The organism is Streptomyces sp. ISL-36 (genome assembly GCF_018614205.1).
Taxonomy (GTDB): Bacteria; Actinomycetota; Actinomycetes; order Streptomycetales; family Streptomycetaceae; genus Streptomyces.
Map to the genome: position 1 here is coordinate 1 of NZ_JAGGOS010000056.1, position 50,438 is coordinate 50,438.

41 protein-coding genes and 3 pseudogenes are annotated in these 50,438 nt (G+C 71.8%); 26 read left to right on the forward strand and 18 right to left on the reverse strand.

Annotation, left to right across the window (positions count from 1 at the left end; translation table 11 throughout):
- Positions 1-552: pseudogene (locus tag J7E93_RS15270) on the reverse strand (regulator); the annotation flags it as partial.
- 290 nt (positions 553-842) lie between these two features.
- On the opposite strand from J7E93_RS15270, the gene lipB reads away from it, so the two are divergent.
- From lipB to J7E93_RS15290, 4 genes are all read left to right on the forward strand, one after another.
- Entirely contained in the window at positions 843-1,652 is an 810-nt protein-coding gene (gene lipB / locus J7E93_RS15275) for a lipoyl(octanoyl) transferase LipB (protein WP_215069604.1), read from the forward strand.
- A gap of 138 nt (positions 1,653-1,790) precedes the next feature.
- Positions 1,791-2,744 carry a lipoyl synthase gene (lipA, locus tag J7E93_RS15280; RefSeq protein ID WP_215069606.1) on the forward strand — a complete coding sequence of 318 codons (954 nt, stop codon included), beginning with the start codon at positions 1,791-1,793 and terminating at the stop codon, positions 2,742-2,744.
- A 442-nt stretch (positions 2,745-3,186) separates the two neighbouring features.
- Positions 3,187-3,399 (forward strand): hypothetical protein, encoded by a 213-nt coding sequence (locus tag J7E93_RS15285; RefSeq protein ID WP_215069608.1) that lies wholly within the window; start codon positions 3,187-3,189, stop codon positions 3,397-3,399.
- A gap of 10 nt (positions 3,400-3,409) precedes the next feature.
- Entirely contained in the window at positions 3,410-4,114 is a 705-nt protein-coding gene (locus tag J7E93_RS15290; protein WP_215069610.1) for a DUF4191 domain-containing protein, read from the forward strand.
- Between the two features lie 72 nt (positions 4,115-4,186).
- Here J7E93_RS15290 and J7E93_RS15295 read toward each other — a convergent pair whose 3' ends face one another.
- Positions 4,187-4,654 (reverse strand): RDD family protein, encoded by a 468-nt coding sequence (locus tag J7E93_RS15295; protein ID WP_215069612.1) that lies wholly within the window; start codon positions 4,652-4,654, stop codon positions 4,187-4,189.
- A gap of 221 nt (positions 4,655-4,875) precedes the next feature.
- On the opposite strand from J7E93_RS15295, the gene glnA reads away from it, so the two are divergent.
- Complete coding sequence (gene glnA, locus J7E93_RS15300; RefSeq protein WP_158986691.1) at positions 4,876-6,285, forward strand: type I glutamate--ammonia ligase; 1,410 nt, start codon at positions 4,876-4,878, stop codon at positions 6,283-6,285.
- A gap of 124 nt (positions 6,286-6,409) precedes the next feature.
- Here the strand turns inward: glnA and J7E93_RS15305 are convergent, their stop codons facing one another.
- Entirely contained in the window at positions 6,410-6,685 is a 276-nt protein-coding gene (locus tag J7E93_RS15305; protein WP_215069614.1) for a hypothetical protein, read from the reverse strand.
- A 148-nt stretch (positions 6,686-6,833) separates the two neighbouring features.
- On the opposite strand from J7E93_RS15305, the gene J7E93_RS15310 reads away from it, so the two are divergent.
- Positions 6,834-7,193: an arsenate reductase family protein gene (locus tag J7E93_RS15310; RefSeq protein WP_215069616.1), complete on the forward strand. Its 360-nt coding sequence runs from the start codon at positions 6,834-6,836 to the stop codon at positions 7,191-7,193.
- Here J7E93_RS15310 and J7E93_RS15315 read toward each other — a convergent pair.
- Positions 7,185-8,042 carry an alpha/beta fold hydrolase gene (locus J7E93_RS15315; RefSeq protein ID WP_215069618.1) on the reverse strand — a complete coding sequence of 286 codons (858 nt, stop codon included), beginning with the start codon at positions 8,040-8,042 and terminating at the stop codon, positions 7,185-7,187. The two genes, J7E93_RS15310 and J7E93_RS15315, sit on opposite strands and share 9 nt — an antisense overlap.
- Before the next feature lie 64 nt (positions 8,043-8,106).
- On the opposite strand from J7E93_RS15315, the gene J7E93_RS15320 reads away from it, so the two are divergent.
- The 3 genes from J7E93_RS15320 to J7E93_RS15330 all read left to right on the forward strand — a co-directional run bounded on the left by J7E93_RS15320 (position 8,107) and on the right by J7E93_RS15330 (position 9,667).
- Positions 8,107-8,664, forward strand: a complete 558-nt coding sequence (locus J7E93_RS15320; protein ID WP_215069620.1) for a MarR family transcriptional regulator — start codon at positions 8,107-8,109, stop codon at positions 8,662-8,664.
- Positions 8,661-8,960: a hypothetical protein gene (locus tag J7E93_RS15325; protein ID WP_215069622.1), complete on the forward strand. Its 300-nt coding sequence runs from the start codon at positions 8,661-8,663 to the stop codon at positions 8,958-8,960. Before J7E93_RS15320 ends, J7E93_RS15325 begins: the two co-directional genes overlap by 4 nt.
- A gap of 65 nt (positions 8,961-9,025) precedes the next feature.
- Entirely contained in the window at positions 9,026-9,667 is a 642-nt protein-coding gene (locus J7E93_RS15330) for a septal ring lytic transglycosylase RlpA family protein (RefSeq protein WP_215069624.1), read from the forward strand.
- 59 nt (positions 9,668-9,726) lie between these two features.
- Here J7E93_RS15330 and J7E93_RS15335 read toward each other — a convergent pair whose 3' ends face one another.
- A complete protein-coding gene (locus J7E93_RS15335) occupies positions 9,727-10,629 on the reverse strand; it encodes a Gfo/Idh/MocA family protein (RefSeq protein WP_215069626.1) in 903 nt (300 codons plus the stop codon).
- Between the two features lie 247 nt (positions 10,630-10,876).
- Between J7E93_RS15335 and J7E93_RS15340 the strand changes: the two are divergent.
- The 6 genes and pseudogenes from J7E93_RS15340 to J7E93_RS15365 all read left to right on the forward strand — a co-directional run bounded on the left by J7E93_RS15340 (position 10,877) and on the right by J7E93_RS15365 (position 18,088).
- A pseudogene (locus tag J7E93_RS15340) lies at positions 10,877-12,299 on the forward strand (hypothetical protein).
- Positions 12,296-13,447 carry a hypothetical protein gene (locus J7E93_RS15345; RefSeq protein WP_215069628.1) on the forward strand — a complete coding sequence of 384 codons (1,152 nt, stop codon included), beginning with the start codon at positions 12,296-12,298 and terminating at the stop codon, positions 13,445-13,447. Before J7E93_RS15340 ends, J7E93_RS15345 begins: the two are co-directional and overlap by 4 nt.
- A gap of 200 nt (positions 13,448-13,647) precedes the next feature.
- On the forward strand, positions 13,648-14,679 hold the full coding sequence (gene glnII / locus J7E93_RS15350; RefSeq protein ID WP_215069631.1) for a glutamine synthetase: 1,032 nt from the start codon (positions 13,648-13,650) through the stop codon (positions 14,677-14,679).
- A gap of 321 nt (positions 14,680-15,000) precedes the next feature.
- Positions 15,001-15,525 carry a winged helix-turn-helix domain-containing protein gene (locus tag J7E93_RS15355; protein ID WP_215069633.1) on the forward strand — a complete coding sequence of 175 codons (525 nt, stop codon included), beginning with the start codon at positions 15,001-15,003 and terminating at the stop codon, positions 15,523-15,525.
- 97 nt (positions 15,526-15,622) lie between these two features.
- Complete coding sequence (locus J7E93_RS15360) at positions 15,623-16,618, forward strand: NAD-dependent epimerase/dehydratase family protein (RefSeq protein WP_215069635.1); 996 nt, start codon at positions 15,623-15,625, stop codon at positions 16,616-16,618.
- A 45-nt stretch (positions 16,619-16,663) separates the two neighbouring features.
- Positions 16,664-18,088 (forward strand): DUF1996 domain-containing protein, encoded by a 1,425-nt coding sequence (locus J7E93_RS15365; RefSeq protein WP_215069637.1) that lies wholly within the window; start codon positions 16,664-16,666, stop codon positions 18,086-18,088.
- Positions 18,089-18,167: 79 nt separating this feature from the next.
- On the opposite strand, the gene J7E93_RS15370 is transcribed toward J7E93_RS15365, so the two are convergent.
- Complete coding sequence (locus J7E93_RS15370) at positions 18,168-18,587, reverse strand: hypothetical protein (RefSeq protein WP_251066591.1); 420 nt, start codon at positions 18,585-18,587, stop codon at positions 18,168-18,170.
- Positions 18,588-18,705: 118 nt separating this feature from the next.
- On the opposite strand from J7E93_RS15370, the gene J7E93_RS15375 reads away from it, so the two are divergent.
- The 4 genes from J7E93_RS15375 to J7E93_RS15390 all read left to right on the forward strand — a co-directional run bounded on the left by J7E93_RS15375 (position 18,706) and on the right by J7E93_RS15390 (position 23,544).
- On the forward strand, positions 18,706-19,506 hold the full coding sequence (locus tag J7E93_RS15375; RefSeq protein WP_215069640.1) for a tyrosine-protein phosphatase: 801 nt from the start codon (positions 18,706-18,708) through the stop codon (positions 19,504-19,506).
- Positions 19,507-19,555: 49 nt separating this feature from the next.
- Positions 19,556-21,496: a hypothetical protein gene (locus J7E93_RS15380; protein ID WP_215069641.1), complete on the forward strand. Its 1,941-nt coding sequence runs from the start codon at positions 19,556-19,558 to the stop codon at positions 21,494-21,496.
- Between the two features lie 102 nt (positions 21,497-21,598).
- Entirely contained in the window at positions 21,599-22,483 is an 885-nt protein-coding gene (locus J7E93_RS15385; protein ID WP_215069643.1) for a metal-dependent hydrolase, read from the forward strand.
- The gene (locus J7E93_RS15390; RefSeq protein WP_215069644.1) at positions 22,483-23,544 is read left to right on the forward strand and encodes a PDR/VanB family oxidoreductase; all 1,062 of its coding nucleotides are present in this window, start codon (positions 22,483-22,485) and stop codon (positions 23,542-23,544) included. The genes J7E93_RS15385 and J7E93_RS15390 overlap by 1 nt, the downstream gene beginning before the upstream one ends.
- Positions 23,545-23,575: 31 nt before the next feature.
- Here J7E93_RS15390 and J7E93_RS15395 read toward each other — a convergent pair whose 3' ends face one another.
- Positions 23,576-23,920, reverse strand: a complete 345-nt coding sequence (locus J7E93_RS15395; protein ID WP_215069646.1) for a hypothetical protein — start codon at positions 23,918-23,920, stop codon at positions 23,576-23,578.
- A 38-nt stretch (positions 23,921-23,958) separates the two neighbouring features.
- Between J7E93_RS15395 and J7E93_RS15400 the strand changes: the two genes are divergently transcribed.
- Complete coding sequence (locus J7E93_RS15400; RefSeq protein WP_215069648.1) at positions 23,959-24,672, forward strand: TetR/AcrR family transcriptional regulator; 714 nt, start codon at positions 23,959-23,961, stop codon at positions 24,670-24,672.
- Here the strand turns inward: J7E93_RS15400 and J7E93_RS15405 are convergent.
- On the reverse strand, positions 24,657-24,989 hold the full coding sequence (locus J7E93_RS15405) for a 5-carboxymethyl-2-hydroxymuconate Delta-isomerase (RefSeq protein WP_215069650.1): 333 nt from the start codon (positions 24,987-24,989) through the stop codon (positions 24,657-24,659). The genes J7E93_RS15400 and J7E93_RS15405 overlap by 16 nt on opposite strands.
- Before the next feature lie 52 nt (positions 24,990-25,041).
- On the opposite strand from J7E93_RS15405, the gene J7E93_RS15410 reads away from it, so the two are divergent.
- Complete coding sequence (locus J7E93_RS15410; protein WP_215069652.1) at positions 25,042-25,581, forward strand: N-acetyltransferase; 540 nt, start codon at positions 25,042-25,044, stop codon at positions 25,579-25,581.
- Here J7E93_RS15410 and pulA read toward each other — a convergent pair.
- From pulA to J7E93_RS15445, 7 genes are all read right to left on the reverse strand, one after another.
- Positions 25,568-30,985, reverse strand: coding sequence for a pullulanase-type alpha-1,6-glucosidase (gene pulA / locus J7E93_RS15415; protein WP_215069658.1), 5,418 nt, complete (start codon positions 30,983-30,985; stop codon positions 25,568-25,570). The genes J7E93_RS15410 and pulA overlap by 14 nt on opposite strands.
- A gap of 67 nt (positions 30,986-31,052) precedes the next feature.
- A complete protein-coding gene (locus J7E93_RS15420) occupies positions 31,053-32,756 on the reverse strand; it encodes a carbohydrate-binding module family 20 domain-containing protein (RefSeq protein WP_215069660.1) in 1,704 nt (567 codons plus the stop codon).
- Between the two features lie 337 nt (positions 32,757-33,093).
- Positions 33,094-34,152: a LacI family DNA-binding transcriptional regulator gene (locus J7E93_RS15425; protein ID WP_215069662.1), complete on the reverse strand. Its 1,059-nt coding sequence runs from the start codon at positions 34,150-34,152 to the stop codon at positions 33,094-33,096.
- A complete protein-coding gene (locus tag J7E93_RS15430) occupies positions 34,140-35,813 on the reverse strand; it encodes a glycoside hydrolase family 13 protein (protein WP_215069664.1) in 1,674 nt (557 codons plus the stop codon). The genes J7E93_RS15425 and J7E93_RS15430 overlap by 13 nt, the downstream gene beginning before the upstream one ends.
- Before the next feature lie 98 nt (positions 35,814-35,911).
- A complete protein-coding gene (locus tag J7E93_RS15435) occupies positions 35,912-36,778 on the reverse strand; it encodes a sugar ABC transporter permease (protein WP_215069683.1) in 867 nt (288 codons plus the stop codon).
- Positions 36,772-37,785, reverse strand: a complete 1,014-nt coding sequence (locus J7E93_RS15440) for a carbohydrate ABC transporter permease (protein ID WP_215069666.1) — start codon at positions 37,783-37,785, stop codon at positions 36,772-36,774. Before J7E93_RS15440 ends, J7E93_RS15435 begins: the two co-directional genes overlap by 7 nt.
- Positions 37,786-37,805: 20 nt before the next feature.
- Complete coding sequence (locus J7E93_RS15445) at positions 37,806-39,080, reverse strand: extracellular solute-binding protein (protein ID WP_215069668.1); 1,275 nt, start codon at positions 39,078-39,080, stop codon at positions 37,806-37,808.
- A gap of 336 nt (positions 39,081-39,416) precedes the next feature.
- On the opposite strand from J7E93_RS15445, the gene J7E93_RS15450 reads away from it, so the two are divergent.
- From J7E93_RS15450 to J7E93_RS15460, 3 genes are all read left to right on the forward strand, one after another.
- Positions 39,417-41,123 (forward strand): glycoside hydrolase family 13 protein, encoded by a 1,707-nt coding sequence (locus J7E93_RS15450; protein ID WP_215069670.1) that lies wholly within the window; start codon positions 39,417-39,419, stop codon positions 41,121-41,123.
- 25 nt (positions 41,124-41,148) lie between these two features.
- Positions 41,149-42,177 carry a LacI family DNA-binding transcriptional regulator gene (locus J7E93_RS15455; RefSeq protein WP_215069672.1) on the forward strand — a complete coding sequence of 343 codons (1,029 nt, stop codon included), beginning with the start codon at positions 41,149-41,151 and terminating at the stop codon, positions 42,175-42,177.
- A 102-nt stretch (positions 42,178-42,279) separates the two neighbouring features.
- The gene (locus J7E93_RS15460; RefSeq protein WP_215069674.1) at positions 42,280-43,191 is read left to right on the forward strand and encodes a phosphatase PAP2 family protein; all 912 of its coding nucleotides are present in this window, start codon (positions 42,280-42,282) and stop codon (positions 43,189-43,191) included.
- Here the strand turns inward: J7E93_RS15460 and J7E93_RS15465 are convergent.
- Positions 43,175-44,743 (reverse strand): amidohydrolase, encoded by a 1,569-nt coding sequence (locus J7E93_RS15465; protein WP_215069676.1) that lies wholly within the window; start codon positions 44,741-44,743, stop codon positions 43,175-43,177. The two genes, J7E93_RS15460 and J7E93_RS15465, sit on opposite strands and share 17 nt — an antisense overlap.
- Complete coding sequence (locus J7E93_RS15470; RefSeq protein ID WP_215069678.1) at positions 44,653-46,197, reverse strand: APC family permease; 1,545 nt, start codon at positions 46,195-46,197, stop codon at positions 44,653-44,655. Before J7E93_RS15470 ends, J7E93_RS15465 begins: the two co-directional genes overlap by 91 nt.
- A 104-nt stretch (positions 46,198-46,301) precedes the next feature.
- Between J7E93_RS15470 and J7E93_RS15475 the strand changes: the two genes are divergently transcribed.
- On the forward strand, positions 46,302-46,907 hold the full coding sequence (locus J7E93_RS15475) for a TetR/AcrR family transcriptional regulator (protein WP_215069680.1): 606 nt from the start codon (positions 46,302-46,304) through the stop codon (positions 46,905-46,907).
- Between the two features lie 115 nt (positions 46,908-47,022).
- On the opposite strand, the gene J7E93_RS15480 is transcribed toward J7E93_RS15475, so the two are convergent.
- Complete coding sequence (locus J7E93_RS15480) at positions 47,023-50,010, reverse strand: bifunctional [glutamine synthetase] adenylyltransferase/[glutamine synthetase]-adenylyl-L-tyrosine phosphorylase (protein WP_215069682.1); 2,988 nt, start codon at positions 50,008-50,010, stop codon at positions 47,023-47,025.
- Positions 50,011-50,260: 250 nt separating this feature from the next.
- Between J7E93_RS15480 and J7E93_RS15485 the strand changes: the two are divergent.
- Positions 50,261-50,398, forward strand: a pseudogene (locus tag J7E93_RS15485) (pyridoxamine 5'-phosphate oxidase family protein); the annotation flags it as partial.
- Between the last annotated feature and the right edge of the window lie 40 nt (positions 50,399-50,438).

The following is a 50,438-nucleotide window of genomic DNA, read 5'->3' on the forward strand; positions in this document are numbered from 1 at the left end:
GCCGCCCTCCGGGCCCGGGCGGGTGTCCGGCCCGGAGCCGGGGGCGGACGCGAGCCGACCACCGGGGCCGAGGCGGCCGTTGGGCGCCGCCGGCTCTCCCCGGGCCACCCTCTCGTCGGCCCGGCCGATCAGCCAGTCCCGGCTCGGGACGACGAGCCCCGCCGGGGTGAACGCGATCTTGCGGAGCTCGACATGGCTGCCGGAGTCCTTCCGCCACAGCCCGCTGACGATGTCGACGGCCTCCTCGGGCGTCGCGGCGAACTCCAGCCCCGCGTAGACGGGCGCGCAGGCGTCCAGGCCGAGGTCCTGCGCGGAGAGACGGCGGCCCAGGCGGCGGGTGAAGACCTCGGCGATGAGGGCGGGGGTGGTGCCCCGCGGCTGCTGACCGCGCAGCCAGCGGGTGACGGAGGTCTTGTCGTACCGCAGGTCGAGTCCGTGCTCCAGGCCGAGCTGGTCGACCCTCCTGGCCAGGCCCGCGTTGGAGAACCCGGCCTCGGCGATGAGTGCGGCGAGCTGGCGGTTCGGGATGCGCTGTGGGGGTCGTTCCGTCATCAGCTGTGCGGTCTCCTGCCTTCCGGGCCCGGTGGCAGCCCTCATGGAACGGCGTGAATTTAGCGGCCCCCACCGCCTATACCGCCTCCTTCGCCCCACATTCATCCGATCGTGTGAGGATTGGGGCCATCGCTGACGTGCGGGGTGGCGCGGGCTTCCCGCTCCCACCTGCCGGACCGGTGTCAGCGGCGCCGCCGTACAGTGGCATGGGCGCGAATGACGCATGGTGCCGAGCCGATCCCGGGACGATCCCCGGGACGCGGCCCCGGCACCCAGGAGGAGGCCATGCCGTGAGTGAGCTGCGATTCGTCCGTCTGGGGTTCGGCGCGGAAGCCGTCGAGTACCAGGTGGCCTGGGACAAGCAGCGCGAGGTGCACGCGGCCCGGTTCGCCGACGAGATCACCGACACCTGTCTGCTCCTGGAGCACCCGCCCGTGTACACCGCGGGCCGGCGCACCGCGGAGAGCGAGCGCCCCCTGGACGGGACGCCGGTCGTGGACGTGGACCGCGGTGGCAAGATCACCTGGCACGGCCCGGGCCAGCTGGTCGGCTATCCGATCATGAAGCTGCCCCGCCCCGTCGACGTCGTGGCGCATGTCCGCCGTCTGGAGGAGGCGCTGATCCGCACGGCGGCCGAGTTCGGCCTGGAGACCACGCGGATCGAGGGCCGCAGCGGTGTGTGGGTGCTCGGCGACCCGGTCGAGGAGCGTCCCGCGCTCGGCGGTCTCTCGCTCGACTTCGACCCGCGCCTGACCGACGAGGAGTTCGACCCGCGGCTGAACGGCCCGGAGTACGCCCCGTCCAACGCCGGCCAGCGCCGCGAGGACCGGAAGCTGGCGGCGATCGGTATCCGTGTCGCCAAGGGCGTGACGATGCACGGCTTCGCACTGAACGTGAACCCGGACAACATCTGGTTCGACCGGATCATCCCGTGCGGCATCCGCGACGCGGGCGTGGCCTCGCTCGCGAACGAGCTGGGCCGGGACATCACGATCGAGGAGGTCCTGCCCGTGGTGGAGAAGCACCTGCGCGCGGTCCTGGAGAGCGCGGAGCTGAAGCCGCGCGAGATCGAGCGAGCCGATGTGACGGCCTCCGCCTAAGGCTTGTCCGGCACGACCTGGGGGCCGAGGGCCCCGGGAATGCCGGGCTCTGGCCATAGGTTGGCCAGACGTAAAACCGTACGAACAACGGGCGTACCCTGGTGTGCGCCGAAGAATCGAAGCTACAGGGAGCCGGTCGTGTCCGCAGTCGCACCCGACGGACGCAAGATGCTGCGCCTGGAGGTCCGTAACGCCCAGACCCCCATCGAGCGCAAGCCCGAGTGGATCAAGACCCGGGCGAAGATGGGTCCCGAGTACACGAAGATGCAGGGTCTCGTGAAGAGCGAGGGTCTGCACACGGTCTGCCAGGAGGCGGGCTGTCCCAACATCTTCGAATGCTGGGAGGACCGCGAGGCCACCTTCCTCATCGGCGGTGACCAGTGCACGCGGCGCTGCGACTTCTGCCAGATCGACACGGGCAAGCCGGAGGCGCTGGACCGTGACGAGCCGCGCCGGGTGGGCGAGTCGGTCGTCACCATGGACCTGAACTACGCCACCATCACCGGCGTCGCGCGCGACGACCTGGAGGACGGCGGCGCCTGGCTGTACGCGGAGACCGTGCGCCAGATCCACGAGCAGACCGCGGACCGCGCCGACGGCCGGACGAAGGTGGAGCTGCTCGCCCCCGACTTCAACGCGGTGCCGGAGCTCCTGGCGGAGGTCTTCGCCTCCCGTCCCGAGGTCTTCGCGCACAACGTGGAGACCGTGCCGCGGATCTTCAAGCGGATCCGTCCGGGCTTCCGGTACGAGCGTTCGCTGGACGTCATCACCAAGGCCCGTGACTACGGTCTGGTCACGAAGTCGAACCTGATCCTCGGCATGGGCGAGACCCGCGAGGAGATCAGCGAGGCGCTGCAGCACCTGCACGACGCCGGGTGCGAGCTGATCACGATCACGCAGTACCTGCGTCCGTCGGTCCGGCACCACCCCGTGGAGCGCTGGGTGAAGCCGCAGGAGTTCGTGGAGCTGAAGGAGGAGGCCGACGAGATCGGCTTCTCCGGCGTGATGTCCGGCCCGCTGGTCCGCTCCTCGTACCGTGCGGGGCGTCTCTACCAGCAGGCCATGGAGAAGCGCAGCCGAGCTGAAGCGTAGGTTGCGGGTCCGCCCGAGGAACGAGGGCGGGCACGCGGCCGCAGCGGCAGCGAGGCGCAGCTCGACCAACAGGCGCGGGAAGCGCAGCCGAGCTGGAGCGTAGGTTGCGGGTCCGCCCGAGGAACGAGGGCGGACCCGCGGCGGTGCGGTCTCCCGGCGCCGTGTGAATCGACGCACAAGTGACTACTGGCGGGTAGTGGCCGAATACGCCGCGGTCCGCACACCTCCCCAGGTCGGGGCCGGTGTGCGGGCCGCGGCGCCGTTTCCGGGGCCGCACGACCAGATGCGTCGAGGCTTCATCAGTGTTTGACCACCGAGTCATGCCCTGGTAACACCAATCTGTGAGCCTGGCTTCACACACCGCCACACCGCCACACCCTGAGCGCCGTACCCGCTCAACCCCCCACCTCATCTCATCCATGCTTGAGGGAGGACCCCAGAGATGCAGGCCCCGACCCATGTCCGCGCCACCCCCATCCCGTCCGTCACCGGTGCCCTGAAGGCCGTCGAGGCGTTGCTGCTCGGCAGCGGTCAGCGGACCGCCCGCCGCAACGCCTGGACCTCCGTCCTGGAGGACCGCCGCCGCGCCAAGGACCGGGTCGAGGCCCAGCATGTGATGGAGGCCGTGGCTGGCCGCGCTTCGCGGGCCACGTAAACTTCAGGACATGGCGAGGAAGGCAAACACGGGCAGCGGAGACGCTGCGAACCAGGGGCGACTGAAGCAGATCGCCCTCACGTACAAGATGACCCGAAAGGCCGATCCGAAGGTCGGGCTTGTCGTCGCGGGCGTGGGCATCGTCGTACTCGGTGTCCTCCTCGCGATCGGCTTCCTGATCGGACACCCGGTCTACGCCGGCATCCTGGGCTTCATCCTGGCGCTGCTGGCGATGGCGATCATCTTCGGACGGCGCGCCGAGCGGGCGGCCTTCGGGCAGATGGAGGGACAGCCGGGCGCGGCGGCGGCGGTGCTGCAGAACGTCGGACGCGGCTGGACGACCACCCCCGCGGTGGCGATGAACCGGAACCAGGACGTCGTGCACCGCGCGGTCGGCCGGGCCGGCATCGTGCTGGTGGCGGAGGGCAACCCGAACCGGCTGAGGACGCTGCTGGCGGCCGAGAAGAAGAAGATGGCCCGGATCGTCGTGGACGTACCGGTGCACGACATCATCGTCGGCAACGGCGAGGGTCAGGTGCCGCTGAAGAAGGTCCGTACGACCATGCTGAAGATGCCGCGGGTGCTCTCCGGCCCGCAGGTGACGGCGGCCAACGACCGGCTGCGCGCGATGGGCGACCTGATGAGCAACATGCCGCTGCCGAAGGGCCCGATGCCGAAGGGCATGCGGATGCCGCGCGGCGGAAAGATGCGCTGAGCCCACCGAGAGCGAAAGAGGGGCGCCCCGGGACCGTTCGGTTCCGGGGCCCCCCTCTTTCGTTGTCGTGGGTCAGATCCGGACCTGGACGGCGCCGGTGAGGCGGTCGTGCAGTCCGCGGCCGTCGCGGTCCCAGATCAGGGCCGGGACGGCCAGGCAGACGAGCAGGCTCCGGACGGCCACGCGGACGATGCCGAGCCGGCCGCCGCCCACCGAGGCGACGCGGAGGCCGAAGAGCCGCTTGCCGGGGGTGGAGCCGACGGTGCCGACCGTCAGCACGCTCAGGACGAGCAGGATGACCAGGGCCCAGTTGCCGGTCGCCTGGCTGTAGCCGTGGGTGACCAGGCCGTATGCGATCAGCATGCAGAGGGCCCAGTCGACGGTGAGGGCGCCGATCCGGCGGCCGGGCCGGGCGATCGAACCGGGGCCCTCCTCGGGAAGCCCGAGCTGCCGACCGCGGTAACCGAAGTCGACGCCTGCGTCCTCGGCCGCCGCGCGGGGGCCGGACAGCCATGATCCGAGTGCTTGCCTGTTGTCCACGCGTCCACGGTACTGCGCCCGATTTTGATCACTTCGGCCCGGGTCGGCGTCGGCGCTCCGCGATGCCGGTCACACCCGCGCCGGTTAACTTGAGCGAAACAAATGGGTCATGCTTGAGAAATCCCGTCTGCCTATGGTCGGGTCCAGCGTGTGCCACCGCACTGGCCGCACGACCGAGCTGCAACCCCGCCCCTCCCCGGGCCGGGAGTAGGAGGAGTTGGATGTTCCAGAACGCCGACGAGGCCAAGAAGTTCATCAAGGACAACGACGTCAAAATGGTCGACGTCCGTTTCTGTGACCTTCCGGGAGTGATGCAGCACTTCACGATCCCGGCGACGGCGTTCGACCCGTCCGAGGAGCTCGCCTTCGACGGCTCGTCGATCCGCGGTTTCCAGGCCATCCACGAGTCGGACATGGCGCTGCGCGCGGACCTGTCGACGGCCCGCCTGGACCCGTTCCGCCGTGACAAGACGCTGAACATCAACTTCTTCATCCACGACCCGATCACGGGCGAGCAGTACAGCCGTGACCCGCGCAACATCGCGAAGAAGGCCGAGGCCTACCTGGCCTCCACCGGCATCGCGGACACCGCGTTCTTCGGCCCCGAGGCCGAGTTCTACGTCTTCGACTCGGTGCGCTTCGAGACCTCGGCGAACCAGGGCTTCTACCACATCGACTCCGAGGCCGGCGCCTGGAACACCGGCAAGGTCGAGGACAACCGCGGCTACAAGGTCCGCTACAAGGGCGGCTACTTCCCGGCCCCGCCGGTGGACCACTTCGCCGACCTGCGTGCGGAGATCTCCCTGGAGCTGGAGAACGTCGGCCTGCAGGTCGAGCGCCAGCACCACGAGGTCGGCACCGCCGGCCAGGCCGAGATCAACTACAAGTTCAACACGCTGCTCGCCGCGGCCGACGACCTGATGCTCTTCAAGTACATCGTGAAGAACGTCGCCTGGCGCAACGGCAAGACCGCGACCTTCATGCCGAAGCCGATCTTCGGCGACAACGGCTCGGGCATGCACGTCCACCAGTCGCTGTGGCAGAACGGCGACCCGCTGTTCTACGACGAGCAGGGCTACGCGGGCCTGTCGGACACCGCCCGCTACTACATCGGCGGCATCCTGAAGCACGCCCCGTCGCTGCTGGCCTTCACCAACCCGACGGTGAACTCGTACCACCGCCTGGTCCCCGGCTTCGAGGCCCCGGTCAACCTGGTCTACTCGCAGCGCAACCGCTCCGCGGCCATGCGTATCCCGATCACGGGCTCGAACCCGAAGGCCAAGCGCGTCGAGTTCCGCGCGCCGGACCCGTCCTCGAACCCGTACCTCGCCTTCTCGGCGCTGCTCCTCGCGGGCCTCGACGGCATCAAGAACAAGATCGAGCCGGCCGAGCCGATCGACAAGGACCTCTACGAGCTGGCGCCCGAGGAGCACGCGGGTGTCGCCCAGGTCCCGACCTCGCTCCCGGCGGTCCTGGACGCCCTGGAGGCGGACAACGAGTACCTGCAGGCCGGCGGTGTCTTCACCTCCGACCTGATCGAGACCTGGATCGACTACAAGCGCACGAACGAGATCGCCCCGATCCAGCTGCGCCCGCACCCGCACGAGTTCGAGCTGTACTTCGACCTCTAAGCCGCGGTCGCTGCCTGCCGGCAGGTTCGGCACTCGGCAGGTGGCGTGGTTCGGCAGGTCGCATGATGTGACGGCGAAGGCCGTCTCCCCGGAGCTCCGGGGAGACGGCCTTCGCCGTCGTGCGTCAGCGGCCGTAGCGGATCAGGGCGCGGACCATGCGGCAGGTGGTGTCGGAGGGCGGGTGGATGCCGATGCGCTCGGCCGTCGTACGTATCGTCGCGTTGCGCGCCTTCGCCGGCTCGTGGACGCCCGAGTCGAGCAGGGCGATCGCGAGGCGCATGGCCTTCAGGCGGCGGTTGTGGCTCACGTACCACTCGCGGGGACGGCCCGCGGGGAGCGGCTTCTTCTGGAGGGGCTTCCAGGGTTCGAGGGACAGCGTCCGGGTCATGGCGACGGCCATGGGCGACCTCCTGGCGAACGGTGGGTGCGGGCCCTCCCCGGGACCCTCACCTTCACCCCCCATTTTAGGCGCCCCCACTGACAATCGGCCCTGGCCAGACGGGGTTTGAGGGGTGGTGGCGGAGCATCCGGGGGGTACCGTGTGAGGTATGGAGATCTGGATCAATCCCGCCTGTTCCAAGTGCCGCAGCGCCGTCGGGCTGCTCGACGAGGAGGGCGCCGAGTACACCGTGCGCCGCTATCTGGAGGACGTGCCGAGCCCGGACGAGATCCGGGCCGTCCTGGAGCGGCTCGGGCTGGAGCCCTGGGACATCACACGGACCCAGGAGGCCGTCGCCAAGGAGCTGGGGCTGAAGGACTGGCCCCGGGACGAGGCGAACAGGGACCGGTGGGTGGAGGCGCTCGCCGCCCACCCCAAGCTGATCCAGCGGCCGATCATCACCGCGGACGACGGGACGGCCGTGGTCGCGCGGACCGAGGACGCGGTACGGGACGCCCTGTCACGCTGAACCGCGGGGCGCCAGGAAGCGCGCGATGCGGTCGTACGTCTCCGGCGGGGACGCCACCGGCAGGGTGTGGTGGGTGGCCCCGGGCAGCGTCGCCGTCTCCACGCCGGGGACGGCGGCCCGCGCCCGGGAGGCCACCCGGGCGATGTCGTGGGCCCGGCTGCGCTCGGCGAGGAGGAGGAGCGTCGGCGGCTTCAGGGTGCTCAGCTCCGCGGGTGAGGGGCGGGGACCCGCGACCGGGCGGAGGGTGGGGAAGTCGGCGGCGAGGGCGTTCAGGTTCTTCCACTCCGGGTCGAGCGGCGCGCCGGCCGTCTCCCACTCCAGGAACGAGGCGTTCCGGGCGGGGGTGGGGCGCAGCAGCATCGGCAGGGCGCGCAGCAGGTAACGCGGGCTGAAGCCGGCGAAGCAGTTCGTGGGGTCGAGGAGGACGAGCCGGTCGACCCTGTCCGGCGCCTTCAGCGCGTACTGGAGGGCGATCCAGGCCCCGTACGAGTGGCCGACGAGTGCGGCGGCCGGGAGGCCCAGGGCGTCCAGGAGGGCGTCGAGCCAGGCTCTCAGGTCCTCGGCCGTACGGAGGGGGTGTGCGCCGTCCGGGACGCTGCGGCCCGGCTCGCCGATCAGGTCGACCGCGTGGACGCGGTGGGTATTGCCGAGTGCGACGGCGGTGGCGTACCAGCCGGTGGCGGTGGCTCCACCACCTGGCAGGAGAAGCACCGGTGAGCCGCCCTCGGGGCCGTGGCTGAGCAGACGGGTCGTGCCGTGGGCCGTCACGATCTCCGAACTCGTGGTGGGCTCGGGCCATTTGGCGAGGACCGCGTCGTGCGCGGCGAGGAACGTCTCGGACACGAACATCGGGCAACACCTCTCGCTGGGCGATAATCTCGCTGAACGAGATAATAGGAGGAGGGGAGGCGTCGTGACAGAGTCACCGGAGAGAGCGATCTTTCATCTGCTGCGCGCGGTCACCGTCGAATACGGCTTGCGGCAGGGGGAGTTCGCCGTCCGCAACGGTATGCACGCCACCGACGTACGGGCCCTGATCTGCCTCCTCGACGCCGAACGCGCCGGCGTGGACGCCACCGCGGGGTGGCTCGGTGCGCAGCTCGGCCTCAACTCGGCCGGGACGACCGCCGTCATCGACCGGCTCGAACGCCTCGGCCATGTCGCCCGGATCCGCGACGACCGCGACCGGCGCCGTGTGCTGCTGCGGGTCGAGGACCGGGCCAAGGAGCTGGGCGGTGCCTCCTTCGGGCCGCTGATCGACAGAACGGTGGCGCTGCTGCGGGAGTTCGACGAGGGGGAGGTGGACGCCGTGCGGCGGTTCCTGACGGGAGTACGGGAGATCATGGCCGCGAGCCGTACTCCTCCGCCACCGAGCAGCTCACCCTCGCCGACTTCCTCGCCTCGGGCGCGTACGACCGGCATGTGCGGCGGATGCGCCGGCGCCATCGTGAACGCCGTGACCGGCTGGTGACGGCCCTCGCGGAGCGGGTGCCGGAGATGCGGGTGACGGGGATCGCCGCCGGGCTGCACGCCGTGGTGGAGCTCCCGCCGGGGACGGAGGGCGCGGCGCTCACGGCGGCGGAGCGGCACGGGGTCGCGGTGGAGGGGCTGAGCGGGTACCGGCATCCGGACGCGGTCGGCGGCGCACCGGAGAACGGGCGGGACGGGCGGGACGGGCTGGTCGTTGGGTATGCGACGCCGCCCGAGCGGCTGTACGGCGGGGCGCTCGACGCGCTGTGCAACGCGCTCGGTTCCGCCCTGCGTTGAGCGGAACCGGCGCGCTCCTCGTATCTGACGGCACAGGAACCGACAGGAGACGAACGGAGCCTCACGTGTCACGCAGGAGAACGCTCGGCCGGAAGAAGAAGATCGCGCTGGTGGCAGGTTCCCTCGTCCTCGCCGCCGGAACGGCGGTGGTGCTCACCGGTACGAGCCAGGCCTCCGTGGCCTGCGACGGCCTGGCCACCGCGCTCGCGAACAACGAACGGTTCATCGCGGACCAGCGCGCCGACCCCGATGCCCTGTCGCAGGCGCGGATCGCCAACCGCGAGGCGGTGATCGCCGAGATCGGGCGCCAGCAGGCGGCTGCGGGGTGTGGCGGCGGCAGTGGCGGTGGAAGTGGCGGTGGCGGGGACGCCGATACGGAGCTGGGTGCGCCGGCCGTGTCGGCGCCGGCATCGGCGCCCACGTCGGCGCCCGCATCGGCACCCGCGGCCGGAGGGTCCGGTGACGTCGTGTGCGCCGGCTCGACCGTCACCCTCTCCGGCGAGGCGGGTGCCCCGGCCGCGTCCAGCGACCGGTTCCCGCTCGGCACCCGGCTCAAGGTGACCAACCTGGACAACGCCAAGTCGACGACGGTCGAGGTCACTTCCGCCTCCGGCAGCTGTGTGCTGCTCAACGACGCGGCCTTCGAACAGGTCCGCGAGCCGGGGAAGTTCCTGATCCGGAAGGCCAGGATCGAGCGCGTGGGCTGATCCCCCCAGGGCCGAGGCGGGGGCTCGGGCCGGGTCCACGGCCCCGTCCACGCCCCCGCCTACGCGCCCGCCTCCGCCTCCGCCTCCGTGAGGATCTCCGTGATCCGCGCCCCGAACCGGGCGTCGCACCCGTGCGGCACCCCCGTCCGGGCCGACTCGACCAGCGCGTCCACCGCCCCGCCGAACGCCCCGAGTGCGCCGTCCCACCCCGGCATCACCTCCCGCCCCCGCTCTCCGTGCAGCGTGAGCGCGGCCTCCGCCGCCTCCGGCGGCGCGCTCAGGGTCAGCGTGGCCGTGCTGCTCGCGCCCGAGGTGTGCCGCAGGACCAGGTGGTACGTGTCCCCCGGACCCCGTACCGCCGTGATGCCGGTGACATCACCGAGAACGGGCAGGTAGACGGAGAGCACATGCGGACCCACGTCCCACAGGCCGCCCTTCTCCCGCCGCCACGGCGAGGCCGCGTAGGCGCTCGTCGAGCCGGGCGCGAACAGCGAGCCCAGCCAGTGCGCCTCGCCGAGGAACCAGCCGCCCGCCGCCGCCTGTTCGTCGATCCACCGTGCCGTCGGCTCCGCGAACCGGAGCGTGCAGAAGACGATCGACGCGACCCCGGCCTTCTCGACCGCCTCGGCCACCTCACGGGCCGCCGCCACCGTCGTGGCCACGGGCTTGTCGAGGAGCACATGGCAACCGGCGGCAGCCGCACGGACGGCGAGCGGCGCCTGCACGTCCGGCGGCAGAGCGAAGGCCACGGCGTCGCTCGCCGCGAAGAGCGCGTCGACGTCGTCGTACGCGCGCGTGCCGCAGTCGGCGGCCAGCTCGGCCGCCGCCTCGGGCCGTCTGCCCCACACTCCGACGAACTCGACGCCCGGGTGCGCGGCGAGCGCGGGCGCGTGCGTACGCGCGGCCCAGGGGCCGGTGCCGAGGAGTCCGATACGGGGCTTCGCGCCGAGGAGCTTCGTCATGCCCCCAGTCTGCCGGTCCCCACCGACACCGCACCCATGGGCCCCGCCCGGCGGGCCCGGCACCCAGCACGGAGGCATGGCCCTCCCCCGCCGTAAATCCGTACGGCTCGCCCCCGCCCCGGTGTTACGTTTCCTCCGCCGGCCGCGGGACTCCGGTGCGACTTCCGGGACCTGCCTTTGAAGCAACGTTTTCGCTGTTCGCGCCCCCATTCCCCGGCCGGCAGCCACGCCACTGCGAGGGGATCCCATGACGGAGACGCTCTGCGAACTCATCGCCGCCGAGGACGTCCTGCTCTTCGTGAACGCCGCGGTCACCGCCACCGGCCAGCGCGAGTTCCGCTCCTCGGGCGGTGAGCAGCGGCTGTCCCTCGCCTTCCTCCACGAGTACGTCCGGGTCAACTACCGTCCGGTGTACGCCGCCGCGCTCGCGCTGGACATCAACGACCACAACGCCGTGACGATCGTCGAACAGCTGCTGCGCACCGCCGACGAGGCCGACGGTCCGGCCGGGAAGCGGGCCGAGGGGCGGCTGATCGCCGCCCGGCTCGCTCTGCTGCCGCCGCAGCGGGTCTACCGGCTGTTCCGCGCCCTGCGGGCGGCCGGGGTCAACAACCGCCGCACGCGTGCGATCGTGCGCGACTGGCTGGCCGGCCGCGCGGCGCGCGGCGGTCTCGCACGACGCCGTGAAGTACCGGTCCGGTCTGAAGACCGCCGCCCGCCATGTCCACCAGCGCTTCGACGACGCGGAGGCGGGGGACTTCCTGTTCGCGCCCGGCCGCCGGGTCCGCTACGAGCACGCCGCCCTGGACGCGTACCGGCGGGCCCACTACGAGCAGGCGGCGCTGTACGAGCTGCCGTTCACCGTGGCCGAGGGTTTCGCCGCCCGGCACGGCGTTCCGCGGGCGGTCTTCCTGGAGCGGATCGCACCCCGGATGACGCGCCTGGAACGCCTCCGGACACAGCGGACGGGCCCCGCGACCGATCTGACGGCCATGCCCCTGACCCGGCTCGCGCTCCTGGTCCTCTCCCTCCCCTTCGGGGAGCGGGTGGCGCGCCGCGCCGAGCTGACGGCCGCGCTGCGGGCGGCCGCCGCCCGGGTGGCGGGGCCGTACGCCGGGACGTGGGGCCGGGTGGCCGCGGTCCTCGACGACAGTTACTCCTCCTCCGGCTCGGCCGTGAAGCGGCGCCGCCCGCTGGCCGTCGCCCTCGGCTGCCACTTTCTGCTGGAGGCCCTCGCGGCGCCGGGCGCGTACACGGCGCACTGGACCTCGGGCGGCGCCGATCCGCTGCTCGTACGGCCGTGGGGGCCGACCCCGCTCGGTACGCGGATCCTCGACGCCCTGGAGGGGGCACCCGACCGTCTGGTGATCGTCTCGGACGGCTGGGACAACGCGCCCCCGGGGCTGGCCGGCGAGGTCCTGAGGGTCTGGCGGACCCGGCTGGATCCGGCGCGGCGGACGAGCGTGGTGCATGTGAACCCCGTATACGACGCCGACCGTTTCGATGTGCGACGGCTCGCGCCGGCCGTGCCGACGGCCGGTATCAGGGACGCGGAGGACCTGGCGGCGCTGGTGGAGATCGCGCAGTTCGCCGAGGGCCGGACGGGTCTCGCGGAACTGCGGGCGTACCTGGAGCGGCGCGTCGAGCTCTTTCTGGGAGGTGCGCGGTGACGCGGATCGATCTGACCGGTCTGGAGGTCCGGCCGTCCCAGGTGTGGGGCGGGGTCCGGCTGGTGCCGCTCGTACGGGCGGAGCCGGTCGAGGGCCTGCGGCTGCACCGCGAGGTGTACGGGGCCGGCGGCTCCGTCGACGTCGGCGACCGCACGGTGTACACCTCGTATATTCCGCACGGCTTCGTCGCCGACTGGTCGGGGGACGGCGCCGAGGCCGCGGCGTACGGCACCCGGATCGGGGACGCGCCGCCCACGGTGCCCGTCCGCGGCCACCACCACCGCCTCGCCAAGCGCCGGCGCGGGAACGGCCGGGCGGAGAAGCGGCTCCGCTTCCTCCCTCTCCATCTCGCCCTGGAGGGCTATCTGGCCCTCCACTTCGGCGGGCCGTCCGTCGTCTGGGAGGAGTGGTCCCAGCAGGCGGTACGCCGTGGCCTGTCGCCGCGCGCCGAGGCGGCGTACGCGGGGTGGTCGGTGCCGGGGCTCGGGGAGGCCCTGCGGATCTTCGAGATCCACCCGGGTCAGTGCGGGCTGATGCTGTACGTCGCCGACGCCCTGGCCGCCGCCTTCGTCGTGCCGCACCCGGAGGACTACCGCCTTCTGCACCCCACCCTGATCGAGGACCTGTACGGGGAGCTGGTGCACCAGTACGCGTTCTACGGCGCCCCGGTGCCTCAGTTCGCGGCCCGCATCCGGGACACGGGCCAGGTGCGTACCCTGGCCGACCTGCGCGCGGCCGCGAAGGCCGAGGAGCGCTCCTGGGCGCAGGCGCACGGAAGCCTGATGGCGCGGGACCTGCTGGAGACGCCGTACGCCTTCGAGCGGGTGTACCGGATGGACGGATTCGACCTGTACCGCTTCCTTCCGCCGTTCGTGCGAACGGGCCAGGAGCAGCACATCGGCGAGCTGATCACCGACCACAAGGGGCGGACTCTCTATCTGAAGACCTTCCGGCTCTCCGAGAACCAGATCAGGCGGGGGCATCTGCTGCGTCGGCTCGCCGACTGCGACTGGCACCTGGGGCGGACGGCGGAGGCGCTCGGGACGACGTACACCGAGGTCGTGCGGCGTGTCGAGGCGGCGGGGTTCGGGTCGCTGCTGAACGCACACGTGATCGCGCAGCGGTCGCGCGAGAGGCGGGAGAAATGACCTCTCCCGCCCGGGCCGGCTGTTCACCTGCGGCGCGCGGTCCCCCGAGGAGCCAGGTAACACGGGGTTCACAAATGGGCAACGGGCGGGAAATCCCGTGTTGCGAAGCTGCCCGGAGACACAGAGCACGACACCGCAGCTCTCGCAGCGTCGCGAGCCGCCGCGCGGACCCGCAGCAGCACGCCCAAAGGATGAGGCCCGTGACCTTCAAGGCTGAGTACATCTGGATCGACGGCACCGAGCCGACCGCGAAGCTTCGTTCGAAGACGAAGATTCTGCCGGGCACGGGCGCCTCCCTGGAGGAGCTTCCCATCTGGGGCTTCGACGGATCCAGCACGAACCAGGCCAAGGGACACGCCTCGGACCGCGTCCTCAAGCCGGTCTTCGTCTGCCCCGACCCGATCCGCGGCGGCGACGACATCCTGGTGATGTGCGAGGTCCTGAACACGGACATGACGCCGCACGAGTCGAACACCCGCGCCGCGCTGGCCGAGGTCTACGCGAAGTACGCCGCGCAGGAGCCGATCTTCGGCATCGAGCAGGAGTACACCTTCTTCGACGGCGAGCGTCCGCTCGGCTTCCCGGTCGGCGGCTTCCCGGCCCCGCAGGGCGGCTACTACTGCGGTGTCGGCGCCGACGAGATCTTCGGCCGTGACGTCGTCGAGGCGCACCTGGAGAACTGCCTCACGGCGGGCCTGGGCATCTCCGGCATCAACGCCGAGGTCATGCCGGGTCAGTGGGAGTTCCAGGTCGGCCCGCTGGCGCCGCTGGAGGTCGCGGACCAGCTGTGGGTCGCCCGCTGGCTGCTCTACCGCACGGCCGAGGACTTCAAGGTCTCGGCGACGCTGGACCCGAAGCCGGTGAAGGGCGACTGGAACGGCGCGGGCGCGCACACCAACTTCTCCACGAAGGCGATGCGCGAGGGCTACGACGCGATCATCACCGCGTGCGAGTCCCTGGGCGAGGGCTCGAAGCCGCTCGACCACGTGAAGAGCTACGGCGCCGGCATCGACGACCGCCTGACCGGTCTGCACGAGACCGCCCCGTGGGACGAGTACTCCTACGGCGTCTCGGACCGCGGCGCCTCGGTCCGTATCCCGTGGCAGGTCGAGCAGGACCAGAAGGGCTACATCGAGGACCGTCGCCCGAACGCGAACGTGGACCCGTACGTGGTGACGCGTCTGCTGGTCGACACCTGCTGCGAGGCCCTGGAGAAGGCCGGCCAGGTCTGATCCGCACCCGCACGACGAAGGGCACCCGCCGGCAGGCGGGTGCCTTTCGCCTTCCGGGGCGGGGATTTCGGCCGGGAAGGGGGTCGTCGGGGAGCATTCCCTTCTGGTTGAATAGGGATATGGCCATCACGCAGAACGACGTCTCGACGGGTCGTCATGACCTCGAGCCGTTCTGGCCGTCCCGTCAGCACCACGACTTCGACCGGGTGTGTTGCCGCGCGAGGAACGCGTCGGCCCTCTAAAGCCCCCTGGCCTTCGGCCGACGCGCACGACGTACGAGACCTCTCCGTCCGTTTCTCCGCGCGAAAGAGCTGACCTCTCATGGCCCACACCCAGACCGCATCCCTCACGGCCGTCCGTCCCGGCCGTCACCGACTCCGTGCCGTCGACCCGGACGAGGTCGTCGACCTCTCCCGCGTCGCGGACTTCCTTCCGCCCGGCGCCACCCTGCTGCCCGCGCCCCCGCACGCGCTGCCGGTGCTGCCGGGGCGGCCGCCGATGGTCGGGTACCTCGTGCTCGTACCGGCCGACCCGCAGGCGCCGGAGCCGGCCGCGGCCGAGCCGGCGGGGCCGGTGACCATCGACAGCGCGCAGCGGATCGCGGTGGTGGACGGGCGGGCGATGGACCTGACGTACCTCGAGTTCGAGCTGCTCGCGCATCTCGTCGCCCATCCCCACCGGGTGCACACCCGGGACCAGTTGGTCACCACGGTGTGGGGGTACGGGCATGTCGGCGACGGCCGGACGGTGGACGTCCACGTGGCCCGGCTGCGCCGCAAGCTGGGCGCCGAGCACCGTCACACGATCCAGACCGTGCGGCGGGTCGGCTACAAGTACACCCCCTGATCAGGTTCCTCGTTCCTCGTTCCTAGTTCCTCGTTCCTAGTTCCTCCCGCAGCGGAACAGCTGTGCGATCGGCCGTCCCCCGGTGCAGAGTCGTGGTATGAGACTTCTGATCTTGGGTGGTACGGAGTTCGTGGGACGCGCCGTGGCCGAGGCGGCGGTCGCCCGCGGCTGGGAGGTGACGGTCTTCCACCGGGGGCGTCACGAGCCTCCGGCCGGTACGCGCACACTGATCGGCGACCGTGCGGCCGGGGCGCCGGAGGGGCTCGCCGCCCTCGCCGGCGGAGCGTGGGACGCCGTCGTCGACACGTGGTCGGCGGCGCCCTCGGCGGTGCGGGACGCGGCGCGGCTGCTCGCGGACCGGGTGGGCCGGTACGTCTATGTGTCGAGCCGTTCGGTGTACGCCTGGCCGCCGGCGGCCGGCCTCGACGAGGACGGTCCGCTGGTCGAGGGCGACCCGGACGCCGATGAGGTGCCGTACGCCGAGGCCAAGCGGGGCGGCGAGCTGGCCGCCCTCGACGCGTTCGGATCGGACCGGACGCTGTTCGTCCGCGCGGGCCTGATCATCGGCCCGTACGAGAACGTGGGCCGTCTGCCCTGGTGGCTGGGGCGGATCGCCCGGGGCGGCCCGGTCCTCGCGCCCGGCCCGCGGACGCTGCCGCTGCAGTACATCGACGTCCGCGACCTGGCCGAGTGGACGCTCGACGCGACCGAGGCCGGGCTCCGCGGCCCGTACAACCTGGTGTCGCCGCCGGGACACACGACCACGGGCGAACTCCTCGACGCCTGTGTGCGGGTGACCGGTTCGGACGCCGAACTGCGCTGGACGGCGCCGGAGACGATCCTCGCGGCCGGTGTCGAGCCCTGGTCCGATCTGCCGGTCTGGATCCCGCCGGGCGAGCTGTACGACGCCATGCACACCGCGGACGTCTCCAAGGCGCTCGGGGCGGGCCTGCGCTGCCGGCCGGCGGCGGAGACCGTCGCGGACACCTGGGCCTGGCTGGAATCGATCGGCGGGGCCGCGCCCCAGCGCCCCGACCGGCCGCCGCTGGGCCTCGCCCCTGAGCGGGAGGCGGCGCTTCTGTCCTCGGACTGACGCCCTCGGCTGAACGCCTCACGCGTCCCTTCCGTATAGAGCCCCATGGGACGCACACGAAAACGTTCGACGCGCGCGAAGCGCGTGGTGGCCGCCTCCGTCGCGCTCGTTCTGGGCGGGGGCGGACTCATCGCCGCCAATGTCTACGCCTCGGCCGGCGAGGGCTGGGGCCGCACCCCGGAGTCCGCCGACCGGATCTCCTACTCCACCATCGACTGTCCCGATGTCGCCGAGGAACTGGCCGAGGTCCCGGACCGCGCCCGCGGGGCGGTGGACCGCGAACTGGCCACCCTGGACAGCCAGATCACCGTCGCCTACCAGCGGTTCGCCGAGAACAGGGACCGCATCGCGGATGATCCCGCCTTCGCCGAGCAGCAGATCCTGACCCCGCTGCGGAACGAACGGCTCGACATCCTCCGGCGGATCGGTCTGCTCACCGACCGGCCGCCCTTGGAGAGCCTGGCGCCCTGCACCCTGCGCGCGGACGACGACGCCCCCGACGAGGGCGGCCGGGAGGACGGCGAGCCCGGCGAGGGCGAGGAGGGTGAGGAGGGCGGGCAGCAGGCCGGCGAGGGCGCGGGCAACGGGCCCGAGGACTCCGACTTCGTCGACATCCGTTCCGTACAGCCCAACGTGAAGACGCCCCGGCAGCGCTCGGGCGCCTCCCGCGGCACCTTCTCCACCGACTGCGGACGGAACGAGAACGGCCTGTTCAACCCGGACAACGTCATCGTCGCGCCGGGCGTGCGCAACGGCGCCCACCACATGCACGACTACGTCGGCAACCAGGCCAACGACGCCTTCGCCGGCGACGACGACCTCGCCCGGGGCCGGACCACCTGCCGCAACCAGGGCGACCGTTCCACGTACTACTGGCCCGTCCTGCGTCTCCAGAACGGGCAGGCCGAGAACGACGCGAAGGCCGACGGCGGCGGGAACGACCAGAACGTGGGCGAGATCCAGACACCGGCCGAGGTCACGCTGGACTTCGTCGGCAGTCCGGTCTCCAAGGTCACCGCGATGCCGCGCTTCCTGCGGATCATCACCGGCGACGCCAAGGCGTTCACCAACGGCGACGCCAACGCCAACGCCTCCTGGTCCTGCACCGGCTTCGAGGACCGTCAGCTGAAGGACAAGTACCCGATCTGCCCGGAGGGCAGCAAGGTGGTGCGGACCTTCCGGTTCCAGAGCTGCTGGGACGGGCGGAACATCGACAGCGCCAACCACCGCACCCACGTGGCCTTCGCGGATCCGGCCAGCGGCCGCTGCGGCAACGGCTTCCGTGCCATCCCGCAGCTCGTGCAGCGGATCGTCTACGACGTGCCTTCCGGCCCGGGGTTCGCCGTCGACTCCTTCCCCGAGCAGCTGCACAAGCCGGTCACCGACCACGGCGACTTCATCAACGTCTTCGACAAGCGGCTGATGAAGCGCCTGGTGAGCTGTATCAACGAGGGGCGCCGCTGCACCTAGCACCGGAGCCGGCCCCCCTCCCGGCCCCGGCCCCCCTACCGGCACCGGCACCGGCACCGGCTCCGGCTCCGGCTCCGGCTCAGTGCTGGTGTTTCGAGGGGTGCGCGGAAGGGTGCGACGAGGGGTGCGACGCGTGCGGCTCGGCGGTCTCGATCTGACCGCCGAGCCGTTCGCGTACGCGTGCCACCGTCCGGGCGTCGCCCGCCACGGTCCACTTCCTGCCGACGAGGTACGAACCGCCGTAGTCCTTGGCCTCGTTGATCCACTCGCGCTGGCCACGGTCGGTGGTGAAGGTGAGGAGGACGTACGCCCCGTCCTGGGTCGCGCACTTCGCCCGGCGCAGCTCGGCGGCGTCCGTCTGGACGTCCGGCTCGCACGCCGCCTTCTCGGCGATCTGCTCCAGGGTGCCGGTGGTCTCCTCGGGCGCGCTCTCCCCGCAGCCTGTCAGCAGCACGCTCGCGGTCAGGAAGGCCACCGTCGCTGTTCGCCGCGTACGCATCAACATTCGCTCATCCTGCCCTCCCGGCTCGGCGCTGCGTGGCCGAACGCCAGGAGTGGTGGAATCCGATCGATTACGGTTTGGTACGAAAAGGACCGATCCGGAGGAGTCGACGCCCATGCCCGCCATTCCCGCCGTCACCGTCGCCAACCTCCGGGACCTGGGCGGTCTGCCCCTCGGCGAGGGTCGCAGCGTCCGCCCCGGCCGGGCCTTCCGCTCGGGCCAGCTCGACCGGCTCGACCCCTCCGACGCGATCGTGACCGGCCTGGGCATCCGTACCGTCGTCGACTTCCGGACCGCGGCCGAGCGCGCGGACCGGCCCGACCACCTGCCGGACGGCGGGCGCCTGATCGTCGCGGACGTGCTCGCGGACCATCTGGCCACGAGCGGCCTGCCGCCCGCGGCCCGGCTGAAGACGCTGCTCACCAACCCGGTCCTTGCCGAGGAGGTGCTCGGCGGCGGGCGGGCGCAGGAGTCCTTCGCCCGGACCTACCGGGCCTTCGTCTCCACCGATTCCGCCCGCGCCGCCTACCGGGCCTTCCTCACCGAGCTGGGCGATCCGCACGCCGGCCCGCTGCTCTTCCACTGCACGGCGGGCAAGGACCGCACCGGGTGGGCGGCGACGATCGTGCTGTCGCTGCTCGGGGCCGACGACGACACGGTCATGGCGGAGTACCTGTCGGTCAACACGGCCGTACGGCAGGCGTTCGCGCCGATGATCGAGGGGTTCACGGCGCAGGGCGGCGACCCGGAGCTGGCACTGGCGCTGATCGGGGTCGTGCCCGGGTATCTGGCCGCGGCGCTCGACGAGGTGGCGGTCCGGCACGGCTCGATGGAGAAGTACGTCAGGGAGGGGCTGGGCGTCCCGGACGAGGTGACGGACGTGATCCGTGAACGGCTGACGGTGTACGCGGCCTGAGCCCCACCGCCCGGGGTGACCATCGGATCATTCGCTCGTTCTGCTGAATGTGAGCACCCAGGATCTCGCCCCCTCCCCCGCCGGTCCCGGTCCCGGTCCCGTCGACGTCGAGCAGGCCGAGGCCGCGCTCGTCGAGCACTACCCGCGGCTGGTCCGGATCGCGTATCTCGTCCTGCCGCCCTCCCTGGGCCGCAACCGGAGGGTGCTGACCGCCCACGCGCTCGTACAGCGGTCGCTGCCGCGCCGCAGGACGTCCGGGGCCGCTGCCCCGGGCTGCTCGGTTCGCGCCGAGGACGCGGTCGACCCCGGATACGCGTACGTGCGGGGCGAGGTGCTCCGGCAGGCGCTGATCGCCGGTCTGCCGCTGCGGCGGTGGGCGCTGCCGCGGCGGGCACAGTTCCCGCCGCTGCTGCCGCAGGTGTGGGGGCTGCGGCTGTTCCCGCGCGCCGGCGGTGCCGACGAACTCGCCCTCGACCAGCGGCTCTCCGCCCTCTCCGGGCCCGCCCGCGCGGCGTACGTGCTGCGCGGTCTGGAGCGGCAGGGGGATCCCGAGGTGCTGCGGGTGCTCACGGCAGCGGGCGTGGAGGATGCCCAGGCCGCCCTGGACGCGGCGGACGGCGTGGAGGCGGCGGGCGGAATCGGCACGGCCGCGCTGCTCGACTCGCCCGAGTTCGACCCGTGCTCGCTGCAGGCCCGGCCGACGGATCTGATGCGCCGCCGCCAGCACGGGAAGGCCGCGCTGGCCGCGGCGGCGGCCGTGGTGGTGTGCGGGACGCTGCTCGGGCTGCCCGGGGACGGCTGGGGGAGAAACGGTGCTGCGGCCCCCTCGTACGCGCGCAATCCGGCGGCCGAGGCGGCGCTCGACCCGGGGCGGCTGAAGCGGGTCCCCCCGGGGGTCTGGCAGCACTCCGCCCGTACGGACTTCTCGGTCTGGCCGGCCCGCGGGGCTCTGACCGGCGACCGGGCGCTGCTGCGGCGGGCGCTCGCGGTGTGGGCGCGGCCCGGCGGTTCGGTGCAGGCCTCCGCGACGCCCGGGACGCCGGTGGGGCCGCCGATGGGGCCGCCGCAGCTGCTGTACGCGGGCGAGGTCGACGGATCGCGGGTGGTGCTGTTCCACGACGGGCTGCGGGCGGTGCGGTATGCCGAGCCGGTCGGGGAGACGAGCGGGGCGGCGCTGGACTTCGCACGGACGGACGGGGCCGACGCCGTCGGCTCCTCGGCGCTCGTCGCCTCGCGCACCTCGGCCAATGTCCGCTATCTGACGGCACCTTGGGTACGGGAGACGGCGGTGCGGGACCTGTTGGCGCCGTCGAAGGAGCCCTGGTCGCTGGAGCGGAACGCGGACGGGCTGACCCGGGCGATGCTCAGCCCGGTGCAGGCGCCGGGGTGCGCGTCCTGGAACACGCTGCAGGTGCGGGACGGGACGGGGACGCGGCTGCTGACCGATCTGGGCGAGCTGGCGCCGGCCCGGCTGACCTCCGGGCCGCCGGCGGCACCGGTGGACCCGACGGGGGCGGAGGCGCGGGCGGGCTGGGCGCGGACGGCGTGCCAGCTCGTGGCGGTCCGTTCGCACGGGGTGCGGTCGGTGAACGCCTGGCGGTTCGCCGAACAGCGGCTGCCCGAGGGCGCGGGGCGGGCTGCCTGGCTGTGCACGCGGGCGGAGACCTGGCGGGGTACGGGGAGCAGGGTGCTGGCCCAGTTCCAGGTCCCGGCGCCGGACGCGGCGGCGGCGCTCGCGGCGAAGGCGGACGAGTCCCCGGCGTGCGGGGTGCGCGAGCCGCGGGTCCTCGCCGGGGTGCTCTGGCAGGCGAAGAGCGGCCAGTGGTACGTCCTGGCGGCGGGCAGCGATGACCTCGCCTCGCTGCGGACCTCGGGCGGTGTCGTCGGCCGGGCGCAGGGGCATCTGCTGGCGCTGAAGGCGAAGCCGGGGGCCCGGGCGGACCTCGACGGCACGCTGAGGAGCGGGGAGAGGGTGAGCGCACTGCGGTAGCGGCCGGGAGGCGCCGCGCCGTGGTGGGTGCGGCGCGATGCTCGGGAAAAAGCGCGTGCACGACTCTGTCGCCGACTCCTTACCTCTCAGTACATTGACGCCATGTCTAATACGAGGCCTGCACCGGTGGCGTCGGAGCACATCGAACTCAAGGCACGGAAGGTCTCCTTCGACTGGGAGGAGACCCCGCTCCACTGGGTTCCCGGCGACCCGTTCACCACCCACACCATCAACGTGCTGCACCTGCTGCTGCCGGCCGGCGAACGCTGGTTCGTGCACGTCTACAAGCAGGTACTCCCGTACATCACCGACGACCGGCTCCGCGCGGACGTCATCGGCTTCATCGGTCAGGAGGCCGTCCACTCCCAGGCCCACGACGACGTGCTCCCCCACCTCAAGCAGCTCGGCCTCGACCCCACGCCCTACACCGCCCAGGTCGACTGGTTCTTCGAGAAGCTGCTCGGGGACCGGACCCTGCCGCCGGGCAGGCCGCGCCGCTGGTGGCTGATGGAGCGGGTCGCCCTCATCGCCGCCATCGAGCACTACACCGCCTTCCTCGGCAACTGGGTCCTCAACGCCGAGGAGCTCGACCGCCGGGGCGCCGACCCCACCATGCTGGACCTGCTGCGCTGGCACGGCGCCGAGGAGGTCGAGCACCGCTCCGTCGCGTTCGAACTCTTCATGCACCTCGACGGCGGATACCGTCGCCGGGCCCGCACCTGGGCCACCGCCTTCACGGCACTGGTCTTCCTCTGGCAGCGCGGCACCCGCTTCTTCATGGAGAACGACCCCACGCTCATCGACGGAAAGGCGTCGGTCGGGCAGCTCGTCCGCAAGGGCAGGGAGGGTGTGCTGCCCTCCACCCCCGACCTGCTGCGGGCGGTCCCCCGCTACCTCCGCCGCTCCTACCACCCCTCCCAGGAGGGGGACACCGCCCAGGCCGTGGCCTACCTCGCCGCCTCCCCCGGCGCCAACGGAGGCCGCTGATGCCCCGGCCGATCACCCTCGCCCTGGTCGCCGGAGCCGCGCTCCTCGCCAAGCGCGCCGTGCGCCGCCGGATCAACGCCGCCCCGCTGTGGCCCCTGCCCGCCCTCGACGAACCGACGTCGGGCCGCGGCCGCCTCGCCACCGTCACCAGGAAAGTCCTCGTCACCGGGCGCACCACGCCCGCCGAGGGCGTGGTCCAGCTCCGCCTGGAGGGCACCGGCCTGCCCGCCTGGCAGCCCGGCGCCCACGTCGACCTGGTGCTGCCCTCCGGCCTGGTGCGGCAGTACTCGCTCTGCGGCGACCCGGCCGACCCCGACACGTACACGGTGGCGACGCGCCTGATCGAGGAGGCGCGGGGCGGCCGGGGCGGCTCCCGCGAGGTGCACGAACAGCTCCACGAGGGCACGGAGATCGAGATCCGCGGCCCCCGCAACCGCTTCCCGCTCGTCGACGCCCCGGCCTACGTCTTCGTCGCCGGCGGCATCGGCATCACACCCCTGCTGCCCATGCTGCGCGCCGCCGACCGGGCCGGCGCCGACTGGCGGCTGCTGTACGGCGGACGCAGCCGCGCCACCATGCCGTACCTCGACGAGATCGAGAAGCTGGGGGGCGACCGGGTGACGGTCGTCGCCGAGGACGAGTCGGGCCTCGTGGAGCTCGGCTTCCTCTCCGGGGTCCCCGAGGAGACGGCCGTGTACTGCTGCGGCCCGGACGGCCTGATGGACGCGGTGGCCGCCGCGATGCCCGAGGGACGGAGCCCGTATCTGGAGCGCTTCTCCCCCGCCGCCACGGCCGGCGGCGGCCCCTTCGAGGTCGAACTGCGGCGCAGCGGGCGTACGTTGACGGTGGCGGCCGACCAGTCGGTGCTCGCCGCGGTCCGCGCCGAGGTGCCGGGCGTCTCGTACTCCTGCGAGCAGGGGTTCTGCGGGACCTGTCAACAGCGGGTCCTGGAGGGCGAGATCGACCACCGGGACGAACTGCTCACCGACGCCGAGCGCACCGACTCCATGCTGATCTGCGTGTCGCGGTGCGCGGGCGAACGGCTGGTTCTGGACCTCTAGGGGGCGGCCCTGGGTGTATTGCCCTGTGAGGTCAGGGAAGGATCAGCCAGTCGAAGGCCAGTGCGGCGGCGAGTCCGCCCGCCAGGAGCCAGGTGCCCAGGCGGGTACGGCCGTTGCGGGAGAGTTCGATCACCACACCGCAGAGGATCATGGCCAGCCCGTACACGCCGACGACCAGCACGGACGTACGGCTGGCCAGTCTGATCGCCAGGACGGCCGCCATCGCGACCAGCAGGACGGCCGCGACCGCTATCCGCAGATGGCGTGCCTGCTTGGGCGTCATGCCCGTCGCCTCGCCCTCGGGGGCGACCGCCGGGGAGCCCTGAACCGCCGGGGAGTCCTGAACCGCCGGGGAGTCCTGATCAGAAGCGCTCATGTGGTGGGAGCGTAACGGACGCCCGTTAGGCTGTTCGCATGACGACCGGGGTACGCCGCAGGATGGGCGTCGAGGAGCGCAAGCAGCAGCTGATCGGGGTGGCCCTCGAGCTGTTCAGCCACCGCTCTCCCGACGAGGTCTCCATCGACGAGATCGCCGCGGCCGCGGGGATCTCGCGGCCGCTGGTCTACCACTACTTCCCCGGCAAGCAGAGCCTGTACGAGGCGGCGCTGCGGCGGGCCGCCGACGAGCTGGCCGCGCGGTTCGTGGAGCCGCCGCAGGGGCCGCTGGGGGCGCGGCTGCTGCGGGTGATGGGCAGGTTCTTCGACTTCGTGGAGGAGCACGGGCCGGGTTTCTCGGCGCTGATGCGCGGCGGGCCGGCGGTGGGGTCCTCCACCACGAACGCGATGATCGACGAGGTGCGGCAGGCCGCCTACGAGCAGATCCTGGCCCATCTGGAGGTGGCGAGCCCCTCGGCGCGGCTGGAACTGGTCGTCCGCTCCTGGGTGTCGCTGGCCGAGTCGACGGCGCTGCTCTGGCTGGACGGGCGGCGGGTGCCGCGCGGGGAGCTGGAGTTGCAGCTGGTGCACGACTTCGCGGCGCTGGCGGCCGTGAGCGCCGCGTACGACGAGGAGATGGCGGACGTCCTGATCCGGATCCTCGGTGACGAGCCGGCCGACGGCCCGTTCGGTGATCTGGTCGGCCGGCTTCTGGCGCTGGCGCCGCGGGTGCCGGCTCAGCCCTTGCGGTAGGACGCTTCGAGGTCACGGACCTCGACGGAGAGCCGTACGCCTTCCGTCGCCTTGAGGTGCTGCGGCAGCAGGTCGAGCACGGCCTGCGCGAGCCGCGCCTTGAGTTCGTCGGAGCGGCCGGACAGCAGGGCGATCTCGACGTGGACGACGACGTCGTCGGTCGAGCCGTCCCCGACGACCGTCTCCTCGACCTCGCGGAAGCGGGTCTTGCAGCTGTCGAGCTGCGTGTCGACCGTCTCCACGACGAGCGGGTGGAGGGCGAGCGCGAAGCCGCGCCGGTCGAGGGGGGCGGAGTAGTCCACGGTGATCTGCGGCATGGGGGGGCTCCCGGTCGAAAGGATGTCTGCCCACACCTTCACGGTGATCGCCATGACGGCACAAGTGACCTTCCGGCAGGCGGACGCCGGCGACCTCGGCCTCCTGGTCGGGTTGTTCGACGGGGCCGCGCGGTGGATGCTGCGCGGCGGGATCGACCAGTGGAAGCCCGGCGACAAGGGCGTGGAGCACTTCCGGACGCGGATCGCGGCGGGCGAGGTGTGGCTGGCGTCCGACCCAGGACGTGGAGGCGGAGAGGTCGGCCGGGTCGTCGGCGCGTACGAGCTGTGGTGGGAGGACGAGCAGGCCTGGGGGCCGCGGCCGCCGGTGGCTGGCTATGTCCACCGGCTGATGACGGACCGGGAGAGCGCCCCCGCCGGGACCGGTCGGGCGCTGCTCGCGCACGCGGAGGAGCGGATCGGCCTGCGGGGGCGGGCGGTGGCGCGGCTGGACTGTCTGTCGAGCAACCCGCGGCTGCGGACGTACTACGAGGCCGCGGGGTACACGGCCGTCGGCGAGGAGCCGGGAAAGCTCGCCGCCGACGGCACGCGTTATGGCGTCACGCTGCTGGAGAAGTCCGTCAGCGTGCGGTGAACACCGCCACCGTCCGGGCCGGGACCGTGAAGGTGCCCGAACCGGCCTCGTAGGAGGCGGACTTGACCGTGGCGTCCGTGCCCGCGGCCTGGACCGGGTGGAGGGTGTAGCCCTTTCCGGCCAGGGCGGTGACCCGCTGGGTCTGCCGCTGCGGGGTGGCGTTGAAGACCACGACCAGGTCGCCGAGGCGCATGGTGATCACGCCGGGGGTCTCGCCGGTGCCGGAGAGCGGGAAGGACAGGGCGTCCTGGACCTGCTCGGCGCTGGTGAGGGAGAAGACCGGCTCGGTGGTACGGATCTTCTGCAGGTCGCGGTAGGCGGCCGAGGCGCCGTCGATCTGCTCGCAGCCGACCGTCAGGGACGGGGCGGTGAGCAGCGGCTTTCCGTAGCCCCACTTGGCCTTGTTGTCGGCCGCCGGGGGCAGGCCGCGGCCGAAGCCGTTGCCGTCGCGGCAGTCCCAGTGGATCGCGTTGAACCAGTCGCCGCTGTCGTACGAGTTGCGGTCCAGAGACTTGGAGCGCAGCAGGTCCGAGCCCGCCTGGGAGAGCGCGGGGCCCTGGGAGAGCGTCGCGGTCGCCATGGCGAGGACCTGCATCCTGGCCCGGTCGGCGGCCGAGGTGGTCGCCGGGAGCTTGAAGGCGAGAGCGTCGTAGAGGGTCTCGTTGTCGTGGGCGTCGGCGTAGGCGAGGGCGTCGCCGGGGGCGGCGGCGTAGCCGGCCGGGGCGCCGTTGTAGTCGACCTGGGAGCCCTTGACCGTACGCCCGGAGGTGTCGGTGAAGGAGTACGCGGCCAGGTTGCCGGAGAGACCGACCTTGATCAGGTCCTGGTAGTGCAGGAGGCGGGCCTTCTGCTGCTCCGGGGTGCCGTTGGCGGTCGAGGGGTTGGGGTCGGTGAAGAGGCCGGAGGCGAAGCCCTGGACGCCGGGGTCCTCGTCGAAGGGGCCGCCGCCGCGGACGGCGTCACGGGCCCGGTCGGAGAAGGTGGCGATGCCGGTTCCGGCCATGTTCTTCTGGGTGGCCTGGACGAAGCGGGCGTCGTCGGCGATCTCGCCGAAGTTCCAGCCCTCGCCGTAGAGGACGATCGCCTTTCCGTCGACGCCGTCCTTGGCGACGGTGAGCGCGTCCAGGGCCTTGCGGACGGCGAGGATGTTCTCCTTCGGGTGGTGGCCCATGAGGTCGAAGCGGAAGCCGTCCACCTTGTACTGCTTGGCCCAGGTGACGATCGAGTCGACGACGAGCTTGCCCATCATGGCGTTCTCGGGCGCGGTGTTGGCACAGCAGGTGGAGGTGGCGACGGAGCCGTCGGCCTGGAGCCGCTGGTAGTAGCCGGGCACGATCTTGTCGAGGACGGACTTGTCGGCCTGTCCGGCGGCGACCGTGTGGTTGTAGACGACGTCCATGACGGTGCGCAGTCCCGCGCCGTTGAGGGAGGCGACCATCTGCCGGAACTCGACCGTGCGGCGGGTGCCTTCGGGGTCGGTGGCGTAGGAGCCCTCGGGCACCGTGTAGTGCAGCGGGTCGTAGCCCCAGTTGTAGGCGTCCTTGGCCGCGGCGGCGGCCACGCAGGCCTGCTGCTCCTCGGAGTCGGGGGCGTAGACCTTCAGGTCGCAGGCCGGGGTGGTCTGCTCGGACTTCTTCTCGGGGATGGTGCCGATGTCGAAGGCCGGCAGGAGGTGGACGTAGGAGGTGCCGGAGTCGGCGAGGGCCTTCAGGTGCCGGGAGCCCTTGCTGCTCGCGTCGGTGAAGGCGAGGTAGGTGCCCCGGTGGTCCGCGGGGGCGGTCGGGTCCGCGAGGGAGAAGTCGCGGATGTGCAGCTCCTGGATCTGCGCGTCCCGCAGCGGTACGGCGGCGGGCTTCTTCAGCGCGGTCCAGCCCTGGGGGGCGAGCTTCGGGTCGGCGAGGTCGACGACGAGGCTGTGGGTGGAGTCGGTGGTCAGGGCGGTGGCGTAGGGGTCGGTGACCTTGTTGGTGACGATCTGCCGGACGCTGGGCGCCCAGACCTTCACCACGTACCGGTACGGCTTGCCGGTCCACGCGCGGGTGCCGGTGACCGACCAGACGCCGGAGGTGGCGTCGCGGCGCATGGGGACGGTCCTGCCGTCGAGTTCGAGGGCGACGGACTGGGCGGTGGGGGCCCACAGGGAGAGGGTGGGGCGGCCGTCACGGAAGACCGGGCCGAGAAAGGCCGTGGTGGCCTTCGGCGCGTACAGGTCGTCGAGGACGCCGGCGAGCTGGACGCCGGTGGCGGTCAGGACGGCGCCGTTCGCCGCGTACTGGGCGGCGACGAGCTGACCCTTGAGGGCCTCGCGGATCCGGTCGCGGTCGCGCGGGTCGACGGTGAAGGCGCCGTACGTCTTCAGGTGCGGGAAGGCGGCCTTCTGCGCGGCGGTCAGCTCGGTCCGGGTCAGCCGCAGCACCTGGCGGTCGCCGGTGAGGGCGCCGTCCTCGACGGCGAGGGAGCCGTCGCGGGAGGAGAGCAGCACGCTGGAGGCGGCGGTGTCGTTGCCGTTCCAGGCGAGGGTGGTCTCGTCGATCCAGACGGCCTGGGCCTTGGTGAGGTCGAGCGCCGCGCCGCTGCCCTTGGGCTGCGGAAGGAGGTACTTCTCCTGGCCGCCGAGCATCCAGACCTCGTGGCCGACGGCCTTGAGGTCGAGGGACTGGTCGGTGGGGAGGTCCTTCTCGTCGCCCTTGTGGAGGATGTAGCTGAGCGAGGTCGCGCCGGGCGCGAGCGGGACTTCGTAGACGGCGCCGTAGGCGTCGGTGCGGACCGGCTCCAGCGGCTTGGTCCAGTCGGTCGGGTTCGCCGCGCCGGTCCAGGTGTGCAGGCCCCAGCCGGCGTGGTTCCCGTCGGCGCGCTGGTAGTGCAGGACGGCCTTGGTCGTGTCCTGCGGCGGGTAGGCGCCGGCGGGCGCGGTGTTGAGGACCTCGGGCTTGCCCTGCTCGATCCAGACCTCGCCGGTACGGGAGAGGTCGACGGCGCGGTCGGCGTCGGTGTCCTTGACGCCGTCCTTGTTCACGGCGATGAAGCCGACCGAGGAGGCGCCGGGCTTGAGCTTGACGTAGGCGAAGGCGCCGTACGCGTCACGGCCGGTGAAGGGCTTGCCCGCGGGCCAGGTGGTGCCTTCGCCGTCGGCGATGTCGCCCCAGGTGTAGAGGCCCCAGTCGTCGTAGTTCCCGTCCGCGCGCTTGTAGTGGACGATCGCGTGGTCGCGCTGGGTGGCGGTCGGCGGCTGCTCGACGGCCGGGGCGCCGCTGGTGGTCGCGGCGGTCGCGCTCGCGGTGCGGCCGGCGCTGTCGACGACGACGGCCTTGTAGCGCAGGGCGGTGCCGGCGGGGGCGGTGACCTTCTGGGTGACCTTGTACGGGGCGTGGTCGGCGGAGCCGAGGACCTGCCACTTTCCGTGGCCGGTCTGGGCGGCGAAGACGACGCGGTTCAGCTGCCCGCCGTCGACGTCGGCGGAGATCTCGACGGTGCCGGTGGCACCGGCCGCGGGCGCCTCGAGGGTGATCGTCGGCTGCGCGCCGGGCGTGGCGAGCGGCTGCGCGGCCTTGAGGACGAGGGAGCCGAGCGCCGGGACGGTGACCTTGATCTTCGTGTCGGCGCCGCTGGTGACCCGGGCGTCGCCGCCGTGGATCGCGGTGAAGGCGGTGCCCGCGGCGGAACCGGTCGGGATCTCGACGGTCTTCGCCTCGGTGGAGCTGTTGACGGCGACCACGTACTCGGCCGGCGCGGGCTTCGCACGGGAGTCGGTACGGGCGTCGGTACGGGCGTCGGTACGGGAGAAGGCGTAGACCGAGCCCTCGGCGTACCGCTGCTGCTGGACGCCGTCGCGTAGTGCGGGGTTCTTCCGCGTGAGCTCGGCGAGCGCGGCGATCTGCCGGTAGAGCGGGTGCGAGGTGTCGTAGGCGTCGTCCGCGTGGGTGCGGTCGGTGCCGATCCGGTCGTCGTCGAGGTAGTCGGCGGTCCGGGAGGCGAACAGGGTCTGGCGGGCGTCCTTGTCGCCGCCGGGGCCCGTGAAGCCCTGCTCGTCGCCGTAGTAGACGACGGGGTTGCCGCGGCTGAGGAACATCAGCTCGTTGGCGAGCCGGTAGCGCTGGAGCAGCTCGGCGTCGTCGGCCTTCGGGTTGTCCTGCTTGAGGAACGCCCCGAACCGGCCCATGTCGTGGTTGCCGAGGAAGGGCACCGATTCGTAGGCGTTGGCCTTGTCGGTGGTGTAGCGGTAGTCCTGGGCGAAGAGATTCGCCAGCTTGTCGGCGGAGCCCCCCTGGGAGGCGAAGGTGCGGGCCGCGTCCTGGAAGGGGAAGTCGAGGGTGGCGTCCAGGCGGCCCTCGGTCACGTACGGCGCGGTGATCGCCGGGTCGGCGGAGTAGACCTCGCCGAACATGAAGAAGTCGTCGCGGCCGTGCTTCGCGGCGTACTCGTCGAGGGCGGTGGCCCACTGGGTCCAGAACTCGGTGTTGACGTGCTTGACGGTGTCGATCCGGAAGCCGTCGATGTCGAAGTCGCGCACCCAGCGCTGGTAGATCTTCTCCATGCCCTCGACGACCTCGGGACGCTCGGTCCACAGGTCGTCCAGGCCGACGAAGTCGCCGTACTGGGAGGACTCTCCGGCGAAGGTGGAGTCGCCCCGGTTGTGGTACATCGTGGGGTCGTTGAGCCAGGAGGGGACCTTGAGGTTCTTCTTGTCCGCGGCGACGACAGGCGTGCGGGGGAAGGAGTCGTTGTCCGTGCCGGGGAAGCGGCGAGTGCCGGCAGCACCTCCGGCGTAGTCGGCGTCGTCGAAGGGGACGCCGTCCTTCGTCAGGTAGGGGAAGGCGCCCTTGGAGAGGTAGCCGTAGGACTTCTCCCGGTAGTCGACGACGTCGGCGGTGTGGTTGGTGATGACGTCGAAGAAGACCTTCATGCCCTTGGCGTGGGCCTGGTCGATCAGTTTCTCCAGGTCGGCGTTGGTGCCGAAGTGCGGGTCGACCTGGGTGAAGTCGGTGATCCAGTAGCCGTGGTAGCCGGCGCTCGCGTCCTTGCCGGTGCCCTGCACGGGCTGGTTCTTGAAGATCGGCGCCATCCAGATGGCGGTGGTGCCCAGGCCCTTGATGTAGTCGAGCTTCCGCGTGAGCCCCTTGAGGTCGCCGCCCTGGTAGAAGCCCTTGTCCGTGGGGTCGAAGCCGGTGTCGAGACGGGTGCCGGTGAGCCCGCCGCGGTCGTTGCGGGTGTCCCCGTTGGCGAACCGGTCGGGCAGGACGAAGTAGAACTGCTCCCGGGTGAGGTCGTGGCGCGCGGGCTGCGCGGCGAGTGCCTTGTCGGAGGGCGGGGGTGGCGGCGGGGGCGCGGCGACCGCGGGGAGGGCCGGCACGAGGGCCGCGCACAGGGCGGTGGCCACGGCGGCCGCCGTTCTCTTGCGTATCACGAGGGTTCTCCCTGGAGGTACGGGAAGGAGGGCCGCCCCCGGCGGGGGCGGCCCTGTGGTGGGGCTGTCAGGAGGTGCGGAAGGTGTCGTTCAGGACGACCTGGCCCGAGGCGGGGACCGTCGCGACGCGGTTCGCGCCCGACTCCCAGGTGACGTTGCCCGCGGCGTCCTTGCGGAGGTACTTGTACGCGAAGGACGTGCCCGCGGGCAGGGAGACGTCCAGCTTCCAGACCGGGTAGGCCGCGGGGTCGAGCTTGAGGGCCGAGGCCGGGGACCAGTTGCCGAGCTCCGCCCGGTCTCCGGTGACGTAGATGTTCTGGCCGACGGTGGTCGTGGCGTTGACGTTGAAGGAGGCGCCGCTGGTCGCGGGCGGCGGGGTCGTGCCGCCGCTGCCGCACGTCTTGGCGTTGACGTGCAGTGCCACCGCCGTGTTCGCGGCCAGCGTGGCCGTGAACTGGCCCGCCGAGTTCACCGTCACGCCGGTATTGCTCTGCACGTCGCAGTAGGTGCCGGCGGGCAGCGAGGTCTGGAAGGTACGGCTGAGGGACGAGCCCTCGTGGTTGATCGCCACGAACGCCTTGGCGCCGCGCCCGAAGGCGATCGCGTTGTTGCCGTTGTCCCACCAGTTGGTGACCGAGGTGCCCCGGGCGGCGTTGCGGAAGCCGACCATGGAGGCGATCTCGCGCCAGGCGTGCTGGCACTTCCAGCCGTCGCTGTAGCAGGCGTTCACCTGGCCGCCGTTGGGCGCGCCGGCGTCCTTGTCGGTCCACTCGTAGCCGGAGTGGACGTCCGGGGAGCCGTAGGGCCAGGCCAGCATGAAGACGCTCGCCAGGGTGTAGGTGGCGCCCGACTTGTAGTTGAGGGTGTCGCCGCCGCGCTCGGTGTCGTGGTTGTCGACGAAGACACCGGACTTGCCGGAGGACATGTAGCCCCAGGACTCGCCGAAGTTGCTCAGGTAGGAGAGCTTCTCCGAGCCGAAGATCCGCTTGAGGTCCCGTGCGTAGCGGAACTCCTGCACGTCCCCGTTGCCGAGGTACTCGCTGGGCGAGACGGCCTCGCCCGCGCCGAATATCGCCTCCTGCTTCCAGTAGACGCCCGGGTTGGTGAGCCGCGACTTGATGTTCGCGAGGTCGGCGGCCGGCATGTGCTTGGCCGCGTCGACGCGGAAGCCGTCGACGCCGAGCGTCAGCAGGTCGTTCATGTAGGCGGCGATCCGGCCGCGCACCCAGTCCTCGCCGGTGTCGAGGTCCGGGAGGCCGACGAGCTCGCAGTTCTGGACGTTGGCCCGGTCCTGGTAGTTCGAGATCGTGGCGCGGCAGTCGTCCATGTCGCCGCCCGAGTACAGGCCGGGGTAGTCGTACTTGGAGAAGGAGGTGCCGCCGGTGCCCGTACCGGAGGCGTTCGCCATGTGGTTGATGACGGTGTCGGCGACGACCTTCACGCCCGCCGCGTGGCAGGTGTCGACCATGCTCTTGAAGGCGGTGCGGTCGCCGAGGGGGCCGGCGATCTTGTAGCTGACGGGCTGGTAGGCGGTCCACCAGGCGGAGCCCTGGATACGTTCCTGGGGCGGCGAGACCTGGACGTAGCCGTACCCGGCGGGGCCGAGCTGCTCGGTGCAGGCCTTCGCCACGGAGGCGAACTTCCACTCGAACATCACCGCGGTGACGTCCTTCTCACCGGGCGGGGCGGCCTGCGCGGGGGCGGGTGCCGTGACGGCCACAGCGGCTCCCGCCACGACGGCGAGTGCAGCGGCCACGGTCTTTCTGGCCATGTTTCCTCCTGCTGAAGGGGAGGTGCGGGGGGGGGTGGTGCAGGGGCGGTGCGGGCGGTACGGCGGGCGATACGGACGGCGGTGCGGACGCCGCTTCGCAAGCCCTTGCTGCAAGACAGCAGCAACTATTTTCGGACGTGACCGTACGAGGGCCTCGCCGCCCGGTCAACCCCCTGGACACACTCGCGCCACATGCCGGAAATCATCCGGATTCCTCAACGCAAGCTCTTACGCAAGGAGTTGCAGTAGTGCTACGTTCAACCACGTCTCCGGGCCGGCCGGCCGAGGGTCCCGTCCCCCCGGGGACGGGCCTCACGCGCCCGGCCGGCCGGTCCGGTCAACGTCCCGGCTGAGCGGTGGACCCCCGTACCACCAACTCCGGCTGGAAGACGAACTCCGTGCGCTGCACCGGGTTCCCCTCGACCTCCTCGAGGAGCGCCCCGACCGCCGCCGTCGCCATCGCCTGCACCGGCTGGCGTACGGTCGTCAGCGGCGGGTCCGTGAACGCGATCAGCGGCGAGTCGTCGAAGCCGACCACCGACACGTCGTCGGGCACGTCGAGGCCACGGGCGCGTACGGCGCGGATCGCGCCGAGCGCCATGAGGTCGGAGCCGCAGACGATTCCCGTGCACCCCTGGTCGAGGAGGATGTCGGCCGCCGCGTGGCCGCCCTCGACGCCGAACAGGGTGGGGCGGACGTACCGTTCGGCTTCCGCACGCTCCATGCCCAGCAGGTGGTGGAGCTCGGCCGCGAAGCCCTCGGCCTTGCGCCGCGAGGGCACGTACCGGGTGGGGCCGATCGCGAGTCCGATCCGCTCGTGGCCCAGCTCGACCAGGTGCCGTACGGCCATCCGCGCCGCCGCCCGGTCGTCGGGCGAGACGAAGTTGGCGTCGACGCGCTCGTTGAAGCCGTTGATGAGGACGAACGGGACGCCCCGCGCGGCAAGACGGACATAGCGCGACGGGTCGGCGGTGGCGTCCGCGTGCAGTCCGGAGAGGAAGACGATGCCGGTGACCCCGCGCTCCTCCAGCTGCTCGACCAGCTCGTCCTCGGTGGCGCCGCCGGGCATCTGGGTGCAGAGGACCGGGGTGTAGCCGTGTCCGGCCAGGACCTGCTCGATGACCTGGGCGAACGCCGGGAAGATGGGGTTGGTCAGCTCGGGCACGACCAGGCCGACCAGGCCCGCGCTGCGCCGCTTCAGCCGTACCGGACGCTCGTAGCCGAGCACGTCGAGCGCGGCCAGCACCCTGTGCCGGGTCGCGCCGGCCACGCCCGCCTTGCCGTTGAGGACACGGCTGACGGTGGCCTCGCTGACCCCCGACTGGGCCGCGATGTCCGCGAGCCGCGGGGCGCCGTTCCCGGCGCCCCGCGGCAGGGGGATCGTCACACCGCCCACCAGACGGTGGTGTCGGCGGGCAGCTCCACCACCCCGTCCGCCGGGGAGAGCCCCACCGGCTCGTTGGCAAGCAGGAACCGGCCGGGCAGCGGGACGGAGATGGCCCGGCCGGTGGTGTTGGCGGTGCAGACGAAGCCGTCGCGGCGGAAGGAGAGGACGCCCTCGGGCGCCTCCATCCACTCGATCTCTTCGCCCGCACCGAGCCCGGGCTGTTCGCGGCGCACCGCGAGCGCGCTGCGGTACAGCTCCAGGGTGGAGCCGGGGTCCCCGGCCTGCGCCTCGACGCTGAGCCCGCCCCACGTGGCGGGCTGCGGCAGCCAGCTGCCGCCACTGCCGAAGCCGTACGAGGAGCCCTCGACGGTCCACGGGATGGGGACGCGGCAGCCGTCGCGGAAGCCGTCCTGGCCGGTGGCCCGGAAGAACGACGGGTCCTGGCGGACCTCGTCGGGCAGGTCGGTGACGTCCGGCAGGCCGAGCTCCTCACCCTGGTAGACGTAGGCCGAGCCGGGCAGCGCCAGCATCAGCAGGGTCGCGGCCCGCGCCCGGCGCAGGCCGAGGGCGCGGTCGCCGGGCTCGCGCAGCTGGGTGCCGAGGCCCGCCGGATTGGCGAAGCGGGTCGCGTGCCGGGTCACGTCGTGGTTGGAGAGCACCCAGGTGGTGGGGGCGCCGACCGGGCGCATCGCGGCGAGCGAGGCGTCGATCACCCGGCGCAGCTCCACGGCGTCCCAATGGGTGCCCAGGTACTGGAAGTTGAACGCCTGGTGCATCTCGTCGGGGCGCACGTAGTGGGCGGTGCGCTCGACGGTCGGGGTCCAGGCCTCGGCGACGAGGACGCGCTCTCCGTCGTACTCGGAGAGCACCTGGCGCCAGGAGCGGTATATCTCGTGGACGCCGTCCTGGTCGAAGAAGGGCATGACGTCGTTGCCGAGCAGCTTCAGCTGGTCGTGGGCGCCGATGTCCGGGAGCCCCTCGGCCTTGACCAGGCCGTGGGCGACGTCGACCCGGAAGCCGTCGACGCCCATGTCGAGCCAGAAGCGCAGGATGGAGCGGAACTCGTCGCGTACGGCGGGGTGTTCCCAGTTGAAGTCGGGCTGCTCAGGTGCGAAGAGGTGCAGGTACCACTCCCCCGGGGTGCCGTCCGGCTCGGTGACCCGCGTCCAGGCGGGGCCGCCGAAGATGGACTCCCAGTCGTTGGGGGGCAGTTCGCCGTTCTCGCCCTTGCCGGTACGGAAGTGGTAGCGCTCGCGCAGGGGCGAGCCGGGGCCCTCGCGCAGCGCGCGCTGGAACCACTCGTGCTGGTCGGAGGAGTGGTTGGGGACCAGGTCGACGATGATCCGCAGGCCCAGCTCGTGCGCCTCGCGAATCAGCGCGTCGGCGTCGAGGAGGGAGCCGAACATCGGGTCGATGGCCCGGTAGTCGGCGACGTCGTAGCCTGCGTCGGCCTGCGGGGAGGCGTAGAAGGGAGAGAGCCAGACGGCGTCGACGCCGAGCTCCTTCAGGTACGGCAGCCGGCTGCGGATGCCGTCCAGGTCGCCCATGCCGTCGCCGTTACCGTCGGCGAAGCTGCGCGGGTAGACCTGGTAGATCACCGCGTCTCTCCACCAGCCCGTGTGCGTGCCGGTGGTCGGGGCGGCGGCGGGGGCAGCGAGGTGCTGGGTCATGACTTCCCTGGGAGGTATGGGGTGGGAGCGGCGCGGCTCCGTCGGCCGACAGGGGACGGAGCCGGGCGCCGTTCTTCGTATACGTGCGAGTGGGGGGCTCAGCCCTTGACGGCGCCGGCGGACATGCCGGTCACCAGGTGCCGCTGGGCGAAGAGGAACACCAGCGCGGCCGGGATGGCGATGAGTACGGAGGCCGCGGACATCGGACCCCACTGGGCGCCGTACTGGTTGACGAACTTCTGCAGGCCGCCCGCGAGGGTGAGGTTCTCGTCCCCGACCATGAACGCGGAGGCGTAGGCGACCTCGCCCCAGGCGGTGATGAAGGAGTAGAACGCCGTCACCGCGATGCCGGGCTTGGCCAGCGGCAGGATCAGCCGCCAGAAGGTGCCGAACGGGTTGAGGCCGTCGACCTGGCCCGATTCGTCGATCTCGCGCGGGATGGTGTCGAAGAAGCCCTTCATCATCCAGGCGCAGAACGGCACGGCGATGGTGAGGTACGTGATGACCAGACCGGCCGACCTGTTCAGCAGGCCGAGCGACGACATGATGTTGTAGATCGGCACGATCAGGACGGCGACCGGGAACATCTGGGTGATCAGCAGCGTCCACATCAGTCCGCGCTTGCCGGGGAAGCGGAAGCGGCTGACGGCGTAGCCGGTGGTGGAGGCGATGAAGACGCCGAGGAGCGTGGTGAGGCCCGCGATGAGCAGCGAGTTGCCGAACCAGGTGAGGAACTCGGTGTTCTCCAGCAGGTCGGTGTAGTTCGCGAGCGTCGTCTCCCTGAAGAAGTCGGTGGTGATCGCGTACTTCGCCGGCTTGAGCGAGGTGAGCAGGACCCACAGCACCGGGAAGACGGCGATCACGGAGGCGACGATCAGGGTGAGGTGCAGCCCGATCGAGGCGAGCGGCGAACGGCGGCCGCGGATCGGCGCGCGGGTGGCGGTGGTCTGTGCGGTGGTCACCAGACTTCTCCCTGCTTGCGGAGGACTCGCCGGTAGATCGCGGCGAAGGCCATCAGGAGGACCAGGATCAGCACGCCCCAGGTGGACGACTGGGCGAAGTCACGGGGGCTGATCTCGAAGGAGAACTTGTACGCCTGGGTGACCAGGATCTGGGTGGCCTCGCCGGGTCCGCCCCGGGTGAGCAGGAAGATCACCGGGAACATGTTGAAGGTCCAGATGGTGCTCAGCAGGATCACGGTGGTGGAGACCGAGCGCAGGCCGGGCAGGGTGATGTGGCGGAAGCGCTGCCAGGCGTTCGCGCCGTCCATCTCGGCGGCCTCGTAGAGCTCACCGGGGATGGACTGCAGTCCGCCGAGGAGGGCGACCATCATGAACGGGATGCCGAGCCAGACGTTGACGGCGATGACCGAGAACTTCGCCCAGGTCGGGTCGTTGAGCCACGGCACGGCGTCGATGCCGCCGCCCGCCAGGATCTGGTTGAGCAGGCCGTTGTCCTGGTTGTAGAGGAAGCGCCAGGCGAAGACGGAGACGAAGCCGGGCACGGCCCAGGGCAGGATCAGCAGCATCCGGTAGACGGAGCGGCCGGCGATCCTGCGGTTGAGGATGTTGGCGAGAGCCAGGCCGAGAGCGAAGGTGACGGAGACACAGGAGATCGTCCACACCAGCGTCCAGCCGAGGGTGGAGAGGAACTGGGTCCCGGTGAGCGCGTCGACGTAGTTGTCCAGCCCGACGAACTCGTACGTCGCGGGGATCTGGTTGACGCCGATGCTCCGTGCGACGTTGCGCTCGTTCGCGTCGGTGAGCGAGAGGTAGATCCCGCGGACCAGGGGATAGCCGATGATCACGCCGATCACGACCACCACCGGAGCGACCATCGCCCACGCGTACCAGTGGGTGGAGAGGGAACGGCGGGTTCGCCCCACGGAGGTGCCAGTTCCGCGGCTCCGGCCGCGGGCGACGTCGTCGCCCGCGGCCTTCGCCACCGACTGGCTGCTGGTGTCCACAGCCATCAGCCGGCCTGCCTTCCTTGTTACTTCCAGTCCTTCAGGAGCTTGCGGTAGGCGTCACCCGTGGCCTTGGCTCCCTTGTCCGGAGTGGTCTGACCGGTGAGGACCTTGGTGTACTCGGTGACCAGCGGGGCGAAGAGGCTGCCGGTCTCGGGAATCCAGGGGCGCTCGACGGCCTTGTCGACGACCGGCTTGAAGAAGCCGATCATCTCGTTGCTCGCGACCTCGGGCTTGATGTACACGGACTCGCGGGTCGGCAGCAGGCTCAGCTCGGTGGCGATCTTGCCCTGCGTCTCGGCGGAGGTCATGTACTCGGCGAAGGCGTAGGAGGCGGGCAGGTTCTTGGAGCCCGCGTAGACGGCGAGGTTGTGACCGCCCTGCGGGGCGCCCTGACCGGCGGAACCGGCGGGGACCGGCGCGATGCCGAGGTTCGCCTTGTCGGTGAACTCCTTGCCGGCGTAGGTGTCGGCGACGGCCCACGGGCCGTTGATCATCATGGCGACCTTGCCTTCCTTGAAGGCGGTCTGCATGTTGTTCCAGCCGTCCGTGGCGTCGGTCTTGGCGGCGCCGGAGTCGACCAGGTCCTTGACGGTGGTCAGGGCCTTCACACCGGCGGCGTTGTCGACGGTGACCGTCTTGGAGTCGGCGTTGACCAGGTCGCCGCCCTCGCCGTAGAGGAAGGAGAGGAACCAGTACGCGTCGTCGCCGCGCAGGTAGAGACCGGTCTTGCCGGTCTTCTCCTTGATCTTGGCGGAGACGGTCTTCAGCTCGGCGATGGTCTTGGGGACCTCGACACCGGCCTCCTTGAAGATCTTCTTGTTGTAGAAGATGCCCATGGAGTCGATGACCTGCGGCACGGCGTAGGTCTTGCCGTTGTACTTCGTGGAGGCGGCGGCCTGCTTGAGGAAGTCGCCCTCGTTCTTCAGCGCCGCGGTGCCGTCGAGCGGCGCCAGGTAGCCGAGGTCCGCGAACTCGGGGGTCCAGGCGACCTCGGAGCGGATGACGTCGGGGGCGCCGGAGCCGGACTGGGCGGCGTTCTTGAACTTGTTCTGCGCCTCACCGAACGGCACGTTCACGTACTTGACGGTGACCTTCGGGTGCTTCTTGGTGAAGTCCTCGGCGACCTTCTTGAAGACCTTGTCCTCGGAACCGACGGTGGAGGTGTCCCACCAGGTGACGGTGCCGGACAGCTCGCCCGAGCCGTTCGTACCGCCGGCGTTGCCGTCGTCACTTCCGCACGCCGCCAGGGTCACGCCCAGGGCCGCGACCAGCGCGGTGGCCGCTATGCCACGCCGCATGTGAACTCCTTCAGAACGATCCCGGGTGAACGAGGGGGAAGACCTTCCTCATGCGACCGCTCCCTCGCGGCGCGCCGGGTTGCCAGGAACGTAACAGGGTTGAAAACGCGCCGAAAGAGCTTGCGGGAAATTTCTGCAAGGACCGGGGATCGTTACATCCGCGTGTCCCGAAGGTTGCCGAGGAGTCGCTTGACAGTGGGAAAGGAGGCGGTCTTGCGGCGGCCGGGACAGGCTGCAAGCCTTTGCGTCATCACTTGCAGGACCGTTTCATGACCGGCCTGACCTCGTTGTCAGTACGACGACCAGCACCCGGAACATGCGAGAGGGACACCGCACATGGCCCACGAGCTCACCTCCACGCCGCCGACCGCCGCCCTTGCAACTCCTTGCGACAGCTCCGTGGAGTGGTGGCGGGATGCCGTCATCTACCAGGTGTACGTCCGTTCCTTCGCGGACAGCGACGGCGACGGGATCGGGGACCTGCGCGGAGCCCGGGAACGGCTCGCGCACGTGGCCGGGCTCGGCGCGGACGCGGTCTGGCTGACCCCGTTCTACGCCTCCCCGCAGGCGGACGGGGGGTACGACGTGGCCGACTACCGGGCCGTCGATCCGGTCTTCGGGGACCTGGCCGACGCCGACGACCTGGTGCGCGCGGCGCACGCGCTGGGCCTGCGGGTCATCGTGGACATCGTCCCCAACCACACCTCGGCGCGGCACCCCTGGTTCGAGGCGGCCCTGGCCGGGGTGGGCCGGGACCGCTACGTCTTCCGCCCGGGCCGCGGGCCGGGCGGCGCCGAGCCCCCCAACGACTGGGAGTCCGTCTTCGGCGGGCCCGCCTGGACGAGGGTCGACGACGGCACCTGGTACCTCCACCTCTTCGCGCCCGAGCAGCCGGACCTGAACTGGAAGAACGAGCAGGTACGGGCCGAGTTCGACTCCGTGCTCCGCTTCTGGCTCGACCTGGGCGTCGACGGGTTCCGGATCGACGTGGCCCACGGCATGGTCAAGGCGGAGGGGCTGCCCGACATCGGGCACGGGCAGCAGGCGAAGCTGATCGGCATCCAGCGGCTGCCCTTCTTCGACCAGGACGGGGTGCACGAGATCCACCGCCACTGGCGGCGCCTCCTGGAGTCGTACGGCCCCGACCGCATCGGGGTCGCGGAGGCCTGGGCGCCGACGCCGGAGCGCCTCGCCCTGTACGTACGGCCGAACGAACTGCACCAGGCGTTCAACTTCCAGTTCCTCAACTGCGTCTGGGACGCGGCCGCGCTGCGGGCGGTCGTGGAGGAGTCGCTGCGGGCCACGGCGTCGGTGGGGGCGCCGACGACCTGGGTGCTCTCCAACCACGACGTGGTCCGGCACACCACGCGGTACGGCAGCCTCGCGCGGGCCCGGGCGGCGGCGCTGCTGATGCTGGCGCTGCCGGGGTCGGCGTACGTCTACCAGGGCGAGGAGCTGGGGCTGCCCGAGGTCACCGACCTGCCGGGCGAGCTCCGCCAGGACCCGGCGTTCCTGCGGGGGGACGGACAGGACGGGCTGCGCGACGGCTGCCGGGTCCCGCTGCCGTGGTCCGCCGAGGGCCCGTCGTACGGCTTCGGCCCGGCCGGCTCCTGGCTGCCGCAGCCCCCCGAGTGGGCCGACCTGAGCGTGGCGGCCCAGACAGGCGACCCGGGCTCCACGCTGGAGCTCTACCGCGCGGCCCTCCGGATCCGCCGCGACCATCCGGCCCTCGGCGCGGGCGACGGGGTCGAGTGGCTGGACGCCCCGGAGGGCGTCCTCGCCTTCCGGCGCCGCTCGGCGTCGGGCGATGTGGTGGTCGCCCTGAACACGGGTGCGCGGGAGGCGGCCCTCACCCTGCCGGAGCCGGGGTCGCTCCTGCTGAGCAGCGCGTCCCGCACCGACGAGGAAGGGGCCGGTGCGGGAGCGCGGCCGGCGTCCACCGGACCGGTACTGCCCTCGCCCGCGGGCGAGTCCGCGCCCGCCGCCGCGGGAGCGCGGACCGCCCGGGTTCCCGCCGAGTCCTCCGTTTGGTGGGCAATCTGACGTGCGACCGGTACAGTCCAATCCCATGACCGCGCGGCTTGCCGACATCGCAGCCCAGGCGGGGGTCAGTGAAGCCACAGTCAGCCGCGTGCTCAACGGCAAGCCCGGTGTGGCCTCGGCCACCCGTGAGTCCGTGCTTGCCGCTCTCGACGTCCTCGGATACGAGCGGCCGGTACGCCTGCGTCAGCGCAGTGCCGGCCTCGTCGGGCTGATAACCCCCGAACTGGACAACCCGATCTTTCCCGCCCTCGCGCAGGTCATCGGGCAGGCCCTGACCCGTCAGGGCTACACCCCCGTCCTCGCCACCCAGACACCGGGCGGCTCCACCGAGGACGAGCTGACCGACATGCTCGTCGAGCGCGGGGTCTCCGGGATCATCTTCGTCTCCGGACTCCACGCCGACACCACCGCCGACATGACGCGCTACGACCAGCTGCGCGGCAAGGGTGTCCCGTACGTCCTGATCAACGGCTTCTCCCCCAAGGTCCAGGCCCCCTTCGTCTCGCCCGACGACCGGGCCGCGATGCAGCTGGCCGTGACGCACCTGGCCGCGCTCGGCCACACCCGGATCGGGCTCGCGGTGGGGCCCAAGCGGTTCGTGCCGGTGCTCCGCAAGATCGAGGGGTTCCAGCGGGGCATGAAGGAGCGGCTCGGGCTCTCCCCGGAGGAGTCCGAGCCGCTGATCCAGCACTCGCTGTACACCCTGGAGGGCGGGCAGGCCGCCGCCGGCGCCCTGATCTCCGCCGGCTGCACCGCCATCGTCTGCGCCAGCGACATGATGGCGCTGGGAGCCATCCGCGCCGCCCGGCAGCAGGGGCTGCACGTCCCCAAGGATGTCTCGGTGGTCGGCTTCGACGACTCCCCGCTCATAGCGTTCACCGATCCGCCGCTGACCACCATCCGCCAGCCCGTGCAGGCGATGGGCCAGGCGGCGGTCAGGGCGCTGCTCGAAGAGGTCGGCGGGACGCCGGCTCCGCACAGTGAGTTCGTCTTCATGCCCGAGCTGGTCGTTCGCGGTTCAACGGCTTCCGGTCCGAGCCAGGGAAACCCCTGATATTCCGCCCTCCGACGTCGTACTCAGGGCGGAGCGTGTGCGCCCCGAACCCGACCGGGGGATGATCGGACGAGGGGCGGGGATCTGGCAGACTCTCCTCCTATGGGTGAAGCGACCGTGAAGAGTTTGGAAGGCCGGACGGCGGCCACCCCGTCACCCATGCCGGACGGTGGCGGAGTGCGGGCCCGCCTGCGCGCGCCGCGCAGTCCCCGGATCTGGTTCGAGATCCTCCTCATCGGCGTCAGCTACTGGACGTACTCGCTCATCCGCAACGCGGTACCGGAGCAGAAGGCCCAGGCGCTGCGGAACGCCGACTGGATCTGGCAGGCCGAGGACGCCCTGGGGCTGGCCTTCGAACAGACCGTCAACCATGCCGTCAACTCGGTGACATGGCTGATCGTGTCGATGAACTACTACTACGCCACCCTGCACTTCGTCGTGACGATCGGTGTGCTCGTCTGGCTGTACCGCTGGCAGCCGGGACGCTACGCCGCGTCGCGAACGGTCCTGTTCGCCACCACCGGTGTGGCCCTGGTCGGCTACTACCTGTATCCGCTCGCACCGCCCCGGCTGATGAACGGCCAGAACTTCGTCGACACGGTCCTGGTGCACCACACCTGGGGCTCGATGGCCTCGGGCAACCTCAAGCACATGTCGAACCAGTACGCGGCGATGCCGTCGATGCACATCGGCTGGTCGCTCTGGTGCGGTCTGATCATCTTCGCCCTCGCCTCCGCGCCCTGGGCGCGGGTTCTGGGGCTGCTCTACCCGGCCGCGACCCTGGTCGTGATCGTGGCCACCGCCAACCACTTCTGGCTGGACGCGGTGGGCGGCATGATGTGCCTGGCCTTCGGTTTCGCCGTCTCGTACGTCTGGTACGGGGCGCTCCCGCAGGGCCTGCCCAAGCTGGTGGAGCCCGCGAAGCCGGTCGCGCGGGGTGGGCCGGACGGTCCGCCCCCGTCGTCGGAGGCGGACCGGGATCCGGCCGCGGAGAAGGTCAGCTCCGGTATGTGATCCGGCCGCCGGCCACCGTGAGGCGGATCGGTGCCTGCTCGGTCTCGTCGGCCGGGGCGGTCACCGGGTCGACGGTGAACGCGGTCAGGTCGGCCCGCAGGCCGGGGGCGATCCGCCCGGCGACCCCTTCCTCCCCCGCCGCGACCGCCGCGTGGGTGGTCATCCCCTCCAGCGCCATCAGGCCGGTCAGGCCGTGCCGCGCCGAGGCCGCGCCCCGGGGCGCCTGGGCGGTGGCGAGGACCTGACGGGCGTCGTGGTGCGCGATGGGCCAGTCCGAGCCGAGCGCGAGGTACGCGCCGGCGTCCCGCAGGTCACGACAGCGCCAGGCGCGCTCCGCCCGCTCCTCGCCGAGCCGCTTGGACCACTCGTCGGTGTGGTCGGCGCGGGTGTACGCGGTGTGTGGGGGCTGCATCGAGGCGACGACGCCCAGCGCGGCGAACCGGCCGAGCTGGCTGTCGGGGACGGTCTCGATGTGCTCGATCCGGTGCCGGGGTCCCCCGGGCCCGAAGGACTCCACGGTGTCGAGGACGTGCCGGACGGCCGCGTCCCCGATGGCGTGCGTGGCCGTGCCGACGCCGGCCTCGTGGAGGTGGCGTACGGCGGCGGTGTAGGCGGCCGGGTCGGGCCAGAAGGCGTCGGTGCCCTGGCCGTGGCAGTCGGCGTGCTCCAGCCAGGCGGTGCCGCCTTCGACGGTGCCGTCCATGAAGAACTTCACGCCGCCGACCCGCCACAGGCGCCCGGCCCGCTTCTGGAGCCGTGCCAGCTCCTCCAGCTCCGACCGGTCGGCGCCGGGCATGCACCAGGGGGCGAGCCGAAGCCGCAGCGGCAGGTCGCCGTCCTCCTCCAGGGCGGTGAGCAGGCCGGGGACGTCGTGACCGCCGAGGTCCATGACATGGGCGCCGGTCAGACCGGTGGCGGCCATGGAGCTCAGCAGGTCGACGAGCCGGTCGCGCCGCTCGGCGTAGGGCTGGGCGGGCAGCAGCGGGGTCATCAGGTCCATGGCGGCGTGCTCGATCAGATGGCCGGTGGGCCGCCCCTGGGCGTCGCAGACGATCTCGGAGCGCTGGGGGAAGGCGCGGGGCCCGTCGATGCCCGCTGCCTTGAGCGCCGTGGCACTGACGAGGACGGAGTGCCCGTCGTAGAGCCGCAGGTGGGCGGGGGCGCCGCCGAGCACGTCGTCGATGAGGTCGTGGTGGATGGGCCGGCCGCCGAAGACGTTGTGGTCGAGGCCCGCGCCGACGACCCAGCCGTCGCGGCGCTCGGCGCGGGCCAGCACGGCCCGCAGCTCGTCGAGGTCGCGTATGGCGGAGAGGTCCGTGCCGGTGCACATCTCCAGGCCCCACACGGGGTGGCTGTGGGCGTCGGTGAGGCCGGGGGTGAGGGTGGCGCCGGCGAGGTCGATCGTCTCGGTGCCGGGTCCGCACCAGGTTCGGGCGTCGGTGTCGTCACCCACGGCGTTGATCAGTCCGTCGTGGACGGCGACAGCGGTGTGGCCGGTGAGTCCCGGGGTGCGGACGCGGGCGTTGACGAGGACGAGGTCGGGTGCGGGCACGACGGCTGTTCTCCTTCGGTGACATCGGGTTCGGCGGCGAAGTTCGCGTAGACCTCGGGGCGGGTGCGGCGCAGCCGGTACGCGAGGAGCAACCCGAGGAGGAAGACGCCGGGGACGAGGGCGACGAGGACGGTGTTGACGGTGGTGGAGGCGCCGGTGAAGACGTCGATCTTGGAGATGACCAGGGCGATGGCGCCGGCCAGCAGCAGGGCCGCGGCGACGGGTGCGACGACGGTGCGCAGGACGCCCTCGTCGTGGCGGACGCGGCGGAAGTAGAACGGGATGGCGAGCGCGGCGAGGAGCTGGAGGGCCATCAGACCGATGCCGCCGGGGGTGTTCACCCAGAGCAGCAGCTGGGTGTACGGGTCGGCGCCGGCGGCCGCGAAAGCGAGGACGACCGCGAGGCCGAGGACGGTCTGGGCGATGCCGGCGACGTACGGGGAGCGGTGACGGGGGTGGATCTTGCCGAAGACGGGGGGCAGGACGCCCTCCTCGGCGAGGGCGAGGCCGTAGCGGTTGATCGCGTTGTGGAAGGCCAGGAGGGAGGCGAGGACGCTGGTGACGATGAAGACGTGCATCAGGTCCGCGGCCCAGCCGCCGACGTAGGTGGTGATGGCGGCGAAGAAGAGTCCGCCGGTGTCACCGGCCGCTGCCTCGACGACCTTGTCGTCGCCGAAGGCCTGGATGACGGTCCAGACGATGAAGGCGTAGAAGAGGCCGAGGAAGCAGACGGCGATGTAGGTGGCGCGCGGGATGGTGCGGGCGGGGTCGCGTGCCTCGCGCCGGTAGATCACGGTCGACTCGAAGCCGGTGAAGGCGGTGAACGCGAAGGCGAGGACGGCGGCGCTGCCGGGGACCAGGATGTTGCCGGGCGTGAAGGAGGCCAGGGAGAGGCCGTCCGCGCCGCCCTCGATCAGCACGCCGCCGGCGAGCAGGACGAGGATGCCTGTCTCGGCGACGAGCAGCACGCCGAGGACCTTGGCGCCGAAGTCGATGGAGCGGAAGCCGCCGTACCAGATGAGCAGCAGCCCGGCGAGGGAGACGGGGAGCCAGGGGATGTCGACGCCCCACAGGGCGTGGCCGGTGTCGGCGGTGGCGGTGCCCAGCAGGCCGTAGACGCCGATCTCCATACCGTTGTAGCCGAGCATGGCGAGCAGGGCGGCGGCGATGCCGACCGGCTTGCCGAGCCCGCGGGTGATGTACGCGTAGAAGGCGCCGCCGCTCTTGACGTGGCGGCTCATGGTCGTGAATCCGACGGCGAAGACGGCCAGCGTGATGCCGGCGAGGAGATAACCGGCGGGGGCTCCGATGCCGCCGAGGACGATGGCGATCGGGGCGACGCCGGCCATGACGGTGAGCGGGGCGGCGGCGGAGACCACGAAGAAGGAGATGTCGGCGGTGGAGAGTGTGCCGGTTCTCAGCCCCTCGGGCGCGTCGGAGGTGGATGTGGACATGGGTGGGGAAGCCCTTCCGCGGCAGGAAACCTAAAGGCTTTCGGTTTGCGGCAATGTAGCCTCCGACACGGCGTACGGGAAGACCTCACAGAGAGAGCGGGGACATGGGACGGCCGCGGACCCCCTTGCTGGACCGGGAGCGCATCACCACGACGGCGCTCCGACTCGTCGACGAGCAGGGGGAGTTCAGCGTCCCGCAGATCGCCAGGAAGCTCGGTGTGCAGACCGGATCGCTGTACCACCACGTGGACGGCCGGGGCGGGGTCGTCGAGCTGATGCGCGAGCGGGTCTGCGACGCGATCGACGGCGGCACCCTGGATCTGGAGCCCTGGGACGCGGCCATGGCGGCGTGGGCGCGCTCCTACCGCTCGGCTTTCGCCGCGCACCCCCGGGTGATCCCGATGCTGATGACCTCGCCGGTGCGGGCCCCGAAGGTGCTCGCCCAGTACGAACGCGCGGTCGGCCGGCTGCTCGCCGCCGGGTTCGGGAAGGCCGACGTGATGAACGTGATCGTCGCGCTGGAGAACCTGGTCCTGGGCTCGGCGCTCGATCTGGCGGCCCCGGAGACGATGTGGGAGCTCCCCGACGACGCCACGACTCCGCTCCTGGCAGAGGCCCTGGCGGCGGCGGGCCCGGCGCGCGCGGACGCGGCGTTCGAACTGGCTCTGGGGGCGTTCCTGGCGCACTGCCGGGGGTTGCTGGACGGCTGAGGGGCCCGCCGCCCCGGGGGCGCCCTCGCAGGAGCCTCGGCGAGGGCGCCGCCGATCCCGCCGGCGGTCTCGGGGGCGGCGCCCGCTTCGGCCGGGGCTCTCTCGCTCCCCGGTCTCAGGCGCCGTAGAAGAGCTCGTCCACGACCGCCCGGGCCCGGCGGGTGATCCGGCGGTAGTCGTCGACCATCTCGCCGACGCGGCCGGGGCCGTACCCGAGGTACCGCCCGACGGCCGCCAGCTCGCGGCCGTCGGAGGGGAAGGTGTCCCCGGGGCGGCCGCGTACCAGCATCACCGCGTTGCGGACGCGGCTCGCCAGGACCCAGGCCTCGTCCAGTGTCTGGGCCTCCTCCGTGGGGATCAGCCGCGCCGCCTGTGCGGCGGCCAGGGCCTCGCGGGTGCGGGTGGTGCGCAGGCCGGGTTCCGCCCAGCCGTGACGCATCTGGAGCAGCTGGACCGTCCACTCGACGTCGCTCAGCCCGCCCCGGCCCAGCTTGGTGTGGAGCGTCGGGTCGGCGCCGCGCGGCAGACGCTCCGTCTCCATCCGGGCCTTCAGGCGGCGGATCTCGCGGACCGCGTCCTCGCCGAGCCCCTCGGCCGGGTAGCGCAGCGGGTCGATCAGCTCCAGGAACCGACCGCCCAACTCCTCGTCGCCCGCCATGAATTCGGCCCGCAGCAGCGCCTGGCTCTCCCAGACCAGGGACCAGCGGCGGTAGTAGGCCTCGTACGACTTCAGCGTACGGACCAGAGGACCGCTCTTGCCCTCCGGACGCAGATCCGCGTCGATCATCAACGGCGGGTCCGCGGTGGGGACTTGGAGTAGCCGCCGCATCTCGGCGACCACCCGGTTCGCCGCCCGGGCCGCCTCCTGTTCGTCGACACCCTCGCGCGGCTCGTGCACGAACAGGACGTCCGCGTCGGAGCCGTAACCGAGCTCGTGCCCCCCGAAGCGGCCCATGCCGATGACCGCGAACCGGGTCGGCAGCGTGTCGCCCCAGCCCGCGCGCACGGCGGCGCGCAGCGCGCCCGCGATCGTCGCCGCGTTGAGGTCCGTGAGCGCCTGGCCGACCCGGTCGACCAGCGCGCCCGGATCGAGCTCCCGGGGGCTGTCCTCCGTCCCGTACGAGCCGATGATGTCGGCCGCGGCCGTACGGAACAGCTCCCGGCGCCGTACGCCACGGGCCGCCGTGACCGCCTGCTCGGCGTCGTCGGCGCGGCCCACCGCCGCGAGGATCTCCTGCTCCAGATGGTCGCGCCCGCGGGGTTCGAGACCTTCCGGGGCGCCGAGGATCGCCACCGCCTCGGGGGCGCGCAGCAGCAGGTCGGGGGCGAGGCGGCCGGCGGAGAGCACGCGGGCGAGGTTCTCGGCCGCCGCGCCCTCGTCGCGCAGCAGCCGCAGGTACCAGGGGGTCTTGCCGAGCGCGTCGGAGACCTTGCGGAAGCCGAGCAGTCCGGCGTCCGGGTCGGCGGAGTCCGCGAACCAGCCGAGCAGCACCGGCAGCAGCGTCCGCTGGATCGCCGCCTTGCGGGTGACCCCGGAGGCGAGCGCCTCCAGGTGGCGCAGGGCGGCGACGGGGTCGGCGTAACCGAGCGCTTCGAGCCGCTGCCCGGCGGCCTTGGGGCTGAGCCGGGTCTCGCCGGGGGTGAGCTGGGCGACGGCGTCGAGCAGCGGCCGGTAGAAGAGCTTCTCGTGCAGTCGGCGGACGACCGCCGCGTGCCGCTTCCACTCCTTGTTCAGCTCGGCGACCGGGTCGGTGCGCAGCCCGAGCGAGCGGCCCAGGCGGCGCAGATCGCTCTCGTCCTCGGGGACGAGGTGGGTGCGGCGCAGCCGGTAGAGCTGGATGCGGTGCTCCATGGCGCGCAGGAAGCGGTACGCCTCGTCGAGCTGGGCGGCGTCGAGGCGGCCGACGTAGCCGCCCGCGGCGAGCGACCTCAGGGCGTCGAGGGTGGTGCCGCTGTGCAGGGTGGCGTCACCGCGGCCGTGCACCAACTGCAGGAGCTGGACGGCGAATTCGACGTCCCGCAGCCCGCCGGGGCCGAGCTTGAGCTCACGCTCGACCTGGGCGACCGGGATGTTGTCGACCACCCGGCGGCGCATCTTCTGCACGTCGGCGACGAAGTTCTCGCGCTCGGCGGCCTGCCAGACCAGCGGAGAGACGGCGTCGATGTACGCGGCGCCCAGCTCCGGATCCCCGGCGACAGCACGGGCCTTGAGCAGGGCCTGGAACTCCCAGGTCTTGGCCCAGCGCTGGTAGTAGGCGAGGTGGGAGGAGAGCGTGCGCACCAGCGGTCCGTTGCGGCCCTCCGGGCGGAGGTTGGCGTCGACGGGCCAGATGGTGCCCTCGACGGTGGTCTCGGAGCAGATCCGCATGAGGTGGGAGGCGAGGCGGGTCGCGGCCTGGATCGCCTTGCCCTCGTCGGCGCCCTCCACCGGCTCCGCGACGAAGATCACGTCCACGTCGGAGACGTAGTTCAGTTCGTGACCGCCGCACTTGCCCATCGCGATGACGGCGAGCCGGCAGTGGGCGGCGTCGGCGGGTGCGGCGGCGCGGGCGATGGAGAGGGCGGCGCGCAGGGTGGCGGTGGCGAGGTCGGCGAGCTCGGCGGCGGCCTGGGCGACGTCGGTGGTGCCGCAGACGTCCCGGGCGGCTATCGCGAGGAGACAGCGGCGGTAGGCGATCCGCAGGGACACCGGATCGGTGGCCTCCGCCAGGTCCCGTTCGAACTCTGCGACCCCCGGGTGCAGATCGGCCGCCTCGTACGTCACCAGGGCCTGCCAGTCCCTGGGGTGCCGGGCCAGGTGGTCGGCGAGCGCCTCGGAGGCGCCGAGCACGCCGAGGAGCCGGTCACGGAAGGGCTTGGCGGCGAGCAGGGTGGCGGTGAGGGTCTGACGCTGCTCCTCGGGCTGGGCCTCGACCAGGCGGACCAGGCCGCGCAGTGCGAGATCGGGGTCGGCGGTGGCGCCGAGGGCGTCGAGGAGGACGGGATCGCCGCGCAGGGCGGACAGCTCGGCGACGTCGAGCAGCCGCTCGGCGCCGGACGGATCGGTGAACCCGTGCCGCAGCAGCCGCGTGAAGGTACTGCTCCTGCGCCCCGGCACCGTCATTCGCCGCTCCCTCCACCGTCCACGTTCCGCGATCGAGCCTATCCGCAGCGGGGGGCGGGGTCGCCTCGGGGCGCGGCGGTGCGGGGACCGATGAGTTCGGGGCCCGGGCGGAGTCAGTACGGGTGACAGACAGATGGCACGACAGGCAGACGGCCGCCAGGCGGACGGCACGCGACAACCGGCACCTGCGCGGCTCTGTCGAACGGCTCGGCCGACTCCGTCGGCCGGCTCCGGCGAAAGGAATCCCCCCATGCCCACCGAGACCGCGCTGGACCCCCGCTACAGCGACCCGAAGGCGCCTGCCGCCGACTGGTCCGAGGCCGTCGCCCGGCTCGCCGCGGCGGAGATCTTCTGGCTGACCACCGTCCGCCCGGACGGCCGTCCGCACTCCCCCATAGCCCCAAGGGCAATGCCGTTGCTTTAGTGGT

What these genes read in the sequence shown, in the direction of transcription:
- J7E93_RS15385 (WP_215069643.1), top strand. Translation starts at nt 21,599, where the DNA reads ATGTCTAATACGAGGCCTGCACCGGTGGCGTCGGAGCACATCGAACTC.
- J7E93_RS15440 (WP_215069666.1), bottom strand. Translation starts at nt 37,785, where the DNA reads ATGGCTGTGGACACCAGCAGCCAGTCGGTGGCGAAGGCCGCGGGCGAC.
- glnA (WP_158986691.1), top strand. Translation starts at nt 4,876, where the DNA reads ATGTTCCAGAACGCCGACGAGGCCAAGAAGTTCATCAAGGACAACGAC.
- J7E93_RS15430 (WP_215069664.1), bottom strand. Translation starts at nt 35,813, where the DNA reads ATGACCCAGCACCTCGCTGCCCCCGCCGCCGCCCCGACCACCGGCACG.
- J7E93_RS15365 (WP_215069637.1), top strand. Translation starts at nt 16,664, where the DNA reads ATGGGACGCACACGAAAACGTTCGACGCGCGCGAAGCGCGTGGTGGCC.
- J7E93_RS15370 (WP_251066591.1), bottom strand. Translation starts at nt 18,587, where the DNA reads ATGCGTACGCGGCGAACAGCGACGGTGGCCTTCCTGACCGCGAGCGTG.
- J7E93_RS15395 (WP_215069646.1), bottom strand. Translation starts at nt 23,920, where the DNA reads ATGAGCGCTTCTGATCAGGACTCCCCGGCGGTTCAGGACTCCCCGGCG.
- J7E93_RS15410 (WP_215069652.1), top strand. Translation starts at nt 25,042, where the DNA reads ATGACGGCACAAGTGACCTTCCGGCAGGCGGACGCCGGCGACCTCGGC.
- J7E93_RS15285 (WP_215069608.1), top strand. Translation starts at nt 3,187, where the DNA reads ATGCAGGCCCCGACCCATGTCCGCGCCACCCCCATCCCGTCCGTCACC.
- J7E93_RS15390 (WP_215069644.1), top strand. Translation starts at nt 22,483, where the DNA reads ATGCCCCGGCCGATCACCCTCGCCCTGGTCGCCGGAGCCGCGCTCCTC.
- J7E93_RS15480 (WP_215069682.1), bottom strand. Translation starts at nt 50,010, where the DNA reads ATGACGGTGCCGGGGCGCAGGAGCAGTACCTTCACGCGGCTGCTGCGG.
- J7E93_RS15405 (WP_215069650.1), bottom strand. Translation starts at nt 24,989, where the DNA reads ATGCCGCAGATCACCGTGGACTACTCCGCCCCCCTCGACCGGCGCGGC.
- J7E93_RS15375 (WP_215069640.1), top strand. Translation starts at nt 18,706, where the DNA reads ATGCCCGCCATTCCCGCCGTCACCGTCGCCAACCTCCGGGACCTGGGC.
- J7E93_RS15310 (WP_215069616.1), top strand. Translation starts at nt 6,834, where the DNA reads ATGGAGATCTGGATCAATCCCGCCTGTTCCAAGTGCCGCAGCGCCGTC.
- J7E93_RS15445 (WP_215069668.1), bottom strand. Translation starts at nt 39,080, where the DNA reads ATGCGGCGTGGCATAGCGGCCACCGCGCTGGTCGCGGCCCTGGGCGTG.
- J7E93_RS15335 (WP_215069626.1), bottom strand. Translation starts at nt 10,629, where the DNA reads ATGACGAAGCTCCTCGGCGCGAAGCCCCGTATCGGACTCCTCGGCACC.
- J7E93_RS15470 (WP_215069678.1), bottom strand. Translation starts at nt 46,197, where the DNA reads ATGTCCACATCCACCTCCGACGCGCCCGAGGGGCTGAGAACCGGCACA.
- J7E93_RS15360 (WP_215069635.1), top strand. Translation starts at nt 15,623, where the DNA reads ATGAGACTTCTGATCTTGGGTGGTACGGAGTTCGTGGGACGCGCCGTG.
- J7E93_RS15475 (WP_215069680.1), top strand. Translation starts at nt 46,302, where the DNA reads ATGGGACGGCCGCGGACCCCCTTGCTGGACCGGGAGCGCATCACCACG.
- J7E93_RS15450 (WP_215069670.1), top strand. Translation starts at nt 39,417, where the DNA reads ATGGCCCACGAGCTCACCTCCACGCCGCCGACCGCCGCCCTTGCAACT.
- J7E93_RS15455 (WP_215069672.1), top strand. Translation starts at nt 41,149, where the DNA reads ATGACCGCGCGGCTTGCCGACATCGCAGCCCAGGCGGGGGTCAGTGAA.
- J7E93_RS15400 (WP_215069648.1), top strand. Translation starts at nt 23,959, where the DNA reads ATGACGACCGGGGTACGCCGCAGGATGGGCGTCGAGGAGCGCAAGCAG.
- J7E93_RS15355 (WP_215069633.1), top strand. Translation starts at nt 15,001, where the DNA reads ATGGCCCACACCCAGACCGCATCCCTCACGGCCGTCCGTCCCGGCCGT.
- J7E93_RS15315 (WP_215069618.1), bottom strand. Translation starts at nt 8,042, where the DNA reads ATGTTCGTGTCCGAGACGTTCCTCGCCGCGCACGACGCGGTCCTCGCC.
- J7E93_RS15305 (WP_215069614.1), bottom strand. Translation starts at nt 6,685, where the DNA reads ATGGCCGTCGCCATGACCCGGACGCTGTCCCTCGAACCCTGGAAGCCC.
- J7E93_RS15460 (WP_215069674.1), top strand. Translation starts at nt 42,280, where the DNA reads ATGGGTGAAGCGACCGTGAAGAGTTTGGAAGGCCGGACGGCGGCCACC.
- J7E93_RS15420 (WP_215069660.1), bottom strand. Translation starts at nt 32,756, where the DNA reads ATGGCCAGAAAGACCGTGGCCGCTGCACTCGCCGTCGTGGCGGGAGCC.
- J7E93_RS15290 (WP_215069610.1), top strand. Translation starts at nt 3,410, where the DNA reads ATGGCGAGGAAGGCAAACACGGGCAGCGGAGACGCTGCGAACCAGGGG.